This window comes from Antarcticimicrobium sp. (genome assembly GCF_029212575.1).
GTDB lineage: Bacteria > Pseudomonadota > Alphaproteobacteria > Rhodobacterales > Rhodobacteraceae > Antarcticimicrobium.
The window spans coordinates 56266-102913 of the sequence record NZ_JARGPK010000014.1 but is presented as its reverse complement, the minus strand read 5'-3'; the positions used below and the strand labels follow the sequence as shown (position 1 = coordinate 102913).

Here is a 46648-nt window from a genome sequence, read left to right as displayed (position 1 = left end):
CCCCCCCCCCCCCCCCCCCCCCCCCCCCCTCCCGCCCTTGATCACCCGTGCATCGCCTGCCACACCCGGTTCGGGCTCAGCGGCATGTCGATATGGGTCACGTCGCGCCCGGCCGATTGCAGCGCATCGACCACCGCGTTGACCACCGCCGGCGGCGACCCGATCGCCCCTGCCTCGCCGCAGCCCTTCACCCCCAGCGGGTTGTGGGTGCAGGGCGTGGCACAGGAATGATCGACGTTGTAGAACGGCACGTCATCGGCCCGCGGCATCGCGTAATCCATGTAGGACGCGCTCAGCAACTGGCCGTTCTCGTCATAGACCGCCCGCTCCAAAAGCGCCTGCCCGATGCCCTGGGCCAGCCCGCCATGGACCTGCCCCTCGACGATCATCGGGTTGACCACATTGCCGAAATCGTCCGCCGCCGAGAACCGCTCGATGCTGACCTTGCCGGTGTCGGGATCGACCTCCACCTCGCAGGCATAGGCCCCGGCCGGATAGGTAAAGTTCGACGGGTCATAAAACGCCGTCTCCTCCAGCCCCGGCTCGATCTCTTCCAGCGGATAGTTGTGCGGCACATAAGCGGCCAGGCAGACATCGCCCCAGGCCACCGACTTGTCGGTGCCCGCGACAGAAAACGCGCCGTCCTTCAGCTCGATATCGGCCTCCGCGGCCTCCATCAGGTGCGCCGCGATCTTCTTGGCCTTGGCGATGATCTTCTCGGTCGCCCGGAACATCGCCGAGCCCCCCACCGCGAGGGAGCGCGAGCCATAGGTGCCCATGCCCATCGGCGTGTTGGCGGTGTCGCCGTGCACGATCTCCACCATGCTCTCGTCGATGCCGATCATCTCTGCGATCACCTGCGGAAAGCTGGTCTCATGCCCCTGCCCGTGGCTGTGGCTGCCGGTCATCACCACCAGGCCGCCGGTGGCGTTGACCCGCACCGTGGCGCTCTCATAGAGCCCCGCGCGCGCGCCCAACTGGCCGACAAGGTTGCTGGGCGCGATGCCGCAGGCCTCGATGTAGCAGTTGACGCCAAGCCCGCGCAGCTTGCCCCTGGCCTCGCTCGCCTCCCGGCGCTTGGCAAAGCCCTTGAAGTCGCCCATCTCCTCCAGCTTGTCCATCGTCGCGTTGTAGTCGCCGGTGTCATATTCCACCGCCACCGGGGTGGCATAGGGAAACTCGGTGATGAAGTTCTGCCGGCGCAAGGCGATCGGATCCACGCCCAGCTCGCGCGCCGCCTTGTCGATCACCCGCTCCAGCTGATAGGTGGCCTCCGGTCGCCCGGCGCCGCGATAGGCATCGACCGGCACCGTGTTGGTGAACACTGCCTTGACGTTCACATAGATCAGCGGCGTCTTGTAATTGCCGGCCATCAGCGTGCCATGCAGCCAGGTCGGAACCGAGGGCGCGAAGGTGCTCAGATACGCCCCCATGTTTGCCATCGTATCGGTGCGCAGCGCGGTGAAATTGTTCTCCGCGTCCAGCGCCAGCTCGATCTTGGTCACGTGATCGCGCCCATGCGCATCCGAGATGAACGCCTCCGAGCGGCTGGCGGTCCATTTCACCGGCCGGTTGAGCGCTTTCGCGGCAAAGGTGCAAAACGCCTCTTCCGCGTAGTGAAAGATCTTGGTGCCGAAACCGCCGCCCACATCCGGGGCCACCACCCGCAGCTTGTGCTCGGGAATGCCCAGGACAAAGGCGCCCATCAGCAGCCGGATCACATGCGGGTTCTGGCTGGTGGTGTAAAGCGTGCTGTCATCGCTGGCGCGGTTGTAATCGCCCACCGCCACGCGCGGCTCCATCGGGTTGGCGATCAGCCGGTTGTTGACCAGCTCCAGCGTGGTCACATGCGCCGCCTTCTGGAACGCCTCCTCGACCGCGCCCTTGTTCTCCTCCACGAAGCCCCAGTCATAGCACAGGTTGGAGGTCAGATCGTCATGCACCTTCGGCGCGCCGTCGGCCAGCGCCGCCTTCATGTCCACGACCGCCGGCAGCTCCTCCAGATCGACCTCGATCGCCTCGGCGGCATCGCGCGCCTGCGCGGCGCTCTCGGCGACCACGGCGGCAATCGGATCGCCCTCGTGGCGCACCTTGCCCTGCGCCAGCACCGGGTGTGCCGGCTCCTGCATCGGCTGGCCGTGCTTGTCGGTCACCTGCCAGCCGCAGGGAATGCTGCCGACCCCCTCGAAATCCGCGCCGGTGAAAATGCGCAGCACGCCGGGCATCGCCGCGGCCGCCGTGGTGTCGATCCCGTTGATCTTCCCGTGCGCCAGGTCCGAGCGCAGGAAATGCACATAGGCCTGACCGCGCAGGTTGATGTCGTCGGTATAATTCCCGGTTCCGCTCAGGAACCGCACGTCCTCGCGCCGCTTTGGGCTGGCGCCGATCCCGTGGTCCTTCGGCATGGTCGAATTCCTCCCTTGTCACTGTGCCGGGTTGAAACCCGGCCTACGGGCCTCGCGCGGTGCTGGTCGGATGCTGTCGGGCCGCTGTGTAGGCCGGGCTTCAGCCCGGCATTCGCGTCCAATTTCCTCCGCCCGCGCAGATCCGCCGGTTACTCCGCCGCGATTGCGCTCACGTCCTGGCCGCTGGCGGCCATGATCGCCTTGACGATGTTGTGATAGCCGGTGCAGCGGCAGATGTTCCCCTCCAGGTAATCGCGGATCTCTGCCTCGCTGGGCTTGGGGTTCTCCTTGAGCAACGCCGCCGCGCTCATCACCATGCCGGGGGTGCAGAATCCACATTGCAGCCCGTGATGATCCTGAAACGCCTGCTGAATCACGTTCAGCGTGCCATCCGGCGCCGCCTGCCCCTCGATGGTCGAGACCTCGGCCCCCTCCGCCTCCAGAGCCAGCATGGTGCAGGATTTCACCGCCTTGCCGTCCACATGCACCACGCAGGCACCGCACTGGCTGGTGTCGCATCCGACATGGGTGCCGGTCAGCTCCAGTTGGTCACGCAGAAAGGACGACAACAGCGTGCGCCCCTCCACATCGCCGCTGGCCGGCTTTCCATTCACGGTCATTGAGACCTGTGTCATAAGTTCCTCCCGATTTATTTAGACGATCCGTCGCGGGCGAGTTAAGCACGGCCACCGGCGATTTGAGAAATGAATTTTTTAGGTGAAATCCGCAAATTGCGCCCTAGGCCCGGCGAGCCGATCCGGACGGCCAGGCCGCGTCGTAAGAAAATCGGGCGCAACCGCTGCGGGAAGGGGGGTGCAGAGTGATCTGCCCGACGCGACGCCTTAACTCTTCGGAAACCAGTTCCGACCGACCCCGGAGGCCCAAACTGTACAAAACGCCCCAAAAACTCCCCAATCCGCTGCGACCGCACCCATTGCGCCCGGGCAGGATTGTACGAAATGGCGGCGAAACTCTACGATCTGGCCCCGTGCCCGGCCCGGGGCTGCGGCCGGGTCGGGATCTCCTTGAGCAGCCCGCCCACCCCCATCGCGGCGATATCCTCGCCGGTGACTGCAAACCCGCAGGCCACCCGGCTCAGCACCCAATCCGCCCCGTTCAACGCAGGCGAGCGCGCGCAGCCCGGCAAACCGATCACCGGACGTCCGGATAAATCCCCAACAAACAGCAGGTTACCGGGATCAACCGGCATCCCGAACCGCTCCACGCGCCCGCCCGCGCGGCGCAGCGCCAGCGGCGCCACATCGTCGATATCCATTGTGGCCGAGCCGGTCAGCACCAGCACCATCTGCCCCCTGGCCCGCTTTATCGCCTCGGCCAGATCATCGGTGTCATGTGCCACGGAAACACACTCATCCATTTGAATTTCCAAGGCTTTCAGGCGATCCCCGATAACCCGCCGTGCCTTGTCCTCGCCCGGCCCACCCGGCACCAGCGTGACGATCAGCGAGGCCGTCTCATAGGCCGGCCGCGCCAGCCGCAACGCCCCCCGAGCGGCCTCACAGGCACGTCTAACCTGTTGTTCCGGAACGGCAAACGATATCACCTTGATGGTTGCCACCATACCGCCCGGCGCCATCTGCTGGTAATCCGGCACGGTCGCAATGGTGATCATCGGCTCGACCCGGTTGAACGCCTCCAGCGCCGCCACATCCAGCCGAACCACCCCGGCCCCTTCGGCAACCACATTCACCCGCCCGGTGAACGGCGCGGTCAGACGCAGCCCAACCGCCCGCGGGTCGGGCACCAGCGCCTCGGCAAGTTGCCCGGCCGCGCTGCTCTCATGCAGGTCGCCGGGATCGAGCCGGGCCACGATGACCTCATCCACCCCGCCGTCGCGGAGTTGTCGCAAATGCTCAGCTTCGAGCCTCAACCCCTTTCTAAGCCTTACTTTTTCCAATTTTATGGAATGGGCCAAAAGGGCGCCTACAGCCTCTGACACCGGGATCGGACCGAACCTCATCCGGCGCGCCCGCGTAGCACCGCCGTCATCTGCGCCAGGATCGACACCGCGATCTCCGCCGGTCCCGCCGCCCCGATATCGAGGCCGACGGGCCCATGAATCCGCCCGATCTCCGCCTCGGTGAACCCCTCCGCCGTCATCCGCTCCACCCGCTTGGCATGAGTCCGGGTCGAGCCCAGCGCGCCGATGTAGAAACACGCCGCCCGCAACCCCGCCTCCAGCGCCGGGTCGTCCAGTTTCGGATCATGGGTCAACAGAACCAGCGCCGTCCGCGCGTCCAGCCCCAGGTGGGCAACGGCCTCGTCCGGCCAGTCGTGCATCAGGGTCACATCGGGGAACCGCGCCGGCGAGGCAAAGGTTTCGCGCGGGTCGATGACAGTGGCATCATAGCCCGCGATCCGCGCCATAGGCACCAGCGCCTGGGCGATGTGCACGGCGCCCACCACGATCAGGCGCAGCGGGGGATTATGAATGGAAACAAAGGTTTGCCCGTCATCCTCAAAGCCGGAGCGATCCATCCGCATGCGTTCGGGATAGGCCTCGTGCAGCAGTCGCCGAACCCCGTCCGCGAGGTTCACCTCATAGGCCACCGCCTGCCGTTCGGCGCGCGCCGCCACCAGGTCGGCCAGCAGGCCCTCGGGCATGGCCGCGCCCACCGGCTCGACCAGCACCCGGATGGTGCCGCCGCAGGCCAGCCCGACGGCAAAGGCGTCGCCGTCGCTGACCCCGAACTCAAGAATCCTGTGTTCGCCCGCCTCCATCGCCTCCTGCGCCTCGACGATCACCGCCCCCTCGACACAGCCGCCGGAGACCGACCCGGCGATCTCTCCATCGCCTGAGATCGCCAGTTGCGCCCCCACCCGGCGCGGCGCGCTGCCCCAGGTCTCGACCACGGTGGCCAGCGCCGCACCGCGACCGGCGCCGTGCCAGGCAAGGGCTGTCTCGGGGATGGTATCGAAGGGTTCGGTCATGATCGCTCCGTTATGCGGACCTGGAAACAATTGTTGCGCGACGAGCGCACGTCAACATAGGCGATGCGCCGGTCTTCCAGCAAGCTTGCCGCATAGGCGGACAGTTGATCGACGGGCACCACCTTGCCGGAGCCATAGACGATGCGATCATCGGCGCCGTAGCCCTTGAGCAGATAATCGGGCGCGGTGGTCAGGATCTCCGGCACGCCCTCGCCGTGCCAGGGGCCGCAATCCTCGCCGCACAGAAAGATCGGCCCGGTCTCGGCATAGGGCTGCGGCGCCGGAAAGGGGCGCGCGGCAAGGATCAGCATCGGCGCGCCCTCGGGGATATGGCGCAGGCAATGGCGGCAGGGATTGGCGGTTCCCTCGGCCACCGAAGGTTCGGCCGGAGCACCATAGACGTCGGGGCCACCGGCGCGCACGCGGGCAACGAAATCGCTGTCATAGGGGTGAAAGTGAAGGGTCATCGCCGGGTCTCCTCTGGGGGTCGAATGCCAGAGGGATAGGCCGCGCACCGGGGTCGGGGCGACCCGGTTCCTGCGATATCATCCTTTCGAAGAACTAGCCCCCCCGAAACGGGGGCAAAAGCGGCCCGGCAGGAACACGGGAACCGGGCCGCTTGCGCGTGGCCGCAAGCGGCGACCACGACCCGGGGCCCGCGAAGGCCCCGGAACTCTGACTTTACTCGGCGGGCTGCTGTGCCGCGCCGCCGGGTTGACCCGCCAGGCGATCCGGCAGGGCAAAGGCGAGCACGACGAAGCCCAGCCCCAGCACGAGGCCCAAGATATCCCCCGGCAGGGCGGTGAGGCCGTCGAACTTCGACCCCGGCACGGTGCCCAGGGTCACCTTGCCCCCTGCAAAGCTGTCGAGCAGCCCCGACGCCTTCCACGACGGGTAGGTCACCATGTAGGCCGCCGCCCCCAGCAACCCGCCGGCGATGAAGAACAGCGCGTCCTTGCGGCCCGACCCGGCCGCGACGACGCCGGTGCCGGGGCAGAAGCCCGCCAGCGCCCAGCCCGCGCCCAGCATCAACCCGCCGAGGAAGACGCCTATATAGGCCGCCTTGACCGACATGTGGCCGACATCGACAAGGCCCAGAATCTGGCCGCCGAACATCAGCACCGAGCCGACACCAATGGCCAGCAGGATGGTCTTGGCCAGGGCAAGGTTGGTCAGGTTCAGCATCCGCCCGATGATCGTCGGGTTGGTGGCGCCAACCCGGTCGAGCACGAAGCCGAAGGCAAGACCGATGACGATTGCGAGAATGATCGAGGTCATGGATCAGGCCTCCTTCCGATAAAGCATCATGGCCACCGGCACCGCCGCCGCGAAGGCGCCCAGAGCAAAGATGTAGCCCGAGAGCGAGGTCTGCATCATCCCCGACATCATGTGCCCGGAGGTACAGCCGCCGGCCAGCCGCGCGCCGTAGAGCACGATGAACCCGCCGATGAAGACCGCGATGTTGCGCTTGGCCGCGCTATCGCCGAAATTCGCCCGCCAGAGCGCCGGCATGGTCTTTTCGGCCTGATCCAGCCCGCCGCGCATCTTTACCGAGACGAAGCCGCCGACCACCATCGCGAGGACGAAGATGAAGCTGTAGTTCAGGGGGTTGGCGACCGACTTGGCATATTTGCCGCCCGACTTGGCCAGGTAGGCGTTGGTCGAGGTGTAGCCGTCATCGGTCTGCGTCACCAGATCGGGGTTCGCCAGATCCGCGACGATCCCGTCGAGGATGACGAACTGGGTCGAGACACCGATCGGCTTGACCAGCAGGACTGCGGCGAAGAACACCAGTCCCAGCAGCAAGCCGCCGATTTTCCAGTTCAGCGTCATGTTGATTCCTTTCGCAAAATGCTTTCTGCGGCCAGAATAGGTTTCATATTCCGTTTTCGGAATGATTCAGATCAAGGTGAACGAGACGGGAGAGGAAAGCTAAAGCAGCGCCATCAGCCGGGCCTTGTCGCCCGGGTCGTCGCGGCGCGACAGCGCCTCGGCCAGGTCCTCCAGCGCGGCGATGTTATGGCCGGCGCGAAAGCTGTCCACATGGGGCAGCATGGCGGCGATCCCCTGCGCCTTGGGCGCGAAGCCGTCCCAGCGCAACAGCGGGTTGAGCCAGATCAGCTGCCGCGCGGAAAGGTGCAGCCGCTCCATCTCGCGCGCCAGTTGCTCGGGGTCGTCGCGGTCGAGCCCGTCGGTGATCAGCAGCACAACGGCCCCCTGCCCCATCACCCGGCGCGACCAGTCGCGGTTGAAGGCATGCAGGCAGTCGCCGATGCGCGTGCCGCCCTCCCAGTCCTGCGCCTCGGCCCCGGCGGCGGCGAGGGCGGCATCGACATCGCGCTGGCGCAGATGGCGGGTGATATTGGTCAGCCGGGTGCCGAAGGTGAAGGCATGGACCTTTGCCCAGCCCTGTCCCTTCGCATTCGCCACCGCGTGCAGGAAATGCAGCACCATGCGGCTGTACTGGCTCATCGAGCCGGAAATGTCGCAAAGCACCACCAGATTGGGCCAGCGCGGGCGCGGTTCGACCCGGTACAGGCGGCCCATCTCGCCGCCGCGGCGCATCGCCTCGCGCAAGCTGCGGCGCAGGTCATAGCGATGGCCGCTGTGGCTGGCCTGCGCCCGGCGCGAGGCGATCGGTTTCACCGGCAGGGTCAGGCGGGCCAGCATGCGCCGGGCGCGGGCGATCTCATCGGTGCTCATCTGTTCGAAATCGAGGCTGCGCAGCCGCTCCTCGCCCGACATGGTGCGCGAGGCGTCGATCTCGATTTGGACCTCATCCTCGCCCCGCGGGTTTTCCATCTCAGGCAGATCGCCCTGTGCGCCATCCAGCAGCGCCTCGGCGGCACGTTTTTCAGCCGCCTGGGCCGCACGCTCTTCCTGCACGCCGCGCACGGCGGGCAGCATCATCGCCATCATGTGCTCCATGAAGCGCGGATCGCGCCAGTAGAGGCGGAACACCTGGGCAAACACCGTGGCCTGTTCCGGGCGCGAGACGAAACAGGCGCGCAGGGTATAGAAGAAATCGGATTTCGAGGTGAACCCTGCCGCCTCGACCGCGCGGACCGCGTCGATCACCCGCCCCGTCCCGATCGGCAACCCGGCCTTGCGCAGGGCGCGGGCGAACCACAGGATGTTGTCGCTGAGCTTGCCGTCCTCGGGGATGTCGAGGGGGGCATATTCAGGCATGGTGCCCCCGCGCTGATCGCAGCAGCGGGGGTTTTGCACCCCCGCACCCCCGCAGAGTATTTCGAGCCAGAAAAAGCGCCATCGGCGTCACGCCGGCGCCAGTTCGGCGCGCACCTCGTCGAGGAGGCGTTTGGCCTCGCCGCCCTGGATGCGCTGGATGTCGTCCTGGTATTTCAGGATCGCGCCCAGGGTATCGGCGATCACCTGCGGGCTGAGCGTGATCACGTCGAGCGCCAGCAGGCACTTGGCCCAATCGATGGTCTCGGCCACGCCCGGTTTCTTGAACAGGTCCTCGGTCCTGAGTTTCTGAACGAAGGCCACCACCTCGCGGCTGAGGGTTTCGGTGGCCTCGGGGGCACGGGCGTGCAGGATCTCGATCTCGCGGGTGAAATCCGGGTAATCGACCCAGTGATAGAGGCAGCGGCGCTTGAGCGCGTCGTGCACCTCGCGCGTGCGGTTGGAGGTGAGGATGACGATCGGGGCCTCGGGGGCGGCGATGGTGCCAAGCTCGGGGATGGTCACCTGGTAGTCGCTGAGCGCCTCGAGCAGGAAGGCCTCGAAGGGTTCGTCGGTACGGTCGATCTCGTCGATCAGCAGCACCGGCGCGCCATGCTCGTCGGGGCGCATCGCCTGCAGCAAGGGGCGTTCGACAAGGTAATCGGGGCCGAACAGCTCGCGCCGCAACAGGTCGCGGTCGGCGTTGCCCTCGGCCTCGGCGGTGCGGATCGCGATCATCTGGGCGGGAAAGTTCCATTCGTAGACGGCGCTGGCGGCGTCCAGCCCCTCGTAGCATTGCAGCCGGATCAGCCGGCGGTTCAGCGCGGCGGCCAGCGCCTTGGCGATCTCGGTCTTGCCGGTGCCGGCCTCTCCCTCGAGAAACAGCGGCCGGCCCAGTTTCAGCGCCAGAAAGGCGACGGTGCCCAGCGCCCGGCCACAGACATAGTCCTGCCCGGCCAGTTGCGCCTGCACCTCGTCGATGGATTGCGGTTTCTGCATGCGGGTCCTCCCTCATGCCGAGGAGGGCATGAGACGGCGCCAGCGTCAAGCCGTTGACCGCAAGCGAGACCCTCCGCGCGATGTTGACGGGCCACGCGCAAGCTGCGATGATTCGCGCAACAAGATGCGGGCGCAGCACAGGCGCCTGCCGGGGCAGACGGAAACCATCGGCGGCACGATCACCCGCCGGGCTGAGGAGGCAACATGCGGATCACCGCGGTGACCTGCGTGAAGAACGAGGGGCCCTTCCTGCTGGAATGGATCGCCTTCAACCGGCTGATCGGGGTCACCGACCACCTGTTCTATTCCAACGATTGCGACGACGGCACCGACCGGCTGCTGGATGCGCTGGCCGCGCGCGGTGTCGTGCGGCACCTGCCGAACCCGGCCAAGGGGCGCAACTACCAGATGGAGGCGCTGAAGCACGCCGCCCACCAGCAGGTGGTGAAACAGGCCGACTGGGTCTGGATCGCCGACGTGGACGAGTTCCTGAACATCCATGTCGGGGATCACAGCATTCCCGCGCTGATCGCGGCCTGCCATGATCCGCAGGCGATCTCGGTCAGTTTCCAGTTCTTCGCCAACGGTGGGATCGAGACCTTTGAGGATGTGCCGGTGATCGCCCAGTTCACCCGCAGTCACGATCCGGACATCTGGTGCGGCGACTTGGCATGTGAAGTCAAGTCGCTGGTGCGCAAGGATTTTCCCTTGCAATACTTTGGCGCGCATCGCCCCTTTTTCAAACGCGGTCTGGCGCGCGACCGGCGCCCGCAATGGACCGACGGATCGGGGCGCCCGGTGCCCTACAGGTTCCTGGTTGCGGCCAATCCTGACCGCCTCCGCAAGTTTCCCGCCAGGGGTGCACGCGATTTCGCCACCCTGAACCACTACGCGCTGCGCTCGCTCGACAGCTATCTGGTCAAGAACGATCGCGGCGACGTCAACCGCGAGCATCGCGCCTTTGACGATACCTACTGGCGCGAGCGCAACGACCCGGCCTGGCGGGACGAGAGCATCCACCGCTATCTCCCGGCGCTGAACGCGGCGCTGGCGGAGCTGAAATCCGACCCCGGGATCGGCGCGCTGCACGCCGAGGCGGTTCAGCTTCACCGGGCCAAACGCGATGTCCTGCTGCAACAGCCCACCTATCGCCAGATGCGCGACCAGTTGCGCGCGGCCCCGGTGCTGCCGCCGCAGGAGGCCGCGATGCTGGACCGGCTGGGGATCGGCTGATGCGGATATACCTGCATATCGGCCCGCAATACATGGGCGCCCACCGGCTGCACCAGATTCTGGACGCCAGGCGCGCGCAGCTCAGGGGCAAGGGCATCCTGTTCCCTCGCTCCCCGGGTTCCCGGAACCACACCCGGCTGTTCATGGCGGTGAGCGATCCCGATCATATCGACCCGCTGCGGTTCAATCGCGGTTTCATCGCGCCGGACAAGCAGGAGAAGCTGCGCGCGATGCTGGGCCGGACCCTGGCCGAGGATATCGAGAAGACACGGCCCCAGACGCTGATCCTTGCCGCCGAGCAACTGGGCAGCGCGCTGCACCGCCAGTCGGAACTGGAGCGGCTCAAGGCGCTGCTGACCCCGTTGTCGGAAGATATCCGCATCGTCGCCCATGTCGACGAGCCGGGTCGCGCGCTGACCCGTGCCTATGCCGGGCAGGTGATGGAGGGGCGCGCGGCCCCCTTGAGCCGTGAGTTGGAGCAGGCCCGTGCGGGCGGCAGTTGGTGGGAGGACAGCCTTGCCGCCGCGCCAAGGGTCGATCCCGCCGGCGGGCAGTTCCTGGAAACCCAGGCGCCGCCCTTCTGGCTGGATTATGCCGCCCTTGTGCGGTTCTGGGAGGACGTGTTCGGGCCCGGATCGGTCACGCTGCGCCCCTACGATCCGGCGCGGTTGCACGGGGCGGACGCGGTCGACGAAGTGCGCGCCGCCTTCGATATCGCGCCTGCCCTGGGCAAGGTCGAGCCGGTCGATGTTCCCGCCGGGCCCTCTGCGGCGGCGCTGGCCCGCGCCCGGCAGCTCAATACCTTGCTGCTCAAACTTCTGGAGGATCGCAAACGCATCCTGCCGCGCCCGGTCTGGCGCGGCTTCCTCGACGAGATCGCCATCGTCGGCGCGCCGCTCGCCCCCGGTGCGCTGGCACCGGTTTCGGCCCGCTTCGCCGAGGATGGTGCCGTCCTAATCAAGGCACATCCAGCGCTGAGCCCGGACACCTTACGCCCCGATCCCGCCCTGCCCGACTGGCAGGAGGCAGACACGGAACGCGGCTATCGCGCCTCGCATTATTTGCTGGCCTTCCTGCCCCGGATCGACAAGCTGTCGAAGGAGGAGCGCGAGGGGAAACACGCGGATCTGGCGCAGGTGAACGGGCATGCGCCGGGACAGGGCGGAAAAATGGACAGCGGCGGGATGAGCGAGACCGCGCGCAGGCTTCTGCCCCCCGCAGCGGTCGAGAAGTTCCATCACCTGAAAACCTCGGCCTATGCGCCGCACAACCGGCTGGGCGCGGTCAACGAGGAGGACCTGGCCGCCGCCTTTGCCCCTGCTCGGAAAAGAACCCTGGCCGAGGGGTCCTCTGGCAATGTCATCGTCGGCTGCATGAAGAACGAGGCGCCCTATATCGTCGAATGGGTGGCCTATCACCGGGCCATCGGCATCGACAATTTCCTGATCTACACCAACGATTGCACCGACGGCACCGACGAGATCCTGCGCCGGCTGCAGAAGATGGGCGTGGTCGAGCACCGCAACAACAACGACTGGCGCGGCCAGTCGCCCCAGCAGCACGCGCTGAACATGTCGCTGAAGGAGCCGGTGGTGCGCAACGCCGAGTGGTTGCTGCATATCGACGTGGACGAGTTCGTGAACGTGCGCTGCGGCAACGGCACCCTGCAGGATTTCTTCGACCGGGTGCCGCAGGCCACCAACGTGGCGATGACATGGCGGCTGTTCGGCCATAGCGGGGTGCGCCGGATCGAGGATGATTTCGTCATCGGTCAGTTCGACCGCTGCGCGCCGGCATATTGCCCCAAGCCGCACACGGTCTGGGGATTCAAGACGATGTTCCGCAACATCGGCGCCTACCAGAAGATGAGCTGCCACCGCCCCAACAAGCTTTTGGAGGACCAGCGCGACAAGGTGCTTTGGGTCAACGGATCGGGACAGGACATGACCAAGGAGGCGATCGACAACGGCTGGCGCAGTTCGAAAGGCTCGGTCGGGTACGACCTGTTGCAACTCAATCATTACGCGCTGCGCTCGGCCGACAGTTTCCTGATCAAGCGCCAGCGCGGGCGCGCCCTGCACGTGGACCGGTCGATCGGGCTGAACTACTGGATCCGGATGGACTGGGACGACGCCCGCGACGTTACGATCCAGCGCAACCTGCCGCGCCTGCGGCAGGAGTATGATCGGCTGATGGCCGACGACCGGCTGCGCACCCTGCACGAAAAGGGGCTGGCCTGGCATCACGCCAAGGCGGCCGAATTGCACGCGACGCCCGAATTCGAGGATCTCTATCGCCAGGCGCTGGAGATCCGCCTGACCGGAACCGAGCGCGCCGCCTATGCGCTGGCGCTCGACCTGGAAAGCTGAGCGGCGCGATGCCCAGCCCCCCGCAACGCATCCTGGCCGTGTTGACGGTGCGCAACGAGGGGGCCTTTCTGCTGGAGTGGCTGGCCCATCACCGCGCCGCGGGTTTCACCGATTTTCTGGTGCTCTCCAACGACTGCCAGGACGGCACCGACACAATGCTCGACCGGCTGGAGCAAATGGGCTGGCTGGTGCACCTGCGTAATGATGGCCCCTATGACAAAGGCGGCATCCAGTTCACCGGGCTGAAGCTGGCCGACAAGCACAAACGGGTGAAAAAGGCCGACTGGATCATGACTCTGGACATCGACGAGTTCGTCAATGTCCATGTCGGGGACAGCACGCTTTCCGCGCTGATCGAGGCGCTGCCGAAGGCCACGGCGATCACCCTGACCTGGCGATTGTTTGGAAATGCCGGGATCGTGCGTTACCGTGACAGCCCGGTGACCGAAAGCTTCACCCGCTGCGCGCCTGTGGTGATGTACTGGCCCTGGCGGGCGGCGATGTTCAAGACGCTTTATCGCAACGACGGCACCTACCGGAAGCTCGGCGTGCATCGCCCGCGCGCGCCCGACAAGGAAAAGCTTGGCCAGGCGCAGTGGTACGATGGCGAGGGCCGCAAGCTGGAGGACCAGTTCAAGCAGACCCGCGTGTTCAACACCTACGGCCGGTCGAACTATGCGCTGGCGCAGCTCAACCATTATGCGCTCGGGTCAATGGAAAGCTTCATCCTCAAGGCCGACCGGGGCCGCGCGGTGCATGCCGACCACATGCTCGACGTCGATTACTGGGTGGAGCGGAACTTCAACACGGACAGCGACACCAGTATCCAGCACGTTGCGCCGCGCAGCAGGCCGCTGCGCGAAGAGCTGCTCGCCGACGCCGAGCTTGGCCGGCTGCACGCCGAGGCGGTCGCCTGGCGCAAGGCGCGGTTCCTGGCCCTGATGGAACAGGAACCCTACCGCGCCCTGTTTGCTCGGCTGCTGATGACGCCCCCGTCGCGGCCGATCTCGCTGAACTCGGCCCGCACCCTGGCCGGGTTCGCCAATGTGGGGCGGATCAAAGGGGCGTAGGGGCACGGGCCTGGTGGCCCTTCTCGGCAGACCGCATATTCACATTCCGGTCCCGGCGAAATATGCCGTGCACAGAATGCGAAACCATTTGGAAATCCGAACATGTCTCTTGCCGTCACCGCGCTTTACGCCGGCCTTCTGGGCCTTTTCTACGTCGCGCTCAGCCTCTGGGTCGTCAAGGTCCGGGTGAAGCAGAAGGTCGCCAGCGGCGACAAGGGCGATCCGGTGATGCAGAACGCCATGCGCACCCATGCCAATTTCGCCGAATATGTTCCGATGGGTCTGCTCCTGATCGGGCTGGGCGAGGCCCAGGGCATGCCCGCCGTGGCGACCCACACGCTGGGCGCCGCGTTGCTGGTGGCGCGGGTGATGCATGGCATCGGCATGGGTCGCCTGCCCCATACCCCGGCCCTGCGCGGCGGCGGCGCGACGCTGACCTTTCTCGTGCTTCTGGTTGCGGCGATTGCCAATATCGGCCACGCCGTGTTGTGAGGCCCGTCGGACCAAGCGCGCCGGTCACATAACAGCCCGGAAGCGGACCCGGGTTCTCCCAACTTCGGCCTCATTCCCCGGCTAGCTTGACCTCGGACAGAACCGGCCCGACACGTGGCCGGGCAACCGAGAACGGCACCATGCAGGACGGCACCATGCAAGACGACGACGGGTTGAACGACGATGGTTTGGGCGACGACCGGCCGGACGACGAGACCGGGATCGAAGCCTCTCTGGCCGATCTGAACAAGGCCGAGTGGAAGGCCGCGTTAGTCGCGCTGGCCGAGGCGCATGGCATGTCCCAGGAGTTGGGCGCACGCCATTTCGCCACCTTCATCGACAAGAAGCCGACGCTGCTGGTCACCTTCGAGACACTGCAGGGTATCCGGGCCCTGTCGGAAACCGCGCAACCCTTTGGCTTTGACATGGTCAAGGCCCTGGGGTGGTCGCATCTATGCGTGATTTCCGATGGCGACACATGGTTCCGCGATGACGCGGTCTATGGCTTTTTCGACCAGCTGATCGACGACGGGTTCTTCGAGGATTTCGACCGCGTCCTGTTCTACGGCGCTGGACCCTGCGGGTATGCGGCGACGGCGTTTTCGGTGGCAGCGCCTGGCGCCACCGTGATCGCGGTGCAGCCCCAGGCGACCCTTGCCGCACGGATGACGGAATGGGACGACCGCTTTGTCGAGATGCGGCGCACCGATTTCTCCCACCGGTACGGCTATGCGCCCGACATGCTGGACGCCGCCGAGCGCGCCTTTGTGCTTTACGATCCCCGTCAGGCGCTGGACGCGATGCATGCAACACTGTTCGAGCGCAACAATGTCTCGCGGCTGCGGATGCCGTTCATGGGGGGCGCGCTGCAGACCCAGCTGATCGAGATGAATCTGCTCTACCGGCTGTTGTCCCTTGCCGGCGCGGGCAAGCTGACCGAGAGCAAGTTCCATGCGCTCTACCGGGCAAGACGCGATCACATGCCCTATCTGCGCAACCTGATGGCGCATCTGGACCAGAACGAGCGGCCCTATCTGACGACACTGCTGTGCCGAAACGTGACCTCGCGCATACGGGCGCGCCGGTTCCGCCGCAGGCTCGATCAGCTCGAACAACAGGCCCAGGAAGGCGTCTTCACCCCGCCGCCACCGCCGGCGGAATAACGCAGGGCGCGCCAAAGCCTCTGGCCCGATCCCTGCGGCTGTGCTAGCGCAGCCGCCATGACCGAAACCCTGACCCTCCGCCGCCCCGACGACTGGCACCTGCATCTGCGCGATGGCGCGATGCTGGCCGGTGTGCTGCCCGAAACCGCGCGCCATTTCGCCCGCGCCATCATCATGCCCAACCTGGTGCCGCCGGTTGTGACCGGGGCGCAGGCCGCCGGTTATCGCGACCGTATCCTGGCCGCGCTGCCCGAGGGTATGACATTCGAGCCGCTGATGACGCTCTACCTCACCGAAGAGACCGACCCGGCGGATGTGGCCGCGGCGGCCGAAAGCAAGCTGGTCAAGGCGGTCAAGCTCTACCCCGCGGGGGCCACCACCAACTCCGCCAGCGGCGTGCAGGATTTCGACAAGGTGCAAGGCGTGCTGGACCAGATGGCCGAGATCGGCCTGCCGCTCTGCGTGCATGGCGAGGTGACGGACCCGGCGGTCGATATCTTCGACCGCGAGGCGGTGTTCATCGAGCGCGTGCTGGACCCGGTGCGCCGGGCCACGCCGGGGCTGCGCGTGGTGATGGAGCATATCACCACCGCCGACGGCATCGACTACGTCAAATCGCAGGACGACATGGGCGGCACCATTACCGCGCATCACCTGGTGATCAACCGCAACCACATCCTGGTCGGCGGCATCCACCCGCATTACTACTGCCTGCCGGTGGCCAAGCGCGAGGAACATCGCCAGGCGCTGGTCGCCGCCGCCACGTCAGGCGATCCGCATTTCTTCCTTGGCACCGACAGCGCGCCGCATACCGACGCCAACAAGCAAAGTGCCTGCGGCTGCGCCGGCTGTTTCACCGCAACCAACACAATGTCGGTGCTGGCCGAGGTGTTCGAACGCGAAGACGCGCTGGACCGGCTGGAGGGGTTCACCTCGCTGCACGGTCCCGCCTTTTACCGGCTGCCCGCGAACGAGGACCGGATCACGTTGGAAAAGGGCGAACCGGTTTCTTATCCATCTCATATCGCAATCGGCGAAGGCCCGGTGACCGTGTTCGACCCCGGCTTTCCGCTGCACTGGCGGGTGGTCGAGGCCTGACCGGCAGGTTTTCTTCTGGGGGCAGGTGACAGCCAGCCTTGGGGGCTGAACTCCTGATAACACTGCATTCCCTGAGGTTGTTCCCTATCCCCCAAGACAGCCTGCCTTGACGTATTGCCGGAAATATTTCAAGGCTCGCCCGAATGAAACCGTTCGCCTCCGGTGAGCGGATTTGTGTTATTTTGGCAAAAAGGCGGACAAATGTCTTCAGTTGCGTACACCACCTATTATTCGATTGCCGGTTTTTCTTACGACTACCGCTATTTCTGGGACAGCGGGGACGACACCTCCACCAGCTTCGATGCCAGCGTCTCGATGAACGTCACGGCCGATCCCGGCGCCGGGTTCATTTACGAGATCAACGAAGTCGACCTCGCTGACGGCAACGTCTGGGTCGATATCAACACCATCATCGACACTTACGAGCTCTCGCTCGATGGTATGGACGCCTATACCACGGATATCGATTCCAACATCATCGGCGTGAACTGGACCATGGGCGGCGTGTCGCATTCCACCGTTCTAATGGAGTTCGAAGTGGTGAAGGGCGAGAACGTGACGGGGGGCTACGAATACGGCACCCGCTATCATTTCGTACTGGACGGCGACCCCCTGCCGGATTTCAGCTCCCTCTCCGAGTTCGAGAACTTCGCGAACAGCGATACTTACATCACCGGCGTCTACAAGGTGACCGGCGCCTTTGGCGAAGGCAAGCTGATCGAATGGGGCGATATCGAAAGCGCCACCATTCTGGGCGCTGACGAGGACATCACCGGCACCGCCGGACGGGACGTGCTGTCGGGGGGCTATGGCGACGATTATTTCATCTCCTCCGAAGGCAACGACACCTACAAGGGCGGCGTAGGCACGTTCGATCAGGTCAGCTACAAGGACGACCCCTCCGGCGTCATCGCCAATCTCGCTACCGGCAAGGCGACCGATGGCTGGGGCGACACCGACAAGTTCAAGGGCATCGAGGTGCTGCGCGGCAGCCTGTTCGACGACAAACTCACCGGCAACAAGGGCGACAATCACATTCGCGGCCTTGCCGGCGACGATGTGCTGAGCGGCGGCAAGGGAACGGATACCGTGCGCTATGACAAGGATGCGAGCTATGGCGGCACCGATGGCGTCACCGTGAACCTCAAGAAAGGCTATGCCATCGACGGGTTCGGCGATCGCGACACGCTGAAGAACTTCGAGAACGCGCGCGGCACCGACTCGAAAGACACGATCACCGGCACGGGGGCCGCGAACGACATTCGCGGCGAAGGCGGTGCTGACGTGCTCAAGGGGCTGGGCGGCAAGGACGTTCTGCAAGGCGGCGGCGGCAACGACAAGCTCTATGGCGGCAACGGCAAGGACGTCCTTAACGGCGACAACGGCAAAGACAAGCTTGACGGCGGCAAAGGGAACGATGACCTCTACGGCGGCGCCAAGACCGACATTTTCATCTTCAGCGGCAAGTTCGGCGACGATACGATCCACGACTTCCAAACCAAGGGCACAGGCGAGAAGATCGACCTCACCGGTGTGACCTCGATCAAGAACTTCAAGGATCTCAGCAACAACCACCTGTCCGAGGTCGCCGGCAATGCGGTGATCGACGACGGCAGCGGCAACACGATCACGCTGGACGGGGTCGCGGCAGCGGACCTCGCGGCCAACGATTTCCTGTTCTGAGCCGCCCAGTCAGCTGCCCCAAAGTCCGCACGGCCCCGCGCCCGGCGGGCTTTTCTTTTTTCCGGGCCTCCGGTAAGCCCGCCGAAACCCTGCCGCCCGAACGGAGTGCCGCGATGATCCCCTCCTCCTATCCCTTGCCGCAAGAGATGGCGCGCCTGACCGCGCGGATGCTGTTGGAAATCGAGGCGGTGCACCTGAACGCCGAACAGCCCTTCACGCTGGCCAGCGGGTTGCCCAGCCCGACCTACATCGACTGCCGCAAGCTGATCTCATATCCACGCATCCGCTCCACCCTGATGGATTTCCTGACCGTCACCGTGATGCGCAACGCCGGCTTCGAGGCCTTTGACAACATCGCCGGCGGCGAGACCGCCGGCATCCCCTTTGCCGCGCTGGTGGCCGAGCGGATGGGCCTGCCGATGACCTATGTGCGGAAAAAACCCAAGGGCTACGGCCGCAACGCCCGGATCGAGGGCGCGATGCACGAGGGGCAGCGGGTTCTGCTGGTCGAGGATCTGACCACCGATGGCGGCTCAAAGCTGTCGTTCGTCGATGCGATTCGCGCCACCGGCGCGACCTGCGCCCACACGGCGGTGATCTTCTACTACGGGATCTTCCCGGAGACCGAGAAGACGCTGGGCGATCACGGGGTCAGCCTGCACCACCTGTGCACCTGGTGGGACGTGCTGGCCGAGGCCAAGGATTCGGGGGCCTTCAGCCGCGATACCCTGCGCGGGGTCGAGCAGTTCCTCAATGACCCGCGCGGCTGGCAGGAACGCCACAAATCCTGACCTTCCGCATTGTTCGGGCAAGGCGACCTGTGGATGTATTGTCCACAGAATCACAATGTGACCGCAACATTTCGCGGTTAGCGTGAACTATGCTACCCTATCTCGAATGATGATCGGAAGCGGGCAGAGCCCCACAGGCTTATCCACCGGGTTCCCCACAGAGATTTCCCTGTAGGGTTTCGGGCCCGGTTTCGGTACAAGGGCCAAACCGGCGCCAGACCGGACAACGACCGCGCAGCCAGACGCGGCAGACAGGCAGAACGGGACAGAGATGAACGAGATCACAGCGGTCAATCCGGCCACGCCCGAGACCCAGGACGCGGAGACCATGCCGCACTCCATCGAGGCGGAACAGCAACTCCTCGGCGCGATCCTGACCAACAACGACGTCTACGACCGAGTTGCGAGCGTCATCGGCTCGCAGCATTTCTATGACCCGGTTCACGCCCGCATATACGAGGTGGCCGCCGCGCGCATCGCCAAGAATGCGCTGGCCTCTCCGGTCACGCTCAAGGCGTTTCTGGAACATGACGAGGGCCTCAAGGAGTTGGGCGGCCCGGCCTACCTCGCGCGGCTGGCCGGGGCGGCGATCAGCGCCTTTGCGGTGCGCGACTATGCCGAGATGATCTATGACCTTGCTATCCGGCGCGAGTTGATCGGGCTGGGCAAGTCGATTTCCGACAAGGCCGCCCGCGTCGATGTTGCCAGCGGTCCGAAGCAGCAGATCGTCGAAGCCGAACAGCAGCTTTACAACCTTGCCGAACAGGGCCAGTCCGAAAGCGGATTTCAAAGCTTTCTGCGTGCGGTGACCGACGCCGTCAACGTCGCCAATGCCGCCTATCAGCGCGAAGGCGGGCTGGCGGGGATCGCCACCGGGCTGAACGATCTGGATCACAAGCTGGGCGGGCTGCACAAATCCGACCTTCTGATTCTTGCCGGCCGCCCGTCGATGGGCAAGACCTCGCTGGCCACCAACATCGCCTTCAACGTCGCCAAGTCCTACAAGCGTGGCACCCTGCCCGATGGCACCGAGGGCGCGGTCGAGGGCGGCGTCGTCGGCTTTTATTCGCTGGAGATGAGCGCCGAACAGCTGGCCGGGCGGATCCTGGCCGAGGCCTCGGAAATCTCCAGCCACAAGATCCGGCAGGGCGACATGACCGAGGGGGAATTCCGCCGCTTCGTCGATGCGGCCAAGGCGCTGGAGGCCTGCCCGCTCTATATCGACGATACCGCCGCCATCCCGATCGCCCAGCTGGCCGCCCGCGCCCGAAGGCTGAAACGGACCCACGGGCTCGATCTGCTGATCGTCGACTATCTCCAGCTTGTGCGCGGCACCTCGGACAACCGGGTGCAGGAGATCGGCGAGATTTCGATGGGTCTGAAAGCCATCGCAAAGGAGCTGGACATCCCCGTCATCGCCCTGTCGCAGCTGTCGCGCCAGGTGGAAAGCCGCGATGACACGCGCCCGCAGCTCTCGGACCTGCGCGAATCCGGTTCGATCGAGCAGGACGCCGACGTGGTGATGTTCGTCTATCGCGGCGAGTACTACAAGGAACGCGAGAAGCCCGGCGAGGACAACGTCGAGGCGATGGCCGGCTGGATCGAGGAGATGGAGCGCCTGCACGGCAAGGCCGAGGTGATCATCGGCAAGCAGCGCCACGGCCCCATCGGCACGATCGAGCTGTCCTTCGAGGCGCAATTCACCCGCTTTGGCAACCTGGCCAAGGCCTGGCAACAAGACCGCGTGCAGGAGTTCTGAGCGATGCCGATCCACGATTTCATGGCCGCCTACAAGCGCGTCTGGGAGGGGCAGGATTCGCAAGGGTTCGCCGCGCTGTTCGCGCCCGGGGGGCGGTATCACAACACGCCGTTCCAGGTGCAGCAGGGCCCCGAGGCATTGGCCGCCTACTGGGACAGGATCAAGCTGCAGCAGGACATCGCGCTGCGCTACGAGGTACTGGGCGAAACGACGGCCGGCGGCATCGCGCATTGGAATGTGACCTATCAGGTCGCCTCGGAGGAGCTTTTCGCGATCTGGGCCAAGTCCACAGGCACTGGTCTGCCCGACCGCAAGCCGGGCGATCCGCTACCCCGGATGGAACTTGACGGCATGCTGGTGGGCGAGTTCGACCCCTCCGGTCTGGCGCGCGAGGTGCGCATCTGGTGGCACTCCACGCCCCGCCCGACCGCCTGATTTCCGCGCCTACCAGACCGCGCGCGCGGTCGTGGCGGTTTTACCCTTGACGCCCCGCGCCCCCATGTCATGAACGGCCCATGAGCACCGGACGCCTGACCATCGATCTTGAGGCCCTCGCCGCGAACTGGCGGGCGCTGGACGCCATCAACACGGTGGAAACCGCCGCCGTGGTCAAGGCCGACGGCTATGGGCTGGGCGTCAGTCCCGTGGCCCACACCCTGGCGCAGGCCGGGGCGCGCCGGTTCTTCGTCGCCGCCGCCGAAGAGGGAGCAGAACTGCGCGCGGCCCTGGGGCCCGGGCCGATGATCGGGGTGTTTTCCGGCCACATGGCAGGCGATGCCGACCTGATCCGCGACAACGACCTGACGCCGATGCTGAACTCGGTCGATCAGGTGCTGCGCCATTTCGAAACCCTGCCGCGCCAGCCCTTCGGCATCCAGCTGGATACCGGGATGAATCGGCTGGGCATGGAGCCCGCCGAATGGGCCGCCCTGCGCGATCCGGTGCTGCAGCAGATTCCGGTGCTGCTGATGTCGCATCTGGCCTGCGCCGACGAGCCGGGCCATTTCATGAATGCGAAACAGTTGCGCTGTTTCCGCGAGATGACCGACGGGCTGGGCATCTCCCGCTCGCTCTCGGCCACGGGGGGCACGCTGCTGGGCGCGGATTATCATTTCGACCTTACTCGCCCCGGCGTGGGCCTTTACGGCGGCCGCCCGTTCGAGGACGCGCGCCCGGTGGTCGCGCTCGACTTGCCTGTCATCCAGACGCGCGAGATCCTGCCGGGCGAAACCGTGGGCTACGGCAACACCTGGACCGCTCAGCGCCCCGCGCGCATCGCCACTGTCGCGGCGGGCTATGCCGACGGGCTGTTTCGCGCCATGGCCCCCAACCTGGACCTTTGGCACGGGGATACCCGCTGCCCGTTGGCCGGGCGCATCTCGATGGACCTGATCGGGGTGGACATCACCGGGCTGGGGGACGCAGCCCCGGAGGCCCTGAGCATCCTTGGCCCGCACCAGGGCGTTGACGATCTGGCCGACGCCGCCGGCACCATCGGATACGAGATCCTGACATCGCTGGGCGCGCGTTATGCGCGCAGCTACCTGACATGACCGCGTTGCTTACCCCCCTCGCCCGGCTGGGCCGGACGGTGCTGGCCGCACTGGCCTCGGTCGGGCGCGTGGCGCTTTATGCGCTCTCGGCTTTCAGCCACATCTTCCGCCCGCCCTATTACCCGCGCGAGCTGTTCAATGCGCTGCTGAACATCGGCTGGCTGTCGCTGCCGGTGGTCGGTCTGACCGCGCTGTTCACCGGCGGCGCGCTGGCGCTTCAGATCTATTCCGGCGGCGCGCGTTTCAACGCCGAGGCAGTGGTGCCGCAGATCGTCGCAATCGGCATGGTGCGCGAGCTGGGCCCGGTGATGGCGGGACTGATGATCGCGGCGCGCGTCACCTCCTCGATCGCAGCCGAGGTGGCCACCATGAAGGTGACCGAGCAGATCGACGCTCTGGTCACTCTCTCGACCCACCCGATGAAATACCTGACCGCGCCGCGGCTGCTGGCCGGGCTGCTGACAGTGCCGGTTCTGGTGGGCGTCGGCGACGTGATCGGGGTCGCCGGCGGCTATATCGTGGCGACAGAGAACCTCGGTTTCAATCCGGCGGCCTATCTCAAGAACACGGTAGATTTCCTCGAAGGGCTCGACGTGGTCTCCTCGCTGGTCAAGGGCTGCGTCTTCGGCGGCATCGCCACGCTGATGGGGTGCTACTACGGCATGAATTCGGGCCGCGGCGCCCAGGGCGTGGGGGCGGCCACCAAGACCAGCGTCGAGGTCGCCGCGGTGCTGATCCTCGCCGCCAATTTCCTGATCACGGGGGCTTTTTTCTCGGTATGATCCGGTTTGAGGACGTCCATAAAGCCTTTGGCAGCAACCGCGTTTTGCGCGGGCTTACGCTGCACGTGCCCAAGGGCACATCGATGGTGATCATCGGCGGCTCGGGAACCGGCAAATCCGTGGCGATCAAATCCGTTCTCGGACTGGTAACGCCGGACACGGGCCGCATCCTGGTCGATGGCAAAGACACCACCAGCGGCGACCGCGATGCCTTTCTCGCCCGCTTTGGCATGCTGTTCCAGGGCGGCGCGCTGTTCGACTCGCTCCCCGTGTGGCAAAATGTCGGCTTTCGCCTGCTGCGCGGCGCACTGAAGCGCCCGCAGGCCGAGGCGCGCGAGATCGCCATCGAGAAACTGCGCCGCGTCGGGCTGAAGCCTGAGGTCGCCGACCTGTTCCCGGCCGAGCTGTCCGGCGGCATGCAGAAACGCGTCGGCCTTGCCCGCGCCATCGCCGCCGACCCCGAGATCATCTTTTTCGACGAGCCCACCACCGGACTCGACCCGATCATGGCGGGCGTGATCAACGAGCTGATCCGCGAGATCGTGGTCGAGATGGGCGCCACGGCGATGACCATCACCCATGACATGACCTCTGTGCGCGCCATCGCCGACAATGTGGCGATGCTGCATGACGGGGTGATCAAATGGACCGGCCCGGTGGCGCAGATGGACCATTCCGGCGATCCCTACCTCGACCAGTTCATCCACGGCCGCGCCGAGGGGCCGATCGAAGCGGTGCGGTGAACCCTGGCGAAGAGAAAATTCGAATTTTCCGGTGATTTTCTTCGAAGACAATTGCACCGGCCGACGCATCCATCCACGTTCCCAATGCCGGTGAAATCGGCTAGGCCCCTATGATGATCCTCCGCCTCGCCAACCTCGCCCTGCTGGTGCTCTACCCGGTCGCCTGGTTCGCGCCGCTCTTGCGCGCGGGGTTCCTGCCGCTGTTCGGCCTGTCGGAAATCTCCGTCATCACCGGGGTGCAATCACTGTGGCGGACGGACATTTTCCTTGCCCTCGTGGTCACCGTCTTTGCCCTCTTCGCACCCTACCTCAAGACCATCGGGCTGGCGCTGGTGCAGTGGCGGCTGCTGGATACCCGCGCTTTGCCGGTGCTGACCGTGCTGGGCAAGCTGGCGATGGCGGACATTTTCCTCATCGCCTTGTACATTACCATCGCCAAGGGCATCTCCTACGCCCGGATCGAGGTGGCCTGGGGTCTCTACCTCTTCACCTTCTGCATTCTCGCCTCTCTGGTGCTCGGCCTTCTGACCGACCGGAAGTTGCGGGGGCTTGAGGCGCAGGGCACGGGCGGGCAATAACGGCGCATGGCAAAACAAAAAACCTTCCTCTGCTCGGCCTGCGGCGCCAGTTCAACCAAATGGTCCGGGCGCTGCGAAGCCTGCGGCGAATGGAACACCATTTCCGAGGAAAAGCCGCTGTCCTCCGGGCCGGCCTCGAAATCGCTGGGCGCGCGGCGCGGGCACGCGGTGCCGCTGACCGATCTTTCCGCCGAAGAGGCCCCGCCACCCCGAGCCACCGCCGGCATGGACGAGCTTGACCGCGTTCTGGGCGGCGGACTTGTGTCCGGCTCGGCGATCCTGGTGGGCGGCGATCCCGGCATCGGCAAATCCACCCTGCTGTTGCAGGCCGCCGCCGCCTTTGCCCGCCAGGGGCTGAAGACCGTCTATGTCTCGGGCGAGGAGGCCAGCGCCCAGATCCGCATGCGCGCGCGCCGCCTCGGGCTGGCCGACGCGCCGGTGCGGCTGGCGGCCGAGACCAACCTGCGCGACATCCTGACCACGCTGGAGGCGGAGAAGCCGCAGCTTGTCATCATCGACTCGATCCAGACCATGTGGGCCGACAACGTCGACAGCGCGCCGGGCAGCGTCACCCAGGTGCGTGCCACCGCGCATGAGCTGACCACATTCGCCAAGCGGAACAATGTCTCGGTCATCATGGTCGGACATGTCACCAAGGACGGGCAGATCGCCGGGCCGCGCGTGGTCGAACACATGGTCGATACAGTGCTCTACTTCGAGGGCGAGCGCGGCCACCAGTTCCGCATCCTGCGCGCGGTCAAGAACCGGTTCGGCCCCGCCGACGAGATCGGCGTGTTCGAGATGACCGGCGCCGGGCTGGCCGAGGTCACCAACCCCTCGGCGCTGTTCCTGTCCGAACGCGGCCAGCCCAGCGCCGGCTCGGTCGTCTTTGCAGGGATCGAGGGCACCCGCCCCGTGCTGGTCGAGTTCCAGGCGCTTGTCGCCCCCTCGCCGCTGTCGCAACCCCGCCGCACCGTGGTCGGCTGGGATGGCGGGCGGCTGGCGATGATCCTGGCCGTGCTTGAGGCGCGCTGCGGCATCCCCTTTGCCGGGCTCGACGTCTATCTCAATGTCGCCGGCGGCATGAAAATCGGCGAACCGGCGGCCGATCTGGCGGTTGCCGCCGCGCTGCTGAGTGCGCGCGAGGATGCGCCGCTGCCCGCCGATACGGTGGTTTTTGGAGAAATCAGCCTCTCTGGCGCGCTTCGCCCGACGCCACAGACCGAAAACAGGTTGAAAGAGGCGCGAAAACTTGGTTTCACCGCTGCAATCGCTCCGGCCGGCGGCAAGACCGGATCCGGCGGCGGCCTGTCCCTGACACGGCCGACCGACCTGATCGGATTTGTCGGCGAAGTCTTCGGGGCGGGTTAGCGCAGGACAGAGCAGGCGAGGGACATGGAAGGTTTCACCATCATCGACGGGGTCGTGGCCCTGATCATCGTGGTTTCGGCCCTGCTGGCCTATTCCCGCGGCTTCGTGCGCGAGGCGATGGCCATCGCCGGCTGGATCGTGGCGGCGGTTCTCGGGTTCCTGTTCGCGCCGCAGGTGGAGCCGCTGATCAAGGAGGTTCCGGTTCTGGGCGAGTACATCGGCGAGAGCTGCGAACTCAGCATCATCGCCGCCTTCGCCGCGGTCTTTGCCGTCGCGCTGATTGTGGTCTCCTTTTTCACGCCGCTGTTTTCCTCGCTGGTGCAACGCTCGGCCCTTGGAGGGCTCGACCAGGGCGCCGGGTTTTTCTTCGGCGTGGCGCGGGGCATCCTTCTCGTGGCCATCGCCTTTTTCGTCTATGACACGGTGATGACCGGGCAGAACTTTACCATGGTCGATGAAAGCCGCTCGGCCAAGGTCTTCTCGCGGATGACCGACACGATCGAAGAGCGCGACCCCGAACAGGCGCTGGGCTGGATCACCCGGCAGTACGAGGGGCTGGTGGGCAGCTGCGGCGCCCCCGATGAGTGAGGTCAGCGATCCGGCCCAGAAGCGCGTCAACTTGACACACTTGCCGCATTCCTGCCGCAATTCCGCCGCCTGATAGCCCGGTTCTCAAGGGTTTCTGAGTTTGCGGCCGCATTGCCGCGGACTTTTAACGATCAGGTTTTCCCCGTGTCTGTCGAACTTGGTACCGAACCGGCGCCCCCCTGTCCCCCTCACAAATCGATCCTGTCGGGTCGTCCTCGGCCAGTCCGGGCCGATGATCGCACCTTTGCCCCCGGCACCCTCCTGGACACGATGACCGGATGGAGACCGGTCGAGACCCTGCACCCGGGCGAACAGGTGCGCACCCTGCATGGCATGAGGCGAATCGAGACACTGACGCGCCAGCCCCCCGACCACAGCCGAACGCACTGGATCGTGCCCGCGAACAGGCTTGGCAACACCTCGGACCTGCGGTTGAACGCGGGGCAGAACGTCGTCGTGATGGACCCGGTCTGCCAACGGCTGTTCGGCGTCCCCCTGGTGCTGGTCCCCGTGCCCGCGACCACGGGGTTCCGCGGGGTGCGCACCGTCTCCGGGTTCACGCTTCGCTGGGGGATCGCGCTCACCTTCGAGAGCGAGGAAATCGTATTCGTCCAGGCCGGTGCGCTTCTCCATGTTCCTGGTCCGGAGTCCGATGCGCATCACCGCAGGCTGACCTACCGGGAAAGCAGCAATCTCCTTCCCCTGCTCCGGGCCGGCGCGTACCGCACGATCCGAACGCCGGCGCCTGCCCCCGAAAAACAGCCGCAGGCGCGCCAATAATCGCGCAGGACCGCGCTTTGCCCGGATCAAATGTGTGATCCTTTCGTGACACTCGCCGCACATGCCATTATGTGAGGGCCTGACCCCAACGGATTCGGAGCTGCCCCTCCCGTGCCGACGCCGCAAATGCCCCCCGCTCACCCGTTCGATGATGACAAGCTGCATGAAGAATGCGGCATATTCGGCGTCACCGGCGTACAGGATGCCGCCAATTTCGTCGCCCTCGGCCTGCATGCGCTCCAGCATCGCGGGCAGGAGGCGGGCGGCATCGTCACCCACGACCCGGAGCAGGGGTTCAACTCCGCCCGCAGGTTTGGCTATGTGCGTGATAATTTCACCTCAACCGACATCATGGAAACTCTGCCCGGGCCGCTGGCCATCGGGCATGTACGCTATTCCACCACCGGGGCGAAGGGCGCGGCGATCCGCGACGTGCAGCCGTTCTTCGGCGAATTCGCCATGGGTGGTGCCGCGATTGCACATAACGGCAACATCACCAATGCCGACGCGCTACGCCGCGAATTGATCGAGCGCGGCTCGATCTTTCAAAGCTCGTCGGACAGCGAATGCATCATTCACCTGATGGCCCGCTCGCTGCAACGCAACATCCCCGAGCGGATGGAGGACGCGCTGCGCCGGGTCGAGGGGGCGTTTTCCATCGTCGCGATGACCCGCTCGCAACTGATCGGCGTGCGCGATCCGCTTGGCGTTCGGCCGCTGGTGCTGGGCCAGATCGGCGATGGCTGGGTGCTGAGCTCGGAGACCTGCGCGCTCGACATCATCGGCGCAGATTTCGTGCGCGAGATCGAGCCGGGCGAAATGGTCGTCATTTCCCCCGAGACCGGCGTCGAGAGCCTGTTTCCCTTCCGTCGTCAGAAGCCGCGCTTCTGCATCTTCGAGCATGTCTATTTCTCGCGTCCCGACAGCATCCTCGGCGGGCGCAGCGTCTATGAGACCCGCGCCGCCATCGGCCGCGAACTGGCCAAGGAGAGCCCGGTCGAGGCCGACCTCGTCTGCCCGGTGCCCGACAGCGGCACGCCGGCGGCAATCGGCTTCAGCCAGGAATCGGACATTCCCTACGCGATGGGGATCATCCGCAACCAGTACATGGGGCGGACCTTCATCGAGCCGACCGAGCAGATCCGCAACATGGGCGTTCGGCTGAAGCTGAACGTCAACCGCGCCCTGATCCGCGGCAAGCGGGTGATCCTGGTCGACGATTCGGTGGTGCGCGGAACCACCAGCCGCAAGATCAAGGAAATGATCCTGGATGCCGGCGCCAAGGAGGTGCATTTTCGCATCGCTTCCCCGCCGACCGCATGGCCCTGCTTCTATGGTGTCGATACACCACAGCGCGAGAAACTGCTTGCCGCGACCATGTCCGAGGACGAGATGCGCGAGCATCTGTCGGTGGACAGCCTGAAGTTCATCTCGCTCGACGGTCTGTACCGCGCCGTTGGCGAGGCGACGGGGCGCGACGCGTCCTGTCCGCAGTATTGCGACGCCTGTTTCTCCGGCGAATACCCGGTCAAACCTGCCGACATGATCGAAAAGGGCTTCGAGATGAAACCGGCGGCAGAATAGCACCATCGGCCCCGGCGCGTTCCCGCCGAGGCCGGGGTTTTGGCCCTTTCTCCCGATCGCGCGGCGCGCTAGAGGGACGGTCCGAAACCACACAAGACGCTGGCGCCGCCGCAAGTGCGCCGCAAGGACCAACGTACATGACAAACGAAACCGACGCGGGCGGAACGCCCGCGACCGTGGCCGATCTGGCCACGACGCCGCAGGTTCTGGAGGCCGGCGCGATGACCCTGATCGGCCTCTCCGGCGGCGCGAAGGGCTTCCATGCGCTCGTCCGTCTGCCCGGCGGGCGGATCAGAAAGGTTGCCGCCGGCGACCGGATCGCCTGGGGCATGGTCGTGGCCATCGACGAGAATGGCCTGCTCTACCAGCGCAGCGGCGAAACCACGCGGATCACCCTGCCCGGCGGCTGACCCGCCCCCCTTGACGTCACGCCGGAAAGGCCGCAAACCCGCGCCCATGACACAGCCCGAGACAAAAATCGCCCTGGTTACCGGTGCCTCCCGCGGGCTCGGTTTCGCGCTGGCCGAGGCGCTGGCCCCGACTCATCACATCGTCGCCGTCGCCCGCACCACCGGCGCGCTGGAAGAGCTTGACGACCGGATCAAGGCCCGCGGCGGCAGCGCGACGCTGGCCCCGATGGACATCACCGTGCCCGAGGCAATGGCGACCCTTTGCCGAGGCATCCACGACCGCTGGGGCAAGCTGGACCTCTGGCTGCACGCGGCGATCCACGCCGCCCCGCTGAGCCCGGCACAGTTCATCGACGCCAAGGACTGGGAAAAATCGGCAGCGGTCAACGCCACCGCCACCGCGCTGCTGATCAGCTATGTCGCGCCCCTGCTGGGCGAGGCGGGCCAGGCGGTGTTCTTTGACGATCCGCGCGCGGGCGAGAAATTCTTCGGCGCCTACGGGGCGACCAAGGCAGCGCAGATCGCCCTGGCGAAAAGCTGGGCGGCGGAAACCCGGCGCACGGGACCGCGCGTGCAGGTCCTGGAACCGCGCCCGATGCCCACCGCCACCCGCGCCCGGTTTTTCCCCGGCGAGGACCGCGCGGCGCTGACCCGGCCGGCCGAAGAGGCTGACCGCCTGTTGGCGCAGATCTGAGCGCCGGGCAGCCCGCCCCCCACGTCCGGTCCGCGAATTGATATGAGTGCGCGCCGCTTGCTTGCCGTGGCGGGCGGGCATCGCTATCAAGGCGCAAACGGGGCAGGCTGACATGCGCATTCTTTTGACCAATGACGACGGCATCAACGCCCCCGGGCTCGCGGTGCTGGAAGCGATCGCCGCCGATCTGGCAGGGCCGACGGGCGAGGTTTGGGTCGTCGCCCCCGCCTTCGAGCAATCGGGGGTCGCCCATTGCATCAGCTACACCCATCCGATGATGATCGCCAAGCTGGACGAGCGCCGCTTTGCCACCGAAGGAAGCCCGGCCGACTGCGTGATGGCGGGTCTGCATGACGTGCTCAAGGGCACCCGTCCCGACCTGGTTCTGTCGGGGGTGAACCGCGGTAACAACTCGGCCGAGAACGCGCTTTACTCGGGCACCCTCGGCGGGGCGATGGAGGCGGCGCTGCAGGGCATTCCCGCGATGGCGCTGTCGCAATACTACGGGCCGCGCAACTTGGGGCTGGACAACCCCTTCGAGGCCGCAGCCCAGCATGGCGCCGAGGTGATCCGCCGCATTCATGCCGCCACACCTGAAGCGGGCGAGGATTACCGGCTGTTCTACAACATCAATTTCCCGCCGCTTCCGGGGGCAGAGGTGCGCGGCATGCGCGTGGCGCCGCAGGGGTATCGCCGGAATACCCGGTTCTCGGTCGAACCGCACAGTTCGCCCTCGGGGCGGCGGTTTCTCTGGATCAAGGGCGGCAACCAGCAAGAGCCGACAGAACCGGGCACCGACGCGGCAGTGAATCTGGACGGTTACATTTCGGTCACTCCGATGCGCGCCGACCTGACGGCGCATGACGCGCTCGTGGCGCTGAAAGCGATCGAATGAGCGAACCAGCGCCGGAAACCAAGATGCAGTTCCTGTTCGCGCTCCGCTCCAAGGGCGTGACCGACCGGCGGGTGCTGAACGCAATGGAGGAAATCGACCGCGGCCCCTTCGTGCGCGGCCTGTTTTCGGAACGCGCCTACGAGGACATGCCACTGCCGATTGCCTGCGGTCAGACCATCAGCCAGCCGTCCGTGGTGGGCATCATGACCCAGGCGCTGCAGGTCAGCCCGCGCGACAAGGTGCTCGAGGTCGGCACCGGCTCGGGCTACCAGGCCGCGATCCTGAGCAAGCTGGCACGGCGTGTCTATACCGTCGAGCGCCATGCCCGGCTGGTGCGCGAGGCACGCGCGATTTTCGAGGCTCAGGGGCTGGTCAACATCACCGCTATGACCGCCGATGGCTCGCACGGGTTGCCCGACCAGGCCCCGTTTGACCGCATCATCGTGACCGCGGCGGCCGAGGATCCGCCCGGCCCGCTCTTGGCGCAGTTGAAAATCGGCGGTATCATGGTGGTGCCGGTGGGCCAATCCGACACCGTGCAGACCCTGATCCGGGTCCGCCGCGGCGAGGATGGGTTCGACTATGACGAAATCCGGCCTGTGCGGTTCGTTCCCCTGCTCGAAGGGTTGGGAAAAGACAGCTGAGCGTAACAGGTAAATTGAGAAGCCCCGGCCAACAGGGGGCGTGCATTGAGGACGACGAGATGCAATTTTTCGCCATCGCGATACGACCGCGCCGCCTCTGGGCGGCGACCGCCGTTCTGGCCCTGCTCGCGGGCTGTTCCGAACCGCTCGACTTTGACCTGCGCGGCAACGCGGGCGGTTTTTCCACCGCAGATGCAGCCCGCAGCGTGAGTACCGCCGACCGTCCCGATCCGGACGCGCGCGGCATCATTTCCTATCCCAGCTACCAGGTGGCGGTGGCGCGGCGCGGCGATACCGTGGCCGACGTGGCCACGCGCATCGGCCTGCCGCCCGAGGAGCTGGCCCGCTACAACGGCGTCCAGCCCAGCGATCCCCTGCGCCAGGGCGAGGTGATCGCCCTGCCCCGGCGGGTGTCCGAACCGCCGGCGGGAACGCCCGGCTCGATCGACATCGCCACGCTGGCCGGATCGGCCATCGACGCCGCTCCGAACACCACCCCGTCACCTTCGGCAGTGGAAACCGCCCCGCTGGAACCCGCCCAGCCGACCCCGAAACCGCAGGACCGTGTGGAACCGATCCGCCACAAGGTCGAGCGCGGCGAGACCGCCTATACCCTGTCGCGGCTCTACCAGGTCCCGATCAAGGCGCTGGCGGAATGGAACGGGCTCGGCCCGGATTTCACCATCCGCGAGGGGCAGTACCTGTTGATCCCGATCAAGGACCAGCCGTCGCCGCGCCGCGCCGTACCGCAGACCGACGTGACCCCGCCGGGCAGCGGCTCGCCCACACCGACCCCGCCCAGCGCCACCGAGCCGCTGCCCGACGAGAAGATCGCGGCGAAACCGCCGGAGCCGCCCAAGGTGTCGGTCGGCCAACCCTCTGCCCGCTCCGGCGCCGCGATGGCAATGCCGGTTTCGGGCGGAAAGATCATCCGTGCCTATGCCAAGGGGCGCAATGAGGGAATCGACATCTCGGGCGCGGCGGGCACCCCTGTGGTGGCTGCCAACTCGGGAACCGTGGCCGCGATCACCGAGGATGCCGACCAGGTGCCCATCGTGGTGATCCGCCACGACGCCAACCTGCTCACGGTCTATGCAAATGTGGCGGAGATTGCAGTGTCCAAGGGCGACCAGATCAAGCGCGGCCAGACCCTGGCCAAGCTGCGCAGCGGAGACGAGGCCTATCTGCATTTCGAGGTGCGCGACGGATTCGAGAGCGTCGATCCCGCGCCCTACCTGAAATAGTCGGCTGAACGCCCATGCGGTGCGGGTCTAGACCCTCACCCCCTGCCGCCCCGCCAGATCGGTAAAGAACTGCCACGCGACCCGGCCTGACCGCGCGCCGCGCGTCGCCTGCCATTCGATTGCCTCGGCGCGCAGGGTCTCGGGCTCTGCCGCCACCCCGTAGGCCGCGCAATAGCGATCGATCATCGACAGGTATTCGTCCTGGCTGCAGGGGTGGAAGCCCAGCCAGAGCCCGAACCGATCGGACAGCGAGACCTTCTCCTCGACCGCCTCGGACGGGTTGATGCCACTGGAGCGTTCGTTCTCGATCATATCGCGTGGCATCAGGTGGCGGCGGTTCGACGTGGCGTAGAACAGCACGTTGTCGGGCCGCCCCTCGATGCCGCCGTCCAGCACCGCCTTGAGGCTCTTGTAATGCTGGTCGTCATGGGAAAACGACAGGTCGTCACAGAACAGCAGGAACCGCTGCGGCGCGCCGCGCAGGTGGTTCAGCAGCCGCCCCACGCTGGGCAGATCCTCGCGCTGCAACTCGATCAGTTTGAGATCGGTATGATTCACTGCAACTTCGGCGTGGATCGCCTTGACCAGGCTTGATTTCCCCATCCCGCGCGCGCCCCACAAGAGCGCGTTGTTGGCACTGAATCCGCGGGCGAACCGTCGGGTGTTGTCCAGCAGCGTATCGCGCGAGCGGTCAATGCCCACCAGCAGATCCAGCCGCACCCGGTTGATCCGCGCCACCGGCTCCAGCCGGTCGGGGTCCACGTGCCAGACGAAACCCTCGGCGTCGGCAAAGTCCGGCCCGGGCATCGGCGCCGGCGCCATCCGTTCCAGCGCCTCGGCAATGCGGGTCAATGCGGCCTGATCCATCTGCTGTCCTCCAGTCGTTTCGCGCCTGTCAAACCACGATGCGCCCGGAGCGACAAGAGGGGCGAGGCAAAGGGGCGCGCCGGTTGCCCGGCGCGCCCCTCGCTCATGTCATTGACCCTGCGGCTAGTCGTCGTCCGCCTCCGGCCCGGCGTCTTCGTCGAACTCCGACATCATCGGATCGTCGTCAAAGGCCTCTTCGTCGTCCTCGTACCAGGTGCCTTCTTCGCGCATCCTTGCCTCGCGCTTGGTCTCGACCCGACGCACCAGGAAGATGGAGATCTCGTAAAGCCCGTAGACCACGGTGAAGAGAATGATCTGGGTGATCACGTCGGGCGGCGTCACCAGCGCGGCCAGAAGCAGAATCGCCACCACCGCGTATTTCCGCACGTTGCCCAGCCCCTCGGCGCTGACCAGCCCGGCCTTGCCCATCAGCGTCAGCAGAACCGGAAGCTGGAAACACAGGCCAAAGGCAACGATGAACTTGATCGTGAGGTTCAGATACTCCTGCGCCGAGCCCTGGAACACCACGCTCAGAGGCGCGGCCCCCTCTGCCACCACTTCACCTTCCGCTCCGAACTGCTGGAAGCCGAGGAAGAAGTCATAGGCCAGCGGGGTGACGACGTAAAAGGCAAAGGCGCCGCCCAGAATGAACATGAAGGGCGAGGCGATCAGGAACGGCAGGAACGCACCCTTTTCAGTCCGGTACAGCCCCGGCGCCACGAAACGCCACATCTGCAGCGCGATATAGGGAAAGGACAGCATCAGCCCGCCCAGCAGCGACACCTTGATCGCGACAAAGAATCCCTCTTGCGGGCTGATGAAGATCAGGTCGCAGTCCTGCCCCCGCTCGGCCAGCACCTGGCACAGCGGCGCGGTCAGGAAATTGAAGAGCGGCGTGGCCACGGTGAAGCAGATCACCATGCCCACGAGGAAGGCCAGGACCGAATGGATCAGCCGCGACCGCAACTCGGTCAGATGCTCGATCAGCGGGGCCGAGCTGTCGTCGATCTCGTCGGTGTCGGTTTTGCTCATGTCGTGCTCTCAGGGTCCTGCGGGGCGTTCGGCGCGGGGTCGTTCAGGGCCGCCTCGGCCTCGTCGGCCTTGGCCAGTGCCTCTTTTGCTTCGCGTGCCTTGCGGTCTGCGGCGGCGCGGGCGGTGGCGGCCTGGATCTTCTTGGCGTCCTCGGCGCGCTCCTTGGCCAGCTTGCCGGTCTCGCTGTCCGGATCGTATTTCGTCGGGTCGAGTCCGGCGGTCATGTCGCGTGCCGCATCCTTGACCCCGTCCATTGCCGAGCCCAGCGGGTTGGTTGCCGTCTTGAAGGTCTTGGCCACGTCGCGCATGCCGGATTCATCCGCCGCCTCGTTCATCGCGCGGGAAAACTCGCGCGCCATGCCGCGCGCCTTGCCGACCCAGCGCCCGACGTTGCGGAACAACACCGGCAGGTCCTTCGGGCCCACAACGATCAACGCGACGATGCCGATGACCAGCAGTTCGGTCCAGCCCAGATCGAACATGTGCGGTTACACCTTGTCTTTGTCGGTTTCCTCGGGCGTGACGTCCTTGGCGGTTTCTGCGGCGTCCTCTTCGAGTTCCTTGGTGCCTTCGCTGACGCCCTTCTTGAACGAGGTGATGCCCTTGCCCACCTCGCCCATCAGCGAGCTGATCTTGCCGCGGCCAAACAGCACCAGAACCACGACCGCAATCAGCAGAAGGCCGGGAAGGCCGATATTGTTGAGCATGTGATCTCTCCTTTTCTCTTGTTCCAAGCACGGCGCAACAGCCGCGCCGCAGGGTTGTCCTTTTCTTACAGGCCCAGCAGGCGGATCGAAAAGCACCACCCGCAGGCGCCAACGCCGATTACAGGCGGATTCCCCTGTCCCCCGAAGGCCGGCTTGAACTACTGACATGTTTTTGTCAGTTTGGCGCGACCTTACGTCTCCCGGACACGGATAACCCGATGGATCGCACCGACCGCCTGCTCGAAATCCTGCGCCTGATGCGCGACAGGGATCTGCATCGCGCGCAGGATCTCGCGACAAGACTGGGGGTATCGCCGCGCACGATTTATCGCGACATGGACCGTCTCGCCGCTGCCGGTGTGCCGGTCGCCGGAACGCGCGGCACCGGCTACCGGCTGGCCGACACCATCGCGCTGCCCCCCATAACCTTGACGCAGGACGAGCTTTCCGCGCTCAACCTTGGCATCGCCATCCTCTCCGAGGCGGCCGATCCGAATCTGAAGGCCGCCGCGCTGTCGCTGGCGGACAAGGTCGATGCCGCCTTGCCGCAGGAGACCATTTCCGAGGCGGAATCGTGGAGAACCGCCCTCACCCCGCTTGCCAACGCTGCGCGCGGGCTGTCGCACATGGGCGCGCTGCGCAGCGCCATCCGCGGCCGGCAAAAACTCCGCCTCACCTACCGGCATCCGGAGGGGGCGGCCACCCGCCGCACAGTCCGTCCGCTCAGGCTGGAAAGCTGGGGGCGCGTCTGGACACTGACCGCCTGGTGCGAGTTGCGCGGAGATTTCCGCGAGTTTCGTCTCGACCTGATCGAAGAGGCGATGCCCCTGCCCGAGCTTTTCGTCGATGAAGCCGGCAAAACGCTGGCAGATTACGCAGGCGTGGCGGATTGAAAACGGTTCAGGACGGAAACACGAAGCACTTGTCGCGCCGCACGGTCAGCCACATTACCCGCCCCGCCTGCGGCAGAAACACGTTGGGCACCGTCGCCTTGAGCACCGAGCCGTCGAATTCCATGCGGAACTCCACCAGGCTCTCATGGCCCAGGAACCGGGCCCGCTCCACCACGCCGCGCGCCGCCACCCCCTCGGCCGGGGTCGGCAGTGGTCCCTGACCGTTGCGGTCGAAATCCAGCCGCACATGCTGCGGGCGGAACACGATATCGACATCGGTCTCGTCCGGAACCCCCGGCGCCAGGAACTGGCCAAAGGGCGTCTGCGCCAAGGCCCCGTTCACCCGCGCCTTCAACACGTTGACATCGCTGAAAAAGGCAACCGCCGCCTTGTCGGCGGGGCGGGTATAGACATTGTAGGGCGCGCCGCGCTGCACGATCTGCCCGGACCGCATCAGCGCGATCTCGTCGGCCATGCGCATCGCCTCCTCGGGCTCATGCGTGACCAGAAGCACCGCGGTATCCTCATCCTTCAACAGGCTCAGCGTCTCGTCGCGGATGCCGTCGCGCAGCCGGTTGTCGAGGCCCGAAAACGGTTCGTCCATCAACATGATACGCGGCCGCGGCGCCAGCGCACGGGCCAGCGCCACGCGCTGCTGCTCGCCACCCGACAATTGGTGCGGATAGCCGTCGATGAACTCGATCAGGTCGACCCGCTCCAGAAGTTCGGCGACCCGCGCCCGCTTTTCCGCCTTGGTACCCCTGCGCAGGCCGAAGGCCACGTTGTCGGCCACGCTCAGATGCGGAAACAGCGCGAAGTCCTGGAACATCAGCCCGATCTCCCGCCGCTCGGGCGGCACGCGAAAGATCGTGTCGCAGACCAGCTTGCCATCGACCCAGATCTCGCCCGAGTCCTGCATTTCTACGCCCGCAATCATCCGCAGCGTCGTCGATTTTCCGCACCCGGACGGGCCCAGCAGGCAGGTCACCTGCCCTGCCATGATCCTGAGAGAAACGTCGTCAACCACCCGACGGCCATCGAAATGGCGCACCAGGTTGCGGATCTCCAGCCGGGGGGTGTCTGCCGTCACGTGGGCCTCGCTCCAATTCCCGAGGGAAACCATCGGGCAGAGCAGGAGATAGCAACCCCGGCCCCCGGGGACAAGCCGTCAGCAGCAGCCCCCACCGGGAGAAGCCGCCGCGCGCGCCCCGAGGCCGTTGAACGGGCTGTCACCGCCGCAGCCCTCGAAGATGCCGAAATGAGTCGCGAAATCGCCGATGAACTCGAAATGCGGTGCAAAGCGCGTCTCGGCCAGCATCCGCCAGGTGTTGCCGCAGACCGGAAAGACCTTGCCGGTCTCAATCACATGATGGTCGTCCAGCACCAGCACCTGCGGCGCCTGCGGCACGGTCCCCTTGTAGATCACCGCCTGCCCGTAATCCTCGCAGGCCGGGTCCAGCCCGGCGAGGTTGAACAGCCGGTAGGTGGCCGAGATGAACCTGATCGGCGCGACCTTCGCCTCCAGGTCCGGGTTCTCGATGGTCAGCGGGCGGTGCTCCACCCGGCGCGGTTCAACGAATCCCGCCGCCCGCGCCATGGACAGGAAGTCGTTCCAATAGAGCGCGCCGGACAGACACTCGCCATAAAGCACCTCATCCTCGGCCAGCGCCGCCGGGATACGCCGGTCGGCGTAGACGTCGGAGAAATACATCTCACCGCCCGGTTTCAGCAGCCGCTGCGCCCCGCGCAGCACCGCCGGTTTGTCGGTCGCCAGATTGAGCACGCAATTCGACACGATGATATCGAAGGAGCCCGGCTCCAGGTCCAGCGCGTCGAGATCCTCGATCAACCCGTCGAGGAATGCGACGTTGGATTCCGCGTATCCGAAGGCCTCGGCGTGAAAGGCCCGGTACCGCCGCGCGACATCGAGTTGCGCCGGCGTCATGTCCACGCCCACGACCGCGCCATGCTCGCCCACCATCGCCGACAGCGCGTAGACATCGCGCCCCGCCCCGCAACCCAGATCCAGGATGCGCATCCCCTCAAGCGCCTGCGGCGCGATCAGTCCGCAGCCATAGTAGCGCGCCAGCACCTCGTCGTGCAGCCTGGACAGCACCGCCTTGAGATGCGCGGGCATCTCGCCGGGGGTACAGCAGGCATTGGTCTGCAGATCGCCGCTGCTCTGCAGCACCTCACCGTAATAGGACTGAACCGTTTCGTGTTTCATCGCGCCCGCGCCTCCGTTGAGCAATGCTCAACCGATAACCGGCGCGCCGGGCGCGGTGCAATCGGGGGGGCGGCCATGTCACCAAGCCGTGACCGCGCCGCCCGTTTTCGTGATCACATGGTCAGGTTCACGCCGCCACCGTCCAGCAGGATGTTCTGGCCGACAATGAATCCGGCGTGCCGGGAACACAGAAAGGCGCAGGCCGCGCCGAACTCTTCCCGGGTGCCATACCTCTCGGCGGGGATCGTCGCGGCGCGCTGCGCGCGGGCCTCTTCGATGCTGATGCCCTGCTGCTTGGCGACGCCGCTGTCGAGCGCATCTGCGCGGTCGGTGGCATGGATGCCCGGCAGCAGGTTGTTGATCGTCACGCCCTTGCCCGCCACCTGCCGCGCGGTGCCCGCGACATAGCCGGTCAGCCCGGCGCGGGCGGCGTTCGACAGCCCCAACACCGGGATCGGCGCGCGCACCGTCTGGCTGGTGATGTTGACCACCCGGCCCCAGCCACGCTCCATCATCGCCGGCACCAACCCTTTGATGAAGGAAATCGGCGTCAACATGTTGGAATCCAGCGCCTTGATGAAATCCTCGCGCTCCCAATCGGTCCACATGCCCGGCGGCGGGCCGCCGGCGTTGTTGACCAGGATGTCGGCCCCCTCGGCCGCCGCGAGAACCGCCGCCTGCCCTTCCGGCGTTGTCACGTCGCAGGCCACGGTCGCCACCTCGACCCCGTGGGCGTCGCGGATCGCCTGCGCGCTGGCCTCCAGCGCCTCGGCGCCGCGCGCGTTCATCACCAGGTTCACGCCAGCGGCGGCCAGCGCCTCGGCACAGCCCAGGCCCAGCCCCTTGCTGCTGGCGCAAACCAGCGCGCGTTTTCCCGAAATCCCAAGATCCATCTTCTCGTCTCCCACTTTGCCGGTGCGGCCCGCTGCATTCGCAGCGGAGTCCAAAACAATGCCGGCGTTTCACCCGTGTATTGGCCCAGATCCGCCACAATCCCGGGCTACCTCTTGCGCAAGGGGCCGCTCGGCCCTCAATGTATCCGTTCACCCCAAGTAACAGACCCGGCACCGTGACCACAACAACCGACAGCCCCGTTCAGGCCATCCCCGTCTACCCCGCCACCGATTTCCGGGTGAGCGACGGGGCCCATCTGGGCGATCCGGTGTCCTACATGGACGAGCTGGTTCTCGACGACATCTACATGCTCGAACCCGGCGCGGTACAAAGGCGGCTGACGCTGGCCACCTTGGGCGACGGCAGCTTTCGCATTGCCGCCAACAGCGAGCTGGGCCGACCCGACGCGACCCTTCACCTCGATTGCGCGCTGCAGTTCATGACGCCCGACGGCACCACCAGTGAGGCGCTGATCCTGATCGAGACCGATGCCGACGACCTTGTCGCGGGCACCTATCTTTTGCCTCTTGCCACGCTCGTGCCGCAGACCGATTACCGCCTGGTCGGCGCGGACCACGATACCGCCCGCCGTAAGTTCGCCCAGGTCGCCTGCGTGTCCTTCACGCGCGGCACCCGGATCACCCTGGCCACCGGCGCACAGGTGCCGATCGAGGCGCTGAAGGTCGGAGACCGGGTGCTGACCCGTGACGACGGCGCGCAGGAAATCCGCTGGATCGACCACAGCACCGTGCGCGCCGCCGGAGCCTTTGCCCCCATCGTCATCACTGCCGGCACATTGAACAACGAAGGCGACCTTATCGTCAGCCCCGAGCACCGGCTGTTCGTCTATCAACGCAGCGACATGATCGGCGCCGGCCGCCCCGACCTGCTGGTCAAGGCCCGCCACCTGGTCAACGGCGACTCCATCTTCGTGCAGCAGGGCGGCTACGTCGATTATTTCCAGATCCTCTTCGACCGTCATCACATCATCTACGCCGAGGGGATCGCCGCCGAATCGATGCTGATCGACCCGCGCACGCGCCCCGCCCTGCCGGAGGATCTGCTCGACAGGATCGGCAGCGTCCTGCCCGGTCCCGGGCACCGCGGCGCCAGCGGGTTCGACGTGCAAAAGGCGCTGCTCGACCGCCCCGATGCGATCGATCTGTTGCGCCGCGCCTCGCTGAACTAGGCCGGGTTTTCCGACGCCAGGATCAGTAGAAGAACTCTTCGCGCACGATCTTGCCATCGGCGACCGAATAGACCGCCACCTCCTGCATCTCCGAAATCTCGCCGGTGGCTTTCTCCTTGGCTTTCATGCGGAAGATGACCGCGAAACGGTCGTCGCCATGCAGCATCGGCCCGATCACCTCGCCGTCCAGCACCTCCATGGCCTCTTCCCACCAGTCGTGCTTGCCGCGAATCGCGTCCAGCCCCGTGGCCTCGCGCCCGTTGCCCATGTCCGCCGCCTCGATCGAGACCGCGCCCGGTGCATAGAGCCGTTCCAGATTCTCCCGCGCCCGCCCCTCCCGGCAGCCTGCGACCAGTTCTTCGGCAATCGCTTTCAGTTCCATGACACCCTCCAGTTGTTCACTATATGTTCACATCCTCTCATGTTCTGCCGATTCGACCAAGCCAGTACCGCCCCCCCGGTCAAACCGGAGCAAGCGCGCCTGTTTGCCTTGATTTTCTTGCCTCCTTCGCAAACCTTACCTATACGCGCGCTCATGCTGGACACCGCCTCAAACCGCCCCACCCTGCCGCCCGAGATCGCGCGGCGCCGCACCTTTGCGATCATCTCGCACCCGGATGCGGGCAAGACGACGCTGACCGAGAAATTCCTGCTCTACGGCGGCGCCATCCAGATGGCAGGCCAGGTCCGCGCCAAGGGCGAGGCGCGGCGGACGCGGTCGGACTTCATGCAGATGGAAAAGGACCGCGGGATCTCGGTCTCGGCCTCGGCGATGTCGTTTGATTTCAAGACCTTCCGCTTCAACCTCGTTGACACGCCGGGCCACTCCGACTTTTCCGAGGACACCTATCGCACACTGACCGCGGTGGACGCGGCGGTGATGGTGATCGACGGCGCCAAGGGGGTGGAAAGCCAGACCCAGAAGCTGTTCGAGGTCTGCCGGTTGCGCGACCTGCCGATCCTGACCTTCTGCAACAAGATGGACCGCGAAAGCCGCGACACCTTCGACATCATCGACGAAATCCAGGAAAACCTCGCCATCGACGTAACCCCGGCAAGCTGGCCGATCGGCGTCGGGCGCGATTTCATGGGCTGTTATGATCTGCTGCGCGACCGGCTGGAACTGATGGACCGCGCCGACCGCAACAAGGTGGCCGAATCCATCGAGATCAACGGGCTCGACGATCCGAAACTGGCCGAGCACGTGCCTGCGCACCTGCTGGAGCAGCTCAAGGAAGAGGTCGAGATGGCGCGCGAACTGCTGCCCGCGCTCGACTCGCAATCGGTGCTCGAGGGGCACATGACACCAATCTGGTTCGGCTCGGCCATCAACTCCTTCGGGGTCAAGGAACTGATGGACGGCATCGGCACCTATGGCCCCGAACCGCAACCGCAAAAGGCAAGCCCGCGCCAGATCCTGCCCGAGGAAGCAAAGGTTTCCGGCTTTGTCTTCAAGGTGCAGGCCAACATGGACCCCAAGCACCGCGACCGGGTGGCCTTTGTGCGCCTCGCCTCGGGGCATTTCAAACGCGGCATGAAACTGCTGCATGTGCGGTCCAAGAAACCGATGGCGATCTCAAACCCGGTGCTGTTTCTCGCCTCCGACCGTGAACTGGCGGAAGAGGCCTGGGCCGGCGACATCATCGGCATCCCCAACCACGGCCAGCTGCGCATCGGCGACACCCTGACCGAGGGGGAACAGATCCGCGTCACCGGCATCCCCTCCTTCGCGCCGGAACTGTTGCAGACCTGCCGCGCGGGCGATCCGATGAAGGCCAAGCACCTGGAAAAGGCGCTGATGCAATTCGCCGAGGAGGGCGCCGCCAAGGTGTTCAAGCCCTCGATCGGTTCCGGCTTCATCGTCGGGGTCGTGGGCGCGCTGCAGTTCGAGGTTCTGGCCAGCCGGATCGAGATGGAATACGGCCTGCCCGTGCGTTTTGAGCCCAGCCAGTTCACCTCGGCCCGCTGGGTCAGCGGCGACAAGCAGGCCATCGACAAGTTCGTGAATGCCAACAAGCAGCACATCGCGCATGATCATGACGGCGACATCGTCTATCTGACCCGGCTGCAATGGGACATCGACCGGATCGAACGTGACCACCCCGAGCTCACGCTCAGCGCCACCAAGGAAATGATGGTGTAGCTGGTGCCGGACCCGGACGCGCCCCGCCTGCACCTGCCGGTCCCGCCGGACCGGGTGGAGCGCGACCCGGCCAGGCTGCGCTGGGGCACCGTCTCGACCATCAAGGCGCCGTTGCGCGACATCGCCCGTTTCGCCGCCTATCACCTCGATCTGGGCGCTGCGGAAATCCACATTTTTCTCGACAGGCCCGACCCGCAGGTGATGGCGTTTTTCGCGCCCTTCCCGGCCGTGCGCCTTACCGAATGCGATGACGCCTATTGGCAGGGCCGCCCGGAACGGGCGCGCCGCACCCACCAGTTGCGGCAGGTCTACAACGCCTCGCGCTGTTACCGCACGTCCGACCTGCACTGGCTGGCCCATATCGACGTCGATGAGTTCCTGCTGACCCGGCGCCCCATGGCCGACATCCTTGCCGGGGTCTCTGACGACGCCGCCTATGCCCGCGCCCGCCCGGCGGAGCTGCTGGCGCAACCCGATCCGTGGTCCGGCCCGGCGCATTTCAAGCTGACCCGCCGGGAACGGGGGCTGACCAAGCGAGAGCTTGCCGACATCTACCCGGAGTTCGGTGCCTATGTGCCCGAGGGGTTCCTTGGCTACACCGGCGGCAAGAACATCACCCGGACCCGGTTGCGGGGCATCCGGCTGGGCATCCACGGCGTGTTGTACAAGGGCACCCAGATTAGCAATGGCGAGATCCTGGACGAGGTGCATGTTGGCCATGCCCATGCCCCGTCCTGGGAAAAGTTCCGGCGTCACCTGGCATTTCGGATGGACAAGGGATCGTACCGGGAAAAACTGCGTGACCGCATGCGCTTGCGCGACGTTCTGGATCTGGTTCTAGAGGCCGAGGGGGAACCCGGGCTGCGCCGTTTCTACGATGAACTGAGCGTCGCCTCGCCGCGCCTGCTGGACCGGCTGGCGGCGCATGATATGCTGCTGACGGCGCGGCTTGACCTTGACGAGAAAGTCGCGCGCTGGTTCGGCGACCTGCCGAAAGGGGAGCACGGCGCATGACGACCTGGGGCCTTGTCGCCACCATCAAGGCCCCGGCGCGCGAGATCCTCGATTTCGCGGCCCACCACCTCGACCTCGGGGCGCACCGGTTGTTTATCTATCTCGACGCCCCAAACCCTGAGGCGCAGGCCGCGCTCAAGGCGCATCCCAAGATCCGCGTCTTCAGCTGCGACGACGGCCACTGGCGCCGGCTGGGCGTCAAACGCCCGGCCAAGCACCAGGCCCGGCAAACCGCCAACGCCACCGACGCCTATCATCGCAAGGGCCACGAGGTGGACTGGCTGATCCACATCGATGTGGACGAATTCCTCTGGCCTGATGGCCCCATGACCGAGCGTCTCGTCTCCCTGCCCCAGACGGTCAATTGCGCCCGCATCCGCCCGGCCGAGGCTCTGGCCGGGGACGGCACCCTGTTCAAGGGCTTCATCCCCTCGGGCCCCAGCCGCGACGCCATCGTCGCGCGCCTCTATCCCCGCTTCGGGCCGCATGTGAAGGGCGGCTTTCTCAGCCATCTGGCTGGAAAACTCTTTGTGCGCACCGGGCTTGAGCCGCTGGTGGTCAAGATCCACAACGTCTTTCAGGGGGACCGGATGAACCCCGGAGAAACCGAATTGCCTGGCACCCTCCTGCTGCATCGCCACGCCAAGAACTGGGAAGACTGGATCGCCGCCTTTCGCTACCGGCTCGCGCATGGGTCTTACCGCGCCGAACTGGCCCCGGCCCGACCCCGCGACAAGGGCGGGCTGACCCTGCACGAGGTTTTGCGCGAGATCGAGACCTCCGAGGGCGAGGCAGGGCTGCGCGCCTTTTACGACGAGATGTGCGCCGATACCCCCGCCCTGCGCGGCGCGCTGGAGGCCGACGGGTTGCTGCACCGCTGCGACCTCGACCTCGACGCCAAGCGGCGGAAACATTTCCCCGATTTCTGCTGAACGCCAGGTCTCAGAACAGGAACAGATCCGCAGTCACGTCGCCCGCATCCACTCCGCGTAATTCGATGGAGATGTCGGCGACCTCCCAATTCCCGGTATCGAGATAGATCGTGGCATCGCCGTCCGCATCCGACCCGATCACCAGATCGGCAAAGCCCGCACTGATATCCTTGGCAACCTCGGTGAAATCCAGCCTGTCGCGGGTGATGTCGAAATCCTCCACGATATCGCGCGACACCCCGCCGCCGTAGCTGCCCAGGCTCTCGCCGTCGCCCACCTTGTAGATCAGAACGTCGCGACCACCACCGGTCCAGATGAAATTCGTGCCGGTTCCGCCGAAGATCTGGTCGCCGCCGGCGCCGCCGAACAGGATCTCGTTCATCTTGGCGCCGTAGGTCAGAAAGATGGACCTGTCATCGCCGATTTCCGTCACCGCCCCGTCAAGGAACATGAAGGTCATCGGTGACCAATAGGCGCCGTTGATCGACAGTTCCTCGATAAAGAACTTGTCGTGCTGGCCCTCTTTGAACATGTTGACCACGGTGACATGCGCACCGTCGCCGGCCTTGACCTCCATCACCATATCGTTGCCGCTCCGGGCGAATCGCAAGGCGGCAAAGGTTTCGGCCACCGAGCCGCCCGAGGGGCCGTAGATGCCGCGCAGGTCGATCACGTCGTGGCTGCTCCAGCTCCCGGCGGTGCCCCTGTCGATGATTCGGTCGAGCCCGGCTTCGCCGGCATCTCCATAGGCGGAAACGATATAGGTGTCGGCGCCATCGCCGCCGATCAGCACATCGTCGCCCGCCCCGCCATCGAGAAAATCGTCGTCGCTGTCGCCAACCAGTCGGTCCCTGCCGTCGCCGCCGATAAGCCAGTCGTTACCGCCGCCGCCGCGCAATACATCGTTGCCGGCCTCACCATCGATCCAGTCGTGCCCGGTCTGACCTGAGATGACATCTCTCCCGCCGCCACCAAAGGCCCGGTCATCACCGCTGCCGAGCAGCAGCTTGTCCCTGCCGCGTCCGCCAAAGGCCACATCGTCGCCGGTGCCGGTCCGCAGCCGGTCATTGCCGGCGTTGCCGAATACGAAATCATCGCCGCCCCGCGCACGCAGATCGTCTGCGGTGCGCCCGCCTGCCATGATGTCGGCCTCTGCAGAACCCATTTCCTCGGTGGCCAGCCGAAACACCACCCCCCCAGCCTCGAGCGTTTCGACCCCGGTGCCCGCATAATGATCGACGATGGTGAAATCGTAGGATGGCAGCCCCGGCTTGTGAAACCGGTATGGCCGGTGCGGCAGATGAATGATCAGATCGTCACCCAGACGCGACGCTGTGGCCCAGCCCTGGTAGCCGAGGCTCGCGGAATGATACATCGCCCCCGCCCCGATGATCGCGTCGCGGGCCCCGTCGGCGCCCCGATCGTCGATCACATAGGCGCGGTACGTCCCGCCCGATGCGAAATAGGTATCGGCACCATCGAGCCCGCTGAGAATGTCGGCCTCGCCCGCGACGTCCGTGCCATCGGTTTGGAACAGATCGTCCCCCGGCGTTCCGGACAAAACGTCCGTCCCGGTAGTTCCGGTTATCGTCGCCATGTGGTCCTCCCGTCCGCGTCGCGGCGTCGTGTCCGCTGTTGCAGGTGCCAATCCCCTGGTCCCGAACCCGCCACGACCCGAAGTGTA

At 65.8% G+C, this 46648-nt stretch carries 46 protein-coding genes; 28 read left to right on the top strand and 18 right to left on the bottom strand.

The annotated features are described in order from the left end of the window. Window positions 1–41: 41 nt before the first annotated feature. The 9 genes from P1U75_RS02765 to P1U75_RS02725 all read right to left on the bottom strand — a co-directional run bounded on the left by P1U75_RS02765 (window position 42) and on the right by P1U75_RS02725 (window position 9542). On the bottom strand, window positions 42–2405 hold the full coding sequence (locus P1U75_RS02765; protein ID WP_300239520.1) for a xanthine dehydrogenase family protein molybdopterin-binding subunit: 2364 nt from the start codon (window positions 2403–2405) through the stop codon (window positions 42–44). 149 nt (window positions 2406–2554) lie between these two features. Continuing rightward, the gene (locus tag P1U75_RS02760; protein ID WP_300239518.1) at window positions 2555–3040 is read right to left on the bottom strand and encodes a (2Fe-2S)-binding protein; all 486 of its coding nucleotides are present in this window, start codon (window positions 3038–3040) and stop codon (window positions 2555–2557) included. 338 nt (window positions 3041–3378) lie between these two features. Continuing rightward, window positions 3379–4386, bottom strand: a complete 1008-nt coding sequence (locus P1U75_RS02755) for a molybdopterin-binding protein (RefSeq protein WP_300239515.1) — start codon at window positions 4384–4386, stop codon at window positions 3379–3381. Continuing rightward, on the bottom strand, window positions 4383–5357 hold the full coding sequence (locus tag P1U75_RS02750) for an XdhC family protein (protein WP_300239512.1): 975 nt from the start codon (window positions 5355–5357) through the stop codon (window positions 4383–4385). Before P1U75_RS02750 ends, P1U75_RS02755 begins: the two co-directional genes overlap by 4 nt. Next, complete coding sequence (locus P1U75_RS02745) at window positions 5354–5824, bottom strand: DUF1203 domain-containing protein (RefSeq protein ID WP_300239510.1); 471 nt, start codon at window positions 5822–5824, stop codon at window positions 5354–5356. The genes P1U75_RS02750 and P1U75_RS02745 overlap by 4 nt, the downstream gene beginning before the upstream one ends. A 214-nt stretch (window positions 5825–6038) precedes the next feature. Next, window positions 6039–6635 carry a DUF6691 family protein gene (locus tag P1U75_RS02740; RefSeq protein ID WP_300239507.1) on the bottom strand — a complete coding sequence of 199 codons (597 nt, stop codon included), beginning with the start codon at window positions 6633–6635 and terminating at the stop codon, window positions 6039–6041. Window positions 6636–6638: 3 nt separating this feature from the next. Beyond that, the gene (locus P1U75_RS02735) at window positions 6639–7196 is read right to left on the bottom strand and encodes a YeeE/YedE thiosulfate transporter family protein (RefSeq protein ID WP_366914938.1); all 558 of its coding nucleotides are present in this window, start codon (window positions 7194–7196) and stop codon (window positions 6639–6641) included. A 93-nt stretch (window positions 7197–7289) separates the two neighbouring features. Beyond that, window positions 7290–8546, bottom strand: coding sequence for a VWA domain-containing protein (locus P1U75_RS02730; protein ID WP_300239503.1), 1257 nt, complete (start codon window positions 8544–8546; stop codon window positions 7290–7292). A gap of 87 nt (window positions 8547–8633) precedes the next feature. Then, window positions 8634–9542, bottom strand: coding sequence for a MoxR family ATPase (locus P1U75_RS02725; RefSeq protein ID WP_300239501.1), 909 nt, complete (start codon window positions 9540–9542; stop codon window positions 8634–8636). 204 nt (window positions 9543–9746) lie between these two features. Here P1U75_RS02725 and P1U75_RS02720 point away from each other — a divergent pair, with 204 nt between their 5' ends. The 23 genes from P1U75_RS02720 to P1U75_RS02610 all read left to right on the top strand — a co-directional run bounded on the left by P1U75_RS02720 (window position 9747) and on the right by P1U75_RS02610 (window position 33066). Further along, entirely contained in the window at window positions 9747–10775 is a 1029-nt protein-coding gene (locus P1U75_RS02720; protein WP_300239499.1) for a glycosyltransferase family 2 protein, read from the top strand. Continuing rightward, window positions 10775–13144, top strand: coding sequence for a glycosyltransferase family 2 protein (locus P1U75_RS02715; protein WP_300239495.1), 2370 nt, complete (start codon window positions 10775–10777; stop codon window positions 13142–13144). The genes P1U75_RS02720 and P1U75_RS02715 overlap by 1 nt, the downstream gene beginning before the upstream one ends. 8 nt (window positions 13145–13152) lie before the next feature. Then, window positions 13153–14214 (top strand): glycosyltransferase family 2 protein, encoded by a 1062-nt coding sequence (locus tag P1U75_RS02710; RefSeq protein ID WP_300239493.1) that lies wholly within the window; start codon window positions 13153–13155, stop codon window positions 14212–14214. 102 nt (window positions 14215–14316) lie between these two features. Further along, the gene (locus P1U75_RS02705; protein ID WP_300239491.1) at window positions 14317–14706 is read left to right on the top strand and encodes an MAPEG family protein; all 390 of its coding nucleotides are present in this window, start codon (window positions 14317–14319) and stop codon (window positions 14704–14706) included. Window positions 14707–14861: 155 nt separating this feature from the next. Beyond that, on the top strand, window positions 14862–15869 hold the full coding sequence (locus P1U75_RS02700) for a phosphoadenosine phosphosulfate reductase (protein ID WP_300239489.1): 1008 nt from the start codon (window positions 14862–14864) through the stop codon (window positions 15867–15869). A gap of 57 nt (window positions 15870–15926) precedes the next feature. Then, window positions 15927–16967 (top strand): dihydroorotase, encoded by a 1041-nt coding sequence (pyrC, locus tag P1U75_RS02695; protein WP_300239487.1) that lies wholly within the window; start codon window positions 15927–15929, stop codon window positions 16965–16967. A 201-nt stretch (window positions 16968–17168) separates the two neighbouring features. After that, window positions 17169–18650, top strand: a complete 1482-nt coding sequence (locus tag P1U75_RS02690) for a hypothetical protein (RefSeq protein ID WP_300239484.1) — start codon at window positions 17169–17171, stop codon at window positions 18648–18650. A 113-nt stretch (window positions 18651–18763) separates the two neighbouring features. Then, on the top strand, window positions 18764–19441 hold the full coding sequence (locus tag P1U75_RS02685) for an orotate phosphoribosyltransferase (protein ID WP_300239481.1): 678 nt from the start codon (window positions 18764–18766) through the stop codon (window positions 19439–19441). Window positions 19442–19712: 271 nt separating this feature from the next. Beyond that, entirely contained in the window at window positions 19713–21200 is a 1488-nt protein-coding gene (locus P1U75_RS02680; RefSeq protein WP_300239479.1) for a replicative DNA helicase, read from the top strand. Window positions 21201–21203: 3 nt separating this feature from the next. Beyond that, on the top strand, window positions 21204–21635 hold the full coding sequence (locus P1U75_RS02675) for a nuclear transport factor 2 family protein (protein ID WP_300239477.1): 432 nt from the start codon (window positions 21204–21206) through the stop codon (window positions 21633–21635). An 80-nt stretch (window positions 21636–21715) separates the two neighbouring features. After that, window positions 21716–22753: an alanine racemase gene (gene alr / locus P1U75_RS02670; protein WP_300239475.1), complete on the top strand. Its 1038-nt coding sequence runs from the start codon at window positions 21716–21718 to the stop codon at window positions 22751–22753. Further along, a complete protein-coding gene (locus tag P1U75_RS02665; protein WP_300239473.1) occupies window positions 22750–23535 on the top strand; it encodes an ABC transporter permease in 786 nt (261 codons plus the stop codon). Before alr ends, P1U75_RS02665 begins: the two co-directional genes overlap by 4 nt. Continuing rightward, complete coding sequence (locus tag P1U75_RS02660) at window positions 23532–24278, top strand: ATP-binding cassette domain-containing protein (protein ID WP_300239471.1); 747 nt, start codon at window positions 23532–23534, stop codon at window positions 24276–24278. The genes P1U75_RS02665 and P1U75_RS02660 overlap by 4 nt, the downstream gene beginning before the upstream one ends. Before the next feature lie 113 nt (window positions 24279–24391). Continuing rightward, window positions 24392–24856 (top strand): paraquat-inducible protein A, encoded by a 465-nt coding sequence (locus P1U75_RS02655; RefSeq protein WP_300239469.1) that lies wholly within the window; start codon window positions 24392–24394, stop codon window positions 24854–24856. A gap of 6 nt (window positions 24857–24862) precedes the next feature. Further along, window positions 24863–26227 (top strand): DNA repair protein RadA, encoded by a 1365-nt coding sequence (gene radA, locus P1U75_RS02650; RefSeq protein WP_300239467.1) that lies wholly within the window; start codon window positions 24863–24865, stop codon window positions 26225–26227. 24 nt (window positions 26228–26251) lie between these two features. Further along, a complete protein-coding gene (locus P1U75_RS02645) occupies window positions 26252–26815 on the top strand; it encodes a CvpA family protein (RefSeq protein ID WP_300239465.1) in 564 nt (187 codons plus the stop codon). 144 nt (window positions 26816–26959) lie between these two features. Beyond that, on the top strand, window positions 26960–27595 hold the full coding sequence (locus P1U75_RS02640) for a Hint domain-containing protein (RefSeq protein ID WP_300239463.1): 636 nt from the start codon (window positions 26960–26962) through the stop codon (window positions 27593–27595). 126 nt (window positions 27596–27721) lie between these two features. After that, window positions 27722–29179: an amidophosphoribosyltransferase gene (gene purF / locus P1U75_RS02635; protein ID WP_300239461.1), complete on the top strand. Its 1458-nt coding sequence runs from the start codon at window positions 27722–27724 to the stop codon at window positions 29177–29179. Window positions 29180–29316: 137 nt separating this feature from the next. Continuing rightward, window positions 29317–29589 carry a hypothetical protein gene (locus P1U75_RS02630; protein WP_300239458.1) on the top strand — a complete coding sequence of 91 codons (273 nt, stop codon included), beginning with the start codon at window positions 29317–29319 and terminating at the stop codon, window positions 29587–29589. 46 nt (window positions 29590–29635) lie between these two features. Further along, the gene (locus P1U75_RS02625; protein ID WP_300239455.1) at window positions 29636–30283 is read left to right on the top strand and encodes an SDR family NAD(P)-dependent oxidoreductase; all 648 of its coding nucleotides are present in this window, start codon (window positions 29636–29638) and stop codon (window positions 30281–30283) included. 112 nt (window positions 30284–30395) lie between these two features. After that, window positions 30396–31178 (top strand): 5'/3'-nucleotidase SurE, encoded by a 783-nt coding sequence (gene surE, locus P1U75_RS02620; protein WP_300239452.1) that lies wholly within the window; start codon window positions 30396–30398, stop codon window positions 31176–31178. Beyond that, window positions 31175–31822, top strand: coding sequence for a protein-L-isoaspartate(D-aspartate) O-methyltransferase (locus P1U75_RS02615; RefSeq protein ID WP_300239450.1), 648 nt, complete (start codon window positions 31175–31177; stop codon window positions 31820–31822). Before surE ends, P1U75_RS02615 begins: the two co-directional genes overlap by 4 nt. 59 nt (window positions 31823–31881) lie before the next feature. Next, window positions 31882–33066 carry a peptidoglycan DD-metalloendopeptidase family protein gene (locus tag P1U75_RS02610; protein ID WP_300239447.1) on the top strand — a complete coding sequence of 395 codons (1185 nt, stop codon included), beginning with the start codon at window positions 31882–31884 and terminating at the stop codon, window positions 33064–33066. Window positions 33067–33093: 27 nt separating this feature from the next. Here P1U75_RS02610 and P1U75_RS02605 read toward each other — a convergent pair whose 3' ends face one another. The 4 genes from P1U75_RS02605 to P1U75_RS02590 all read right to left on the bottom strand — a co-directional run bounded on the left by P1U75_RS02605 (window position 33094) and on the right by P1U75_RS02590 (window position 35672). After that, on the bottom strand, window positions 33094–33933 hold the full coding sequence (locus P1U75_RS02605; protein WP_300239444.1) for an ATP-binding protein: 840 nt from the start codon (window positions 33931–33933) through the stop codon (window positions 33094–33096). 123 nt (window positions 33934–34056) lie between these two features. After that, window positions 34057–34965: a twin-arginine translocase subunit TatC gene (tatC, locus tag P1U75_RS02600; protein ID WP_300239441.1), complete on the bottom strand. Its 909-nt coding sequence runs from the start codon at window positions 34963–34965 to the stop codon at window positions 34057–34059. Then, window positions 34962–35447 (bottom strand): Sec-independent protein translocase protein TatB, encoded by a 486-nt coding sequence (gene tatB / locus P1U75_RS02595; RefSeq protein WP_300239439.1) that lies wholly within the window; start codon window positions 35445–35447, stop codon window positions 34962–34964. The genes tatC and tatB overlap by 4 nt, the downstream gene beginning before the upstream one ends. Window positions 35448–35453: 6 nt before the next feature. Next, window positions 35454–35672, bottom strand: a complete 219-nt coding sequence (locus P1U75_RS02590; RefSeq protein WP_300239437.1) for a twin-arginine translocase TatA/TatE family subunit — start codon at window positions 35670–35672, stop codon at window positions 35454–35456. A 218-nt stretch (window positions 35673–35890) separates the two neighbouring features. Between P1U75_RS02590 and P1U75_RS02585 the strand changes: the two genes are divergently transcribed. Then, entirely contained in the window at window positions 35891–36565 is a 675-nt protein-coding gene (locus P1U75_RS02585; protein WP_300239434.1) for a YafY family protein, read from the top strand. Window positions 36566–36572: 7 nt separating this feature from the next. On the opposite strand, the gene P1U75_RS02580 is transcribed toward P1U75_RS02585, so the two are convergent. From P1U75_RS02580 to P1U75_RS02570, 3 genes are all read right to left on the bottom strand, one after another. Then, window positions 36573–37688: an ABC transporter ATP-binding protein gene (locus tag P1U75_RS02580; RefSeq protein ID WP_300239431.1), complete on the bottom strand. Its 1116-nt coding sequence runs from the start codon at window positions 37686–37688 to the stop codon at window positions 36573–36575. A 45-nt stretch (window positions 37689–37733) separates the two neighbouring features. Further along, complete coding sequence (locus P1U75_RS02575) at window positions 37734–38792, bottom strand: methyltransferase domain-containing protein (RefSeq protein WP_300239429.1); 1059 nt, start codon at window positions 38790–38792, stop codon at window positions 37734–37736. A 113-nt stretch (window positions 38793–38905) separates the two neighbouring features. Continuing rightward, a complete protein-coding gene (locus P1U75_RS02570) occupies window positions 38906–39685 on the bottom strand; it encodes an SDR family oxidoreductase (protein ID WP_300239427.1) in 780 nt (259 codons plus the stop codon). A gap of 176 nt (window positions 39686–39861) precedes the next feature. Here P1U75_RS02570 and P1U75_RS02565 point away from each other — a divergent pair, with 176 nt between their 5' ends. Next, complete coding sequence (locus P1U75_RS02565) at window positions 39862–40875, top strand: Hint domain-containing protein (protein ID WP_300239425.1); 1014 nt, start codon at window positions 39862–39864, stop codon at window positions 40873–40875. 22 nt (window positions 40876–40897) lie between these two features. Here P1U75_RS02565 and P1U75_RS02560 read toward each other — a convergent pair whose 3' ends face one another. Further along, a complete protein-coding gene (locus P1U75_RS02560) occupies window positions 40898–41257 on the bottom strand; it encodes a nuclear transport factor 2 family protein (protein WP_300239422.1) in 360 nt (119 codons plus the stop codon). A 153-nt stretch (window positions 41258–41410) separates the two neighbouring features. On the opposite strand from P1U75_RS02560, the gene P1U75_RS02555 reads away from it, so the two are divergent. The 3 genes from P1U75_RS02555 to P1U75_RS02545 are packed head-to-tail and all read left to right on the top strand — an operon-like array spanning window position 41411 to window position 44964. Further along, on the top strand, window positions 41411–43018 hold the full coding sequence (locus P1U75_RS02555) for a peptide chain release factor 3 (protein WP_300239420.1): 1608 nt from the start codon (window positions 41411–41413) through the stop codon (window positions 43016–43018). Window positions 43019–43021: 3 nt separating this feature from the next. Continuing rightward, the gene (locus P1U75_RS02550) at window positions 43022–44032 is read left to right on the top strand and encodes a glycosyltransferase family 2 protein (RefSeq protein ID WP_300239417.1); all 1011 of its coding nucleotides are present in this window, start codon (window positions 43022–43024) and stop codon (window positions 44030–44032) included. Beyond that, entirely contained in the window at window positions 44029–44964 is a 936-nt protein-coding gene (locus P1U75_RS02545; RefSeq protein WP_300239415.1) for a glycosyltransferase family 2 protein, read from the top strand. The genes P1U75_RS02550 and P1U75_RS02545 overlap by 4 nt, the downstream gene beginning before the upstream one ends. Window positions 44965–44974: 10 nt before the next feature. Here the strand turns inward: P1U75_RS02545 and P1U75_RS02540 are convergent, their stop codons facing one another. Then, the gene (locus P1U75_RS02540) at window positions 44975–46561 is read right to left on the bottom strand and encodes a calcium-binding protein (protein WP_300239413.1); all 1587 of its coding nucleotides are present in this window, start codon (window positions 46559–46561) and stop codon (window positions 44975–44977) included. Window positions 46562–46648 lie beyond the last annotated feature (87 nt).

What these genes read in the sequence shown, in the direction of transcription:
- P1U75_RS02725 (WP_300239501.1), bottom strand. Translation starts at nt 9,542, where the DNA reads ATGCAGAAACCGCAATCCATCGACGAGGTGCAGGCGCAACTGGCCGGG.
- P1U75_RS02720 (WP_300239499.1), top strand. Translation starts at nt 9,747, where the DNA reads ATGCGGATCACCGCGGTGACCTGCGTGAAGAACGAGGGGCCCTTCCTG.
- P1U75_RS02625 (WP_300239455.1), top strand. Translation starts at nt 29,636, where the DNA reads ATGACACAGCCCGAGACAAAAATCGCCCTGGTTACCGGTGCCTCCCGC.
- pyrC (WP_300239487.1), top strand. Translation starts at nt 15,927, where the DNA reads ATGACCGAAACCCTGACCCTCCGCCGCCCCGACGACTGGCACCTGCAT.
- P1U75_RS02665 (WP_300239473.1), top strand. Translation starts at nt 22,750, where the DNA reads ATGACCGCGTTGCTTACCCCCCTCGCCCGGCTGGGCCGGACGGTGCTG.
- P1U75_RS02555 (WP_300239420.1), top strand. Translation starts at nt 41,411, where the DNA reads ATGCTGGACACCGCCTCAAACCGCCCCACCCTGCCGCCCGAGATCGCG.
- P1U75_RS02580 (WP_300239431.1), bottom strand. Translation starts at nt 37,688, where the DNA reads ATGGTTTCCCTCGGGAATTGGAGCGAGGCCCACGTGACGGCAGACACC.
- tatB (WP_300239439.1), bottom strand. Translation starts at nt 35,447, where the DNA reads ATGTTCGATCTGGGCTGGACCGAACTGCTGGTCATCGGCATCGTCGCG.
- P1U75_RS02690 (WP_300239484.1), top strand. Translation starts at nt 17,169, where the DNA reads ATGTCTTCAGTTGCGTACACCACCTATTATTCGATTGCCGGTTTTTCT.
- P1U75_RS02610 (WP_300239447.1), top strand. Translation starts at nt 31,882, where the DNA reads ATGCAATTTTTCGCCATCGCGATACGACCGCGCCGCCTCTGGGCGGCG.
- P1U75_RS02685 (WP_300239481.1), top strand. Translation starts at nt 18,764, where the DNA reads ATGATCCCCTCCTCCTATCCCTTGCCGCAAGAGATGGCGCGCCTGACC.
- P1U75_RS02570 (WP_300239427.1), bottom strand. Translation starts at nt 39,685, where the DNA reads ATGGATCTTGGGATTTCGGGAAAACGCGCGCTGGTTTGCGCCAGCAGC.
- purF (WP_300239461.1), top strand. Translation starts at nt 27,722, where the DNA reads ATGCCCCCCGCTCACCCGTTCGATGATGACAAGCTGCATGAAGAATGC.
- alr (WP_300239475.1), top strand. Translation starts at nt 21,716, where the DNA reads ATGAGCACCGGACGCCTGACCATCGATCTTGAGGCCCTCGCCGCGAAC.
- P1U75_RS02545 (WP_300239415.1), top strand. Translation starts at nt 44,029, where the DNA reads ATGACGACCTGGGGCCTTGTCGCCACCATCAAGGCCCCGGCGCGCGAG.
- P1U75_RS02630 (WP_300239458.1), top strand. Translation starts at nt 29,317, where the DNA reads ATGACAAACGAAACCGACGCGGGCGGAACGCCCGCGACCGTGGCCGAT.
- P1U75_RS02680 (WP_300239479.1), top strand. Translation starts at nt 19,713, where the DNA reads ATGAACGAGATCACAGCGGTCAATCCGGCCACGCCCGAGACCCAGGAC.
- P1U75_RS02740 (WP_300239507.1), bottom strand. Translation starts at nt 6,635, where the DNA reads ATGACCTCGATCATTCTCGCAATCGTCATCGGTCTTGCCTTCGGCTTC.
- P1U75_RS02705 (WP_300239491.1), top strand. Translation starts at nt 14,317, where the DNA reads ATGTCTCTTGCCGTCACCGCGCTTTACGCCGGCCTTCTGGGCCTTTTC.
- P1U75_RS02715 (WP_300239495.1), top strand. Translation starts at nt 10,775, where the DNA reads ATGCGGATATACCTGCATATCGGCCCGCAATACATGGGCGCCCACCGG.
- tatC (WP_300239441.1), bottom strand. Translation starts at nt 34,965, where the DNA reads ATGAGCAAAACCGACACCGACGAGATCGACGACAGCTCGGCCCCGCTG.
- P1U75_RS02660 (WP_300239471.1), top strand. Translation starts at nt 23,532, where the DNA reads ATGATCCGGTTTGAGGACGTCCATAAAGCCTTTGGCAGCAACCGCGTT.
- P1U75_RS02605 (WP_300239444.1), bottom strand. Translation starts at nt 33,933, where the DNA reads ATGGATCAGGCCGCATTGACCCGCATTGCCGAGGCGCTGGAACGGATG.
- P1U75_RS02675 (WP_300239477.1), top strand. Translation starts at nt 21,204, where the DNA reads ATGCCGATCCACGATTTCATGGCCGCCTACAAGCGCGTCTGGGAGGGG.
- P1U75_RS02655 (WP_300239469.1), top strand. Translation starts at nt 24,392, where the DNA reads ATGATCCTCCGCCTCGCCAACCTCGCCCTGCTGGTGCTCTACCCGGTC.
- P1U75_RS02590 (WP_300239437.1), bottom strand. Translation starts at nt 35,672, where the DNA reads ATGCTCAACAATATCGGCCTTCCCGGCCTTCTGCTGATTGCGGTCGTG.
- P1U75_RS02730 (WP_300239503.1), bottom strand. Translation starts at nt 8,546, where the DNA reads ATGCCTGAATATGCCCCCCTCGACATCCCCGAGGACGGCAAGCTCAGC.
- P1U75_RS02750 (WP_300239512.1), bottom strand. Translation starts at nt 5,357, where the DNA reads ATGACCGAACCCTTCGATACCATCCCCGAGACAGCCCTTGCCTGGCAC.
- P1U75_RS02575 (WP_300239429.1), bottom strand. Translation starts at nt 38,792, where the DNA reads ATGAAACACGAAACGGTTCAGTCCTATTACGGTGAGGTGCTGCAGAGC.
- radA (WP_300239467.1), top strand. Translation starts at nt 24,863, where the DNA reads ATGGCAAAACAAAAAACCTTCCTCTGCTCGGCCTGCGGCGCCAGTTCA.
- P1U75_RS02755 (WP_300239515.1), bottom strand. Translation starts at nt 4,386, where the DNA reads ATGAGGTTCGGTCCGATCCCGGTGTCAGAGGCTGTAGGCGCCCTTTTG.
- P1U75_RS02645 (WP_300239465.1), top strand. Translation starts at nt 26,252, where the DNA reads ATGGAAGGTTTCACCATCATCGACGGGGTCGTGGCCCTGATCATCGTG.
- P1U75_RS02560 (WP_300239422.1), bottom strand. Translation starts at nt 41,257, where the DNA reads ATGGAACTGAAAGCGATTGCCGAAGAACTGGTCGCAGGCTGCCGGGAG.
- surE (WP_300239452.1), top strand. Translation starts at nt 30,396, where the DNA reads ATGCGCATTCTTTTGACCAATGACGACGGCATCAACGCCCCCGGGCTC.
- P1U75_RS02700 (WP_300239489.1), top strand. Translation starts at nt 14,862, where the DNA reads ATGCAAGACGACGACGGGTTGAACGACGATGGTTTGGGCGACGACCGG.
- P1U75_RS02765 (WP_300239520.1), bottom strand. Translation starts at nt 2,405, where the DNA reads ATGCCGAAGGACCACGGGATCGGCGCCAGCCCAAAGCGGCGCGAGGAC.
- P1U75_RS02615 (WP_300239450.1), top strand. Translation starts at nt 31,175, where the DNA reads ATGAGCGAACCAGCGCCGGAAACCAAGATGCAGTTCCTGTTCGCGCTC.
- P1U75_RS02760 (WP_300239518.1), bottom strand. Translation starts at nt 3,040, where the DNA reads ATGACACAGGTCTCAATGACCGTGAATGGAAAGCCGGCCAGCGGCGAT.
- P1U75_RS02745 (WP_300239510.1), bottom strand. Translation starts at nt 5,824, where the DNA reads ATGACCCTTCACTTTCACCCCTATGACAGCGATTTCGTTGCCCGCGTG.
- P1U75_RS02710 (WP_300239493.1), top strand. Translation starts at nt 13,153, where the DNA reads ATGCCCAGCCCCCCGCAACGCATCCTGGCCGTGTTGACGGTGCGCAAC.
- P1U75_RS02585 (WP_300239434.1), top strand. Translation starts at nt 35,891, where the DNA reads ATGGATCGCACCGACCGCCTGCTCGAAATCCTGCGCCTGATGCGCGAC.
- P1U75_RS02540 (WP_300239413.1), bottom strand. Translation starts at nt 46,561, where the DNA reads ATGGCGACGATAACCGGAACTACCGGGACGGACGTTTTGTCCGGAACG.